The 57,456-nt window shown below is 45.8% G+C and carries 54 protein-coding genes and 12 tRNA genes (1 of these 66 running past the window's edge); 14 read left to right on the top strand and 52 right to left on the bottom strand.

The window, feature by feature from the left end; all coding sequences use genetic code 11:
- Positions 1-208: 208 nt before the first annotated feature.
- Positions 209-529: a met regulon transcriptional regulator MetJ gene (gene metJ, locus UQW94_RS09015; RefSeq protein WP_005381353.1), complete on the top strand. Its 321-nt coding sequence runs from the start codon at positions 209-211 to the stop codon at positions 527-529.
- A 112-nt stretch (positions 530-641) separates the two neighbouring features.
- On the opposite strand, the gene UQW94_RS09010 is transcribed toward metJ, so the two are convergent.
- The 12 genes from UQW94_RS09010 to fkpA all read right to left on the bottom strand — a co-directional run bounded on the left by UQW94_RS09010 (position 642) and on the right by fkpA (position 10,529).
- The gene (locus tag UQW94_RS09010) at positions 642-1,919 is read right to left on the bottom strand and encodes a malic enzyme-like NAD(P)-binding protein (RefSeq protein WP_005381358.1); all 1,278 of its coding nucleotides are present in this window, start codon (positions 1,917-1,919) and stop codon (positions 642-644) included.
- 206 nt (positions 1,920-2,125) lie between these two features.
- Positions 2,126-2,602, bottom strand: a complete 477-nt coding sequence (gene bfr, locus UQW94_RS09005; RefSeq protein WP_005381359.1) for a bacterioferritin — start codon at positions 2,600-2,602, stop codon at positions 2,126-2,128.
- Between the two features lie 93 nt (positions 2,603-2,695).
- Positions 2,696-2,884 (bottom strand): (2Fe-2S)-binding protein, encoded by a 189-nt coding sequence (locus UQW94_RS09000; RefSeq protein ID WP_005381360.1) that lies wholly within the window; start codon positions 2,882-2,884, stop codon positions 2,696-2,698.
- A gap of 331 nt (positions 2,885-3,215) precedes the next feature.
- The gene (gene tuf / locus UQW94_RS08995; RefSeq protein WP_005381361.1) at positions 3,216-4,400 is read right to left on the bottom strand and encodes an elongation factor Tu; all 1,185 of its coding nucleotides are present in this window, start codon (positions 4,398-4,400) and stop codon (positions 3,216-3,218) included.
- Positions 4,401-4,553: 153 nt separating this feature from the next.
- Positions 4,554-6,653 (bottom strand): elongation factor G, encoded by a 2,100-nt coding sequence (gene fusA / locus UQW94_RS08990; protein ID WP_005382794.1) that lies wholly within the window; start codon positions 6,651-6,653, stop codon positions 4,554-4,556.
- Between the two features lie 75 nt (positions 6,654-6,728).
- Positions 6,729-7,199, bottom strand: a complete 471-nt coding sequence (rpsG, locus tag UQW94_RS08985) for a 30S ribosomal protein S7 (RefSeq protein ID WP_005382796.1) — start codon at positions 7,197-7,199, stop codon at positions 6,729-6,731.
- Positions 7,200-7,300: 101 nt separating this feature from the next.
- Entirely contained in the window at positions 7,301-7,675 is a 375-nt protein-coding gene (gene rpsL, locus UQW94_RS08980; protein ID WP_004399892.1) for a 30S ribosomal protein S12, read from the bottom strand.
- Positions 7,676-7,852: 177 nt separating this feature from the next.
- On the bottom strand, positions 7,853-8,128 hold the full coding sequence (gene tusB / locus UQW94_RS08975; protein WP_005382799.1) for a sulfurtransferase complex subunit TusB: 276 nt from the start codon (positions 8,126-8,128) through the stop codon (positions 7,853-7,855).
- A gap of 7 nt (positions 8,129-8,135) precedes the next feature.
- Positions 8,136-8,492, bottom strand: a complete 357-nt coding sequence (tusC, locus tag UQW94_RS08970) for a sulfurtransferase complex subunit TusC (protein WP_213898832.1) — start codon at positions 8,490-8,492, stop codon at positions 8,136-8,138.
- Positions 8,489-8,884 carry a sulfurtransferase complex subunit TusD gene (gene tusD / locus UQW94_RS08965; RefSeq protein WP_017821752.1) on the bottom strand — a complete coding sequence of 132 codons (396 nt, stop codon included), beginning with the start codon at positions 8,882-8,884 and terminating at the stop codon, positions 8,489-8,491. Before tusD ends, tusC begins: the two co-directional genes overlap by 4 nt.
- Positions 8,881-9,603: a helix-turn-helix transcriptional regulator gene (locus tag UQW94_RS08960; protein WP_005382804.1), complete on the bottom strand. Its 723-nt coding sequence runs from the start codon at positions 9,601-9,603 to the stop codon at positions 8,881-8,883. Before UQW94_RS08960 ends, tusD begins: the two co-directional genes overlap by 4 nt.
- Before the next feature lie 143 nt (positions 9,604-9,746).
- A complete protein-coding gene (gene fkpA, locus UQW94_RS08955) occupies positions 9,747-10,529 on the bottom strand; it encodes an FKBP-type peptidyl-prolyl cis-trans isomerase (protein ID WP_017821751.1) in 783 nt (260 codons plus the stop codon).
- Between the two features lie 128 nt (positions 10,530-10,657).
- Between fkpA and UQW94_RS08950 the strand changes: the two genes are divergently transcribed.
- Together UQW94_RS08950 and UQW94_RS08945 are read left to right on the top strand one after the other, a co-directional pair.
- Complete coding sequence (locus tag UQW94_RS08950; protein WP_005381457.1) at positions 10,658-11,644, top strand: WD40 repeat domain-containing protein; 987 nt, start codon at positions 10,658-10,660, stop codon at positions 11,642-11,644.
- Positions 11,641-11,868 carry a SlyX family protein gene (locus UQW94_RS08945; protein WP_005381455.1) on the top strand — a complete coding sequence of 76 codons (228 nt, stop codon included), beginning with the start codon at positions 11,641-11,643 and terminating at the stop codon, positions 11,866-11,868. The genes UQW94_RS08950 and UQW94_RS08945 overlap by 4 nt, the downstream gene beginning before the upstream one ends.
- A gap of 83 nt (positions 11,869-11,951) precedes the next feature.
- Here the strand turns inward: UQW94_RS08945 and UQW94_RS08940 are convergent, their stop codons facing one another.
- The 5 genes from UQW94_RS08940 to kefG form a co-directional block, all read right to left on the bottom strand.
- A complete protein-coding gene (locus UQW94_RS08940) occupies positions 11,952-12,893 on the bottom strand; it encodes an isoaspartyl peptidase/L-asparaginase family protein (protein ID WP_064377072.1) in 942 nt (313 codons plus the stop codon).
- A gap of 131 nt (positions 12,894-13,024) precedes the next feature.
- Positions 13,025-13,576, bottom strand: a complete 552-nt coding sequence (gene slyD / locus UQW94_RS08935; RefSeq protein WP_005381451.1) for a peptidylprolyl isomerase — start codon at positions 13,574-13,576, stop codon at positions 13,025-13,027.
- A 92-nt stretch (positions 13,577-13,668) separates the two neighbouring features.
- Complete coding sequence (locus UQW94_RS08930) at positions 13,669-13,869, bottom strand: YheV family putative zinc ribbon protein (protein ID WP_005381449.1); 201 nt, start codon at positions 13,867-13,869, stop codon at positions 13,669-13,671.
- 33 nt (positions 13,870-13,902) lie between these two features.
- Positions 13,903-15,699, bottom strand: a complete 1,797-nt coding sequence (kefB, locus tag UQW94_RS08925; RefSeq protein ID WP_017633740.1) for a glutathione-regulated potassium-efflux system protein KefB — start codon at positions 15,697-15,699, stop codon at positions 13,903-13,905.
- On the bottom strand, positions 15,683-16,276 hold the full coding sequence (gene kefG / locus UQW94_RS08920; RefSeq protein WP_017821749.1) for a glutathione-regulated potassium-efflux system ancillary protein KefG: 594 nt from the start codon (positions 16,274-16,276) through the stop codon (positions 15,683-15,685). Before kefG ends, kefB begins: the two co-directional genes overlap by 17 nt.
- A 209-nt stretch (positions 16,277-16,485) precedes the next feature.
- Here kefG and UQW94_RS08915 point away from each other — a divergent pair, with 209 nt between their 5' ends.
- The 6 genes from UQW94_RS08915 to crp all read left to right on the top strand — a co-directional run bounded on the left by UQW94_RS08915 (position 16,486) and on the right by crp (position 22,099).
- Positions 16,486-18,405, top strand: a complete 1,920-nt coding sequence (locus UQW94_RS08915; RefSeq protein WP_136977022.1) for an ABC transporter ATP-binding protein — start codon at positions 16,486-16,488, stop codon at positions 18,403-18,405.
- Positions 18,402-18,890 carry a TIGR02444 family protein gene (locus UQW94_RS08910; RefSeq protein ID WP_005382813.1) on the top strand — a complete coding sequence of 163 codons (489 nt, stop codon included), beginning with the start codon at positions 18,402-18,404 and terminating at the stop codon, positions 18,888-18,890. The genes UQW94_RS08915 and UQW94_RS08910 overlap by 4 nt, the downstream gene beginning before the upstream one ends.
- Before the next feature lie 87 nt (positions 18,891-18,977).
- Positions 18,978-19,985, top strand: coding sequence for a hydrolase (locus UQW94_RS08905; protein ID WP_033907159.1), 1,008 nt, complete (start codon positions 18,978-18,980; stop codon positions 19,983-19,985).
- Between the two features lie 33 nt (positions 19,986-20,018).
- A complete protein-coding gene (locus tag UQW94_RS08900; protein ID WP_005382815.1) occupies positions 20,019-20,231 on the top strand; it encodes a YheU family protein in 213 nt (70 codons plus the stop codon).
- A 125-nt stretch (positions 20,232-20,356) separates the two neighbouring features.
- A complete protein-coding gene (locus UQW94_RS08895) occupies positions 20,357-21,226 on the top strand; it encodes a phosphoribulokinase (RefSeq protein WP_005381434.1) in 870 nt (289 codons plus the stop codon).
- A 240-nt stretch (positions 21,227-21,466) separates the two neighbouring features.
- Positions 21,467-22,099 carry a cAMP-activated global transcriptional regulator CRP gene (crp, locus tag UQW94_RS08890; protein ID WP_005381432.1) on the top strand — a complete coding sequence of 211 codons (633 nt, stop codon included), beginning with the start codon at positions 21,467-21,469 and terminating at the stop codon, positions 22,097-22,099.
- Between the two features lie 136 nt (positions 22,100-22,235).
- On the opposite strand, the gene UQW94_RS08885 is transcribed toward crp, so the two are convergent.
- The 6 genes from UQW94_RS08885 to UQW94_RS08860 all read right to left on the bottom strand — a co-directional run bounded on the left by UQW94_RS08885 (position 22,236) and on the right by UQW94_RS08860 (position 31,195).
- Positions 22,236-23,027: a DUF1338 domain-containing protein gene (locus tag UQW94_RS08885; RefSeq protein ID WP_064354370.1), complete on the bottom strand. Its 792-nt coding sequence runs from the start codon at positions 23,025-23,027 to the stop codon at positions 22,236-22,238.
- 248 nt (positions 23,028-23,275) lie between these two features.
- Positions 23,276-24,733: a succinylglutamate-semialdehyde dehydrogenase gene (gene astD / locus UQW94_RS08880; RefSeq protein WP_005381424.1), complete on the bottom strand. Its 1,458-nt coding sequence runs from the start codon at positions 24,731-24,733 to the stop codon at positions 23,276-23,278.
- A gap of 28 nt (positions 24,734-24,761) precedes the next feature.
- Positions 24,762-25,781 carry an arginine N-succinyltransferase gene (gene astA / locus UQW94_RS08875; protein ID WP_005381422.1) on the bottom strand — a complete coding sequence of 340 codons (1,020 nt, stop codon included), beginning with the start codon at positions 25,779-25,781 and terminating at the stop codon, positions 24,762-24,764.
- A gap of 109 nt (positions 25,782-25,890) precedes the next feature.
- Positions 25,891-27,102, bottom strand: a complete 1,212-nt coding sequence (locus UQW94_RS08870) for an aspartate aminotransferase family protein (protein WP_005381420.1) — start codon at positions 27,100-27,102, stop codon at positions 25,891-25,893.
- Between the two features lie 361 nt (positions 27,103-27,463).
- Complete coding sequence (locus tag UQW94_RS08865) at positions 27,464-28,051, bottom strand: aminodeoxychorismate/anthranilate synthase component II (protein WP_033907164.1); 588 nt, start codon at positions 28,049-28,051, stop codon at positions 27,464-27,466.
- A 189-nt stretch (positions 28,052-28,240) separates the two neighbouring features.
- Positions 28,241-31,195 carry an ExeM/NucH family extracellular endonuclease gene (locus UQW94_RS08860; protein ID WP_322142200.1) on the bottom strand — a complete coding sequence of 985 codons (2,955 nt, stop codon included), beginning with the start codon at positions 31,193-31,195 and terminating at the stop codon, positions 28,241-28,243.
- A gap of 543 nt (positions 31,196-31,738) precedes the next feature.
- Here UQW94_RS08860 and UQW94_RS08855 point away from each other — a divergent pair.
- Positions 31,739-32,113, top strand: coding sequence for a hypothetical protein (locus UQW94_RS08855; RefSeq protein ID WP_005381401.1), 375 nt, complete (start codon positions 31,739-31,741; stop codon positions 32,111-32,113).
- 57 nt (positions 32,114-32,170) lie between these two features.
- Here the strand turns inward: UQW94_RS08855 and trpS are convergent, their stop codons facing one another.
- The 5 genes from trpS to nsrR all read right to left on the bottom strand — a co-directional run bounded on the left by trpS (position 32,171) and on the right by nsrR (position 37,960).
- Positions 32,171-33,187 carry a tryptophan--tRNA ligase gene (gene trpS / locus UQW94_RS08850; protein WP_005381398.1) on the bottom strand — a complete coding sequence of 339 codons (1,017 nt, stop codon included), beginning with the start codon at positions 33,185-33,187 and terminating at the stop codon, positions 32,171-32,173.
- Positions 33,188-33,303: 116 nt separating this feature from the next.
- Complete coding sequence (locus UQW94_RS08845) at positions 33,304-33,990, bottom strand: phosphoglycolate phosphatase (protein ID WP_213968939.1); 687 nt, start codon at positions 33,988-33,990, stop codon at positions 33,304-33,306.
- Between the two features lie 110 nt (positions 33,991-34,100).
- Entirely contained in the window at positions 34,101-34,844 is a 744-nt protein-coding gene (rlmB, locus tag UQW94_RS08840) for a 23S rRNA (guanosine(2251)-2'-O)-methyltransferase RlmB (RefSeq protein WP_213968940.1), read from the bottom strand.
- A 67-nt stretch (positions 34,845-34,911) separates the two neighbouring features.
- Positions 34,912-37,419, bottom strand: a complete 2,508-nt coding sequence (rnr, locus tag UQW94_RS08835; RefSeq protein ID WP_213968941.1) for a ribonuclease R — start codon at positions 37,417-37,419, stop codon at positions 34,912-34,914.
- 115 nt (positions 37,420-37,534) lie between these two features.
- On the bottom strand, positions 37,535-37,960 hold the full coding sequence (nsrR, locus tag UQW94_RS08830) for a nitric oxide-sensing transcriptional repressor NsrR (protein WP_017633731.1): 426 nt from the start codon (positions 37,958-37,960) through the stop codon (positions 37,535-37,537).
- 157 nt (positions 37,961-38,117) lie between these two features.
- Between nsrR and hmpA the strand changes: the two genes are divergently transcribed.
- Positions 38,118-39,302, top strand: a complete 1,185-nt coding sequence (hmpA, locus tag UQW94_RS08825) for an NO-inducible flavohemoprotein (RefSeq protein ID WP_213968942.1) — start codon at positions 38,118-38,120, stop codon at positions 39,300-39,302.
- Positions 39,303-39,382: 80 nt separating this feature from the next.
- Here hmpA and motX read toward each other — a convergent pair whose 3' ends face one another.
- Positions 39,383-40,018 (bottom strand): flagellar protein MotX, encoded by a 636-nt coding sequence (gene motX, locus UQW94_RS08820; RefSeq protein WP_167415495.1) that lies wholly within the window; start codon positions 40,016-40,018, stop codon positions 39,383-39,385.
- A gap of 216 nt (positions 40,019-40,234) precedes the next feature.
- On the bottom strand, positions 40,235-41,551 hold the full coding sequence (locus UQW94_RS08815) for an adenylosuccinate synthase (protein WP_005387946.1): 1,317 nt from the start codon (positions 41,549-41,551) through the stop codon (positions 40,235-40,237).
- 172 nt (positions 41,552-41,723) lie between these two features.
- On the opposite strand from UQW94_RS08815, the gene UQW94_RS08810 reads away from it, so the two are divergent.
- Positions 41,724-41,909: a DUF2065 domain-containing protein gene (locus UQW94_RS08810; RefSeq protein ID WP_005381383.1), complete on the top strand. Its 186-nt coding sequence runs from the start codon at positions 41,724-41,726 to the stop codon at positions 41,907-41,909.
- Positions 41,910-41,954: 45 nt separating this feature from the next.
- Here the strand turns inward: UQW94_RS08810 and UQW94_RS08805 are convergent.
- The 9 genes from UQW94_RS08805 to tsaE all read right to left on the bottom strand — a co-directional run bounded on the left by UQW94_RS08805 (position 41,955) and on the right by tsaE (position 52,413).
- Positions 41,955-43,159, bottom strand: a protein-coding gene (locus UQW94_RS08805; RefSeq protein WP_086013821.1) for an IS3 family transposase whose coding sequence is annotated in 2 segments (ribosomal slippage) — positions 41,955-42,808 and positions 42,808-43,159 — 1,206 coding nt in all. Because the reading frame shifts where the segments join, the coding sequence is not laid out codon by codon here.
- A gap of 107 nt (positions 43,160-43,266) precedes the next feature.
- Entirely contained in the window at positions 43,267-44,247 is a 981-nt protein-coding gene (gene hflC, locus UQW94_RS08800; RefSeq protein WP_005381382.1) for a protease modulator HflC, read from the bottom strand.
- A gap of 2 nt (positions 44,248-44,249) precedes the next feature.
- Positions 44,250-45,455: an FtsH protease activity modulator HflK gene (hflK, locus tag UQW94_RS08795; protein ID WP_005381381.1), complete on the bottom strand. Its 1,206-nt coding sequence runs from the start codon at positions 45,453-45,455 to the stop codon at positions 44,250-44,252.
- A gap of 45 nt (positions 45,456-45,500) precedes the next feature.
- Complete coding sequence (hflX, locus tag UQW94_RS08790; RefSeq protein ID WP_005381380.1) at positions 45,501-46,790, bottom strand: ribosome rescue GTPase HflX; 1,290 nt, start codon at positions 46,788-46,790, stop codon at positions 45,501-45,503.
- Positions 46,791-46,827: 37 nt separating this feature from the next.
- Positions 46,828-47,091, bottom strand: coding sequence for an RNA chaperone Hfq (gene hfq / locus UQW94_RS08785; RefSeq protein WP_005381379.1), 264 nt, complete (start codon positions 47,089-47,091; stop codon positions 46,828-46,830).
- 194 nt (positions 47,092-47,285) lie between these two features.
- Positions 47,286-48,218: a tRNA (adenosine(37)-N6)-dimethylallyltransferase MiaA gene (gene miaA / locus UQW94_RS08780; protein WP_047103958.1), complete on the bottom strand. Its 933-nt coding sequence runs from the start codon at positions 48,216-48,218 to the stop codon at positions 47,286-47,288.
- Positions 48,215-50,227, bottom strand: coding sequence for a DNA mismatch repair endonuclease MutL (gene mutL / locus UQW94_RS08775; protein ID WP_213870381.1), 2,013 nt, complete (start codon positions 50,225-50,227; stop codon positions 48,215-48,217). The genes miaA and mutL overlap by 4 nt, the downstream gene beginning before the upstream one ends.
- Before the next feature lie 18 nt (positions 50,228-50,245).
- Complete coding sequence (locus UQW94_RS08770) at positions 50,246-51,955, bottom strand: N-acetylmuramoyl-L-alanine amidase (protein ID WP_005381374.1); 1,710 nt, start codon at positions 51,953-51,955, stop codon at positions 50,246-50,248.
- Positions 51,949-52,413: a tRNA (adenosine(37)-N6)-threonylcarbamoyltransferase complex ATPase subunit type 1 TsaE gene (gene tsaE, locus UQW94_RS08765; protein ID WP_005381372.1), complete on the bottom strand. Its 465-nt coding sequence runs from the start codon at positions 52,411-52,413 to the stop codon at positions 51,949-51,951. Before tsaE ends, UQW94_RS08770 begins: the two co-directional genes overlap by 7 nt.
- Before the next feature lie 277 nt (positions 52,414-52,690).
- On the opposite strand from tsaE, the gene queG reads away from it, so the two are divergent.
- A complete protein-coding gene (gene queG / locus UQW94_RS08760) occupies positions 52,691-53,818 on the top strand; it encodes a tRNA epoxyqueuosine(34) reductase QueG (RefSeq protein ID WP_005381370.1) in 1,128 nt (375 codons plus the stop codon).
- A gap of 620 nt (positions 53,819-54,438) precedes the next feature.
- On the opposite strand, the gene UQW94_RS08755 is transcribed toward queG, so the two are convergent.
- The 13 genes from UQW94_RS08755 to orn all read right to left on the bottom strand — a co-directional run bounded on the left by UQW94_RS08755 (position 54,439) and on the right by orn (position 56,363).
- Positions 54,439-54,515, bottom strand: a tRNA-Met gene (locus UQW94_RS08755).
- A 58-nt stretch (positions 54,516-54,573) separates the two neighbouring features.
- Positions 54,574-54,649: transfer RNA gene (locus tag UQW94_RS08750), tRNA-Gly, on the bottom strand.
- 36 nt (positions 54,650-54,685) lie between these two features.
- Positions 54,686-54,761 (bottom strand) — tRNA-Gly (locus UQW94_RS08745).
- Positions 54,762-54,797: 36 nt separating this feature from the next.
- A tRNA-Gly gene (locus tag UQW94_RS08740) sits at positions 54,798-54,873 on the bottom strand.
- 2 nt (positions 54,874-54,875) lie between these two features.
- Positions 54,876-54,952 (bottom strand) — tRNA-Met (locus tag UQW94_RS08735).
- Between the two features lie 42 nt (positions 54,953-54,994).
- Positions 54,995-55,070: transfer RNA gene (locus UQW94_RS08730), tRNA-Gly, on the bottom strand.
- A gap of 2 nt (positions 55,071-55,072) precedes the next feature.
- A tRNA-Met gene (locus UQW94_RS08725) sits at positions 55,073-55,149 on the bottom strand.
- Between the two features lie 42 nt (positions 55,150-55,191).
- Positions 55,192-55,267: transfer RNA gene (locus UQW94_RS08720), tRNA-Gly, on the bottom strand.
- A gap of 2 nt (positions 55,268-55,269) precedes the next feature.
- Positions 55,270-55,346, bottom strand: a tRNA-Met gene (locus UQW94_RS08715).
- A gap of 42 nt (positions 55,347-55,388) precedes the next feature.
- Positions 55,389-55,464, bottom strand: a tRNA-Gly gene (locus UQW94_RS08710).
- Positions 55,465-55,466: 2 nt separating this feature from the next.
- Positions 55,467-55,543, bottom strand: a tRNA-Met gene (locus tag UQW94_RS08705).
- 42 nt (positions 55,544-55,585) lie between these two features.
- Positions 55,586-55,661: transfer RNA gene (locus UQW94_RS08700), tRNA-Gly, on the bottom strand.
- 156 nt (positions 55,662-55,817) lie between these two features.
- The gene (orn, locus tag UQW94_RS08695) at positions 55,818-56,363 is read right to left on the bottom strand and encodes an oligoribonuclease (protein WP_017635574.1); all 546 of its coding nucleotides are present in this window, start codon (positions 56,361-56,363) and stop codon (positions 55,818-55,820) included.
- 129 nt (positions 56,364-56,492) lie between these two features.
- Here orn and rsgA point away from each other — a divergent pair, with 129 nt between their 5' ends.
- Positions 56,493-57,456, top strand: partial view of a small ribosomal subunit biogenesis GTPase RsgA gene (gene rsgA / locus UQW94_RS08690; protein WP_005386419.1) — the 5' portion only. 101 nt of this gene lie beyond the right edge of the window; only the first 964 of its 1,065 coding nucleotides appear in the window; its start codon is at positions 56,493-56,495; the stop codon falls past the right edge of the window.

Raw genomic sequence — 57,456 nt, 5'->3', positions numbered from 1 at the left:
GGTAATGACTTCTAAATAGGAATGCGCTATATCTAATGAGTAACATAAAGTGATCAACACGCTTCCTTTGCTGTTATGTTCACTTTACTCGTCAAAAAATGAGACGTCAACACTTCTAGACGTCTATATGTCTTTGCTTATGGCGGTAAATGCAGCTAAAATCAGCACCTAAATTATTTTTAACCGATTACATAAATGAAGGTGTGCAATGGCTGACTGGAATGGCGAATACATTAGCCCATATGCAGAGCACGGCAAAAAAAGCGAACAAGTAAAAAAAATTACCGTCTCTATCCCGCTAAAAGTTTTAAAGGTGCTAACTGATGAGCGTACTCGCCGTCAGATCAATAACTTACGCCATGCAACCAATAGTGAATTGCTATGCGAGGCATTTTTGCACGCGTACACAGGTCAGCCACTTCCGACAGATGAAGACCTTCGTAAAGACCGTCCTGATGATATTCCAACAGAAGTAAAAGCGCTGATGACGGAAATGGGCATCGAATTTGAGTCATTCGACGAAGAATAAAAAAGCCTGATAAGAGGTTTCAGGTAATAACTCTTGCCTCGAGCCAAATGAACGACATAAAAAATGGGACGCAATAGCGTCCCATTTTTGTGTATCACATCTGAAAGATATATTACTCTGCCATGTAGTTTTCAGGCATCTCGATACGAGCTACACCTGAATTAACCGCCGCCTGAGCAACCGCTTTTGCAACACGTGGTAGCAAACGTGAATCCATTGGTTTTGGAATAATATAGTCCGCACCAAACTCTAGCTTATCAACACCGGCAGCCTTCAATACGGCTTCAGGTACAGGCTCTTTTGCTAGCTCACGAATCGCCTCAACGGCTGCAAGTTTCATTTCATCATTGATTTCACTTGCACGCACATCAAGAGCACCGCGGAAAATGAATGGGAAACACAATACGTTGTTAACTTGGTTAGGATAATCACTACGGCCAGTACCCATGATCAAGTCATCACGAACTGCGTGAGCAAGTTCCGGCTTGATTTCAGGATCCGGGTTAGAACATGCGAATACGATTGGCTTATCTGCCATCAACTTCAACGCTTCCGCTGGCAATAGGTTTGGACCAGATACACCTAGGAACAGATCTGCACCTTCAATCACGTCTTCTAGTGTGCGCTTATCTGTATTGTTCGCAAATAGCTGCTTATATTCATTAAGATCATCACGACGAGTGTGAATCACACCTTTGCGATCTAGCATGTAGATTTTTTCGCGCATTGCGCCGCATTTGATCAGAAGCTCCATACACGCTACAGCGGCAGCGCCAGCGCCAAGACAAACAATTGTTGAATCTTCAAGTTTCTTACCTTGAAGTTCGATTGCATTCAGCATACCCGCTGCCGTTACAATAGCAGTACCATGTTGATCATCGTGGAATACTGGTACATCACAACGTTCAATCAGACGCTTTTCAATCTCAAAACAGTCTGGTGCTTTAATATCTTCAAGGTTGATACCGCCAAAAGTGTCTGCAATGCTCGCAACAGTATCAACAAATTCATCGATCGTGCGGTGCTTAACTTCAATATCAATAGAGTCAAGACCTGCAAAACGCTTAAACAGTAACGCTTTACCTTCCATCACTGGCTTAGATGCAAGTGGACCTAGGTTACCTAGACCTAGAATAGCGGTACCGTTAGAAATAACAGCAACCATGTTCCCTTTTGCAGTGTACTTGTACACGTTATCCGGGTTTTGTGCGATTTCACGCACTGGCTCTGCAACACCAGGGCTGTAAGCAAGGGCAAGATCACCCGCCGTTTCCGCAGGCTTTGTAAGTTCGACAGCAATCTTTCCTGGAGTTGGATAAGCATGGTAATCCAATGCTTTTTGGCGATGTTCTTCTTCTGGAGTGGCTGCTTGGTGGTTGTCTTCAGACATGGACGTTTCTCTTTTTTATTTTTAGGTAAGGGGGCATAAATTCTATCGGATAGAAATCAAACTTCATAGGCAAGATTGCGAGCAATATCCTTAAAAAGCCGATAATAAAAGAGATTAGACCAGATAACGGGGTTAAGCACCTGATTTTCGAGTCAGGTGCTCTTTCTTCTTACTATTATTGGAGTATGCAAACTCAGAAAGTATCGTTACTCTTCGTCCACGTATTGCGCTTGGAGATAATTCTCAATACCAGACATTTCAATCAAGCCAAGTTGCGTCTCTAGCCAATCAACATGTTCTTCTTCATCTTCAAGAATATCTTGGAAGAGATCTCGAGACACATAATCTCGAATGTCTTCAGCGTAGGCAATCGCATCTTTTAAATCTGGAATAGCCGCCATTTCAAGCTTTAAATCACACTCGAGCATTTCCTTGGTATCTTCACCAATCATCAACTTACCTAAATCTTGTAGGTTCGGTAGGCCTTCAAGGAACAAAATACGCTCAATTAGATGATCGGCATGTTTCATCTCATCGATAGATTCGTGATATTCCTTGTCTGCTAGGTGCTTTAAGCCCCAGTCTTTATACATTCGGGCGTGAAGAAAATACTGATTAATAGCGACGAGCTCGTTACCGAGCACTTTATTGAGATGTTGAATGATGATTGGATCGCCTTTCATGACAAAACCCTCCTCTTTGGCTTCATTTAAATGTAGAAGCAAATGAGAAGGTGTCAAAATGTAAGGCAAATAATTACTGCATACTTACAGCAATTAGCTGGCTTGTTTAAATTCCGTGTAACTAGTTTCCGCTAAAATTTCCTTGGCCTGTCTGATGCACTTACCACATTGGCTGCCCAATGCCGTGCACTTTTTGATTCCTTTAATATCTGTTACGCCTTCATCTATCGCCAACTTCCTAATTTTTTTGTCGGAGACACCATGGCAAAGACAAACGTACATACTCAAAAAACCTATAAAACTAATCTGTGACAAACAATATAAACAAGAATAGTTCTTGTTACCAGTCGCATTATGGTGTCCGCTCAGAATATTTGGTTATAACGATTTTACCGCTGCAGGAAAAGATCAAAGGGTTAAGAGGGGTGAGTAAAAGCGTTAAGAAACAAAGCCGGTAAAACTCTGTTTTTAAATCGAAAAAGTGACGTCTTTTATTTCAACACTTATAACTAAATGTAATCTAGAAATGAAAAAGGGAAGCCTAAGCTTCCCTTTTCGATGCGCTTTCTTCAAAAAGAAGAACAGTGCAAGATTTCGTTTAATTCGTTATGAATTAGTCGAAGATCTTAGCAACAACACCAGCACCTACTGTACGGCCACCTTCACGGATCGCGAAACGTAGACCTTCGTCCATTGCGATTGGTGCGATTAGCTCTACAGTCATCTGTACGTTGTCGCCTGGCATTACCATTTCTACGCCGTCTGGTAGCTGGATGTCACCAGTTACGTCAGTTGTACGGAAGTAGAATTGTGGACGGTAGCCTTTGAAGAATGGAGTGTGACGACCACCTTCATCTTTAGACAGTACGTATACTTCTGATTCGAACTTAGTGTGTGGAGTGATTGAACCAGGCTTAGCTAGTACTTGACCACGTTCAACTTCGTCACGCTTAGTACCACGTAGAAGTGCACCAACGTTCTCACCTGCACGGCCTTCGTCTAGAAGCTTACGGAACATCTCAACACCAGTACATGTAGTTGTAGTAGTGTCTTTGATACCTACGATAGCAACTTCGTCACCTACAGTTAGGATACCACGCTCGATACGGCCAGTTACTACTGTACCACGGCCTTGGATTGAGAATACGTCTTCGATAGGCATTAGGAATGGCTGATCTACCGCACGCTCTGGCTCAGGGATGTAAGTATCTAGAGCTTCTGCTAGTTCAACGATTTTCGCTTCCCACTGCTCTTCGCCGTTTAGTGCGCCTAGTGCAGAACCTTGGATAACTGGTAGGTCATCACCTGGGAAATCGTATTCAGATAGAAGTTCACGAACTTCCATTTCTACTAGTTCTAGTAGCTCTTCATCGTCAACCATGTCACATTTGTTCATGAATACGATGATGTATGGGATACCAACCTGACGGCCTAGTAGGATGTGCTCACGAGTTTGTGGCATTGGGCCATCTGTCGCAGCAACAACTAGGATACCACCGTCCATCTGTGCAGCACCAGTGATCATGTTTTTAACATAGTCAGCGTGTCCTGGACAGTCAACGTGTGCGTAGTGGCGTGATGGAGTGTCGTACTCAACGTGAGAAGTTGCGATTGTGATACCGCGCTCACGCTCTTCTGGAGCGTTATCGATAGATGCGAAGTCTTTAGCTACACCGCCGTAAACTTTAGCAAGAGTAGTACAGATAGCTGCAGTTAGAGTTGTTTTACCGTGGTCAACGTGGCCGATAGTACCAACGTTAACGTGCGGTTTCGTACGTTCAAATTTTTCTTTAGACACGATCGTGTTCCTTCCTAGTTATGATTCGTCGTGATCATTATTGATCGACGACGCGCCAGAAATTGTTATTTTATGCGCCAACGCCCGTTAGCGCAATATTTGGACGCCCTGATCTCGCAAAAAGTCGTAAACTTTTTGCAGTTCAATCGTCAATTAGTAACCACGCTCTGCAATAATTTTATCTGCGAAGTTTTTCGGCACTTCAGCGTACTCGTGAAACTCCATAGAGTAAGACGCACGGCCTTGAGTTGCAGAACGTAGATCAGTTGCGTAACCGAACATTTCGGATAGTGGTACTTGAGCACGGATGATCTTAAGACCAGCCACACCTTCGTCCATGCCTTCAATGATACCGCGACGACGGTTTAGGTCACCAACAACGTCACCCATCCAGTCTTCCGGAGTGGTTACTTCGACATTCATCATAGGTTCTAGAATCACAGGTTGTGCTTCTAGTGCACCTTTCTTGAATGCCATCGAGCCAGCGATCTTAAACGCCATCTCGCTTGAGTCTACATCGTGGTAAGAACCATCAAATAGTGTAGCTTTAATATCTAGTACAGGGTAACCCGCTAGAACACCACTATTCATTTGCTCTTCGATACCTTTCGATACCGAACTGATGTATTCCTTAGGAATCACACCGCCCACGATTTCGTCTACGAATACGAAACCTTCACCAGGCTCAGAAGGCTCAAGTTTGACCCAAACATGACCGTATTGACCACGACCACCTGATTGACGAACAAACTTACCTTCAACTTCCGCTTTACCACGAATGGTTTCACGGTAAGCAACCTGAGGTTTACCAACGTTACAATCAACGCTGAATTCACGCTTCATACGATCAACGATAATGTCTAGGTGAAGTTCACCCATACCTGAGATCAGAGTCTGACCTGATTCGTCGTCCGTTTCCACGCGGAATGATGGATCTTCCGCTGCTAGTTTACCTAGCGCGATAGCCATTTTCTCTTGGTCTGCCTTAGAACGAGGCTCTACAGCAATCTGAATAACTGGTTCAGGGAACTCCATGCGCTCTAGAATCACTTTGTGGTTCTGATCACACAGCGTGTCACCTGTGGTTACGTCTTTCAGACCGATAGCAGCTGCAATATCACCAGCGCGAACTTCTTTCACTTCTTCACGCTTATTCGCATGCATCTGAACGATACGACCGAAACGCTCTTTCTTCTCTTTTACTGAGTTGTAAACAGCGTCACCCGAGTTTACAACACCGGAGTAAACACGCATGAAAGTTAACGTGCCCACGAATGGGTCAGTCGCAATCTTAAACGCTAGCGCAGAGAAAGGTTCGTTGTCGTCAGCATGACGCTCAACTTCATTTTCTCTTTCGTCGACACCTTTAATTGCAGGTACGTCAACAGGCGATGGCAAGAACTCAACTACTGCATCCAGTACCGCTTGAACACCTTTGTTCTTAAACGCACTACCACAAGTAGCCAGTACGATTTCGTTATTTAGTGTGCGAGTACGTAGAGCTTGTTTGAGCTCAGCTTCAGTCAATTCACCTTCTTCAAGGTACTTGTCCATCAGCTCTTCGCTAGCTTCAGCAGCGGATTCAACCATGTGGTTGCGCCACTCTTCAGCAAGTTCAATCATGTCAGCTGGGATGTCTTCGTAAGTAAACGAAGTGCCTTGATCGGCATCATTCCAGTTGATCATTTTCATCTTGATAAGGTCGATGACACCTCTGAACTCATCTTCCGCACCAACGTTCAGCTGGATTGGAACAGGAGTCGCACCAAGACGATTCTTAATTTGGTTCACAACGCGTAGGAAGTCTGCGCCCGCACGGTCCATCTTGTTTACAAATACCAAACGTGGAACGTGGTATTTGTCTGCTTGACGCCATACAGTTTCAGACTGAGGTTCAACACCAGATGAGCCACAGAACACAACCACAGCACCATCAAGTACACGAAGAGAACGCTCTACTTCGATAGTAAAGTCAACGTGTCCAGGGGTATCAATGATGTTTACGCGATGCTCAGGGAACTGTGCTTCCATACCACGCCAGAATGTAGTAGTCGCAGCGGATGTGATAGTGATACCACGCTCCTGCTCCTGCTCCATCCAGTCCATGGTTGCTGCACCATCGTGAACTTCGCCGATTTTGTGAGAAAGGCCAGTGTAGAACAGAATACGCTCAGTTGTGGTTGTTTTTCCTGCATCTACGTGAGCACAGATACCGATATTACGGTAGAGCTCAATAGGAGTTTTACGAGCCACGATTGTATCCTCTTACTAAGGTGTACCTTAGAGTATAGAAAAGTGCTGCGAGAGAACCTCGCAGCACAGAAGGTATTACCAACGGTAATGAGCGAACGCTTTGTTTGCGTCAGCCATGCGGTGAACGTCTTCACGTTTCTTAACCGCAGTACCTTTGTTCTCAGACGCGTCTAGCATTTCAGCAGCTAGGCGTTGAGCCATAGATTTTTCACCACGCTTGCGCGCAGCTTCAACCAACCAACGCATAGCAAGTGCGTTACGGCGAACCGGACGTACTTCTACAGGTACTTGGTAAGTTGAACCACCAACACGGCGAGATTTAACCTCTACCGCTGGGCGAACGTTTTCAAGAGCTTCTTCAAAAATAGCTAAGTGGTCTTTACCAGACTTTTCAGCCATAGCATCTAGTGCAGTGTAAACGATTTTCTCTGCAGTAGATTTTTTACCGTCAACCATTAGGATGTTAACGAATTTTGCCAGCAATTCAGATTTGAATTTTGGATCTGGAAGGATCTTACGCTGACCAATGACGCGACGACGTGGCATGGATTTATCTCCGTTGTCTTCTTCAGGTTTTATCCAAAACTTTTCAGTTTTTTCAAAAAATTAAAAATAATTTAGTGTTTGGCCTTACTTAACGGAATCCATTAAGACTTAGGACGCTTCACACCGTACTTAGAACGACCTTGTTTACGGTCATTTACGCCAGCACAGTCTAGTGCGCCGCGAACAGTGTGGTAACGCACACCTGGAAGGTCTTTAACACGACCACCACGGATTAGAACAACTGAGTGCTCTTGAAGGTTGTGACCTTCACCGCCGATGTACGATGTAACTTCGAAGCCGTTTGTCAGACGTACACGACAAACTTTACGAAGTGCTGAGTTAGGTTTTTTAGGTGTAGTAGTGTAAACACGAGTACATACACCACGTTTTTGTGGGCACGCTTCTAGTGCAGGCACGTTGCTTTTAACAACTTGCTTTGCACGTGGCTTACGTACCAACTGGTTAATAGTTGCCATTAACTAGCTCCTGATTTACTTGAAAGTAAGCTTTGTGAAAAATCTATCCCCAACTGCCAATGCAGTTAGGGACGCAAAATTCTATGCAGCAGTGAGAGGTGTGTCAAGAAATATACGGATCTTTTTTGTTCAATTAGAACAATTCATCCGTAAAGCTTTGTCGACAGCAAATCTTGTTCAATCCCAAGTTAGGGATTTATCCTGTTTTGCTGTTAGTTCAACGAAGCCTGAGTAATTCACAATCGTCAGCGATGGACTGATACGATTTGCAATACCGCGAGCTTGCGCATCGCTCTCTAACACAAATACGCTGCGGTTTTTTAGATGGGAAAATGCTTTATGTTGCGAGTTAGCAGCGTACACTGCATCTTCTATAAGTAAGATGTCATCCTGTTCACTGCATAAGGGCATGGCGTCTTCTAGAGCAGAGACTGTTTTTATGATGTGTAACATACCTTCCTCAAAAAGACAGTAGCTTGCCAGCGTGTTGTAACTTATCTTTGAGCTGTTCTGAGCTTAACGCTTGGGCTTCAATGACTAAATCCGCTTGCGCCAAACCTCGCTGGGTTAACGACTCTGAACACACAAAGACTTGTTCGATGTCGTATAAATCGAAAAGCTTTAACATCGGCGCGTAATCTTTACTCAAAATATTGTTGGGGTTTTGTCCGAGTAGAAGCTGGTATACCCCGTCACCCACGAAAATGACGCTGATATCTTCACAGTAAGCCGACGCGGCTAACAGTGCATCCACACCTTCACGACCAGCTGCACTGCCATGTGGCGCACTACGAAATAGATAAGTTAACTGACTCAAAACTGTACCACTCTGTCTTGGGTTAACATCGCTTCAGCTAGGCTACCTAAGCCTGCTTGTTCAAAACCATCGGCTAGATTGTTCTGAACCAAACCATGTTGATTCGCTTCTTCTTCACTTACAATCCCGCGACGCAAAGCAGCCGCGACACAAGTTTCTAGGCGAACACCATGCTCTTTAGCCAAAGACTGCCACGCCTTATTGAGATCAAATTCATCGTTAGCTGGCACACTCAAAGCAGTACCATTAGTCACACCATCTTGATAAAAGAAGACGCTCACTAGCTGATGGCCTTGCTCTATCACCGCTTTGGCGAACTGATAAGCACTGCGCGCTGACTGGCTGCCATAAACGGGACCATTCACCACTAACGTGTAAGTCAGTTTGCTCACCTTTCATCATCCTCGGTTTTACGTTGACGAATGTACAAGTAAACGGTGTGTTTTGAAATATTAAGGCGATCCGCGACACGGTTGATGGCATCTTTAATATCGAAGATACCTTTGTCGTACAACTCCATCACGATCTGGCGATTTTTGGTGTTGTTAGACACGGATTTATCCGCATTGATCTCTTCGATGGTGCGTTCAACAGTTTGGTCCACCAGCTCTTCTACGTCACTAGCAAAGTTGACCGAGGAAGCCGCTTCTTTCGCTTCTTGCGTCGGCATGAAAGACTGAAGGACTTGCGAGAAAGGCGCATCCAAGTTGACGTTGATACACAACAAACCAATCACGCGATTTTCGCCATTACGAATAGCGACAGTAATCGACTTCATCAACACGCCACCTTTTGCACGGGTAAAGTACGAACGTGAGAAGTTGCGCTCCGAGCCTTCGATGTCTTTTAGCATCTTAAGCGCTAAATCAGTGATTGGTGAGCCGACTTGGCGCCCCGTGTTTTCACCGTTAGCGATTTTAATTGCAGAGGTATTTAAGTCTTCTAGAGAGTGAAGAACGATTTCACAAAATGGACCTATCAGGCTGGCGATACCATCCACGACCGCCTCATAAGATCTTAAAATGATTTTGTCGTGCTCGGTAAACGGCATCACGTTAACGGATTCCATTTCGAGCAACATCTCCGCGTTTATTGTTTCTGTAGTTGTCATAAGCCTTCGAGCGAAAAATCAACAAATTGGTGTAAGTTTATCAGAAAATTTGAAAAGCAACCTAGCAAACTCACCAACTAGTGACCTAGAACAAAAAAGGCCCGTTAAACGGACCTTTTTCAATAACTTATCGCAGCTTATTGTTATTGCTCTGCGTTGTCGTTCTCAACTTTTAGCAGCTCAACTTCAAATACTAGCGTTGAGTTAGCAGGAATGCTTGGTGTGTCTTGGTCACCGTATGCTAGCTCTGGCGGGATAACGAATTTGAATTTAGAACCCACAGGCATTAGCTGAACACCCTCTGTCCAACCTGGGATTACACGGTTAAGTGGGAACGTTGCAGGTTCACCACGATCGTATGAGCTGTCGAACTGAGTACCGTCGATCAGAGTACCTTTGTAGTGTACTTGAACCGTATCAGTGTCTTTTGGCTTCTCACCTTCAGCTGGTGTCATTACTTGGTATAGAAGACCTGTATCTGTCTTCACTACGCCTTCTTGCTTCTCAAACTCAGCTCGGAAATCATCGCCAGCTTTTTTCGCTTCAGCTGCTTTCTCAGCCGCTTGTGCTTGCATCTTTTCTGCAACACGCTTGTCTAGAGATTCTAGTGCTGCACGTGTTTCTTCTTCATTCAATTCAGCATTGCCTTTGAAGACGTCTTCGATACCTTTTAGTACCAAATCTTTGTTAAGATTAATGCCGATTTCGCTTGGCTTGTCGATGCTTGTGCTTAGGTAGTTAGCAAATGAAACACCGATTGCGTATGCCGCTTTGTCGTCGTCGGTTTTAAAGTGAACCGCTTTACCGGTTTCTGCTTGAACTTGTTCTGCTTGAGGTGCGGTTTCTGTTTTAGTTTCTTCTTTCTGACAACCTACCGCTAGCATAACTGTTGCAGCAAGTAGCGACACTTTTAAAACTGATTTCATTAAATTCTCCCAATAATGGCTCTGCCATTGGTTGTTGTGCACAAATCTTCTATGAGACTAGTGAAGACAATCGTTATACCAATATACTAGCTATATGTCTTAAGACACAAACCGGATTATTAGATGTGATGCAAAGAATTTTTCATTTATTCCTATATTTAATTGTCATCACCACGTTAAATGGTTGCTTTTTCGCCGAGCGTGAAGTGCAGCGTTGGCCGATAGAACCTCAAGGTGCGACGAGCTTCGCACTTAGCAGAGATGGACGGTTTGCTCTGCTCTATTCTCAACAACGTCATTTGATGTTGTGGGACCTAGAGCAAAATGAACAACTAGCCAACCTGGGTGAACTCGATGCCGATGCCAATGTGGTTTCCCATATCCGCATATCTGACAATGGTCGCTACGCAATTACAGCAAGCCAAATGAACTTCGCAGTTTGGGACCTAGGCTGGACGCAATCCGAAGGCCTTTGGTCTATCTCTGATGCGCTCATTCGCGACGTTGATATCACCAGTAATGGTGAACAAGTTCTGCTTGGGTTATCCAACGGTAAAGCAATTTATGTCAACTTAGTCACCGGGCGTCGCATGGAGTTCCTTGCACATCGTGAAAAAGTCAATTCCGTGGCCATTTCTCCTAATGGGCGCTTCGCCCTAACCGGAGGTAATGACTATAAAGCGTATCTGTGGGACACCGAAACCGGACAAGTACTACGAACCTTCGAACATGAACAACGAATTGTTCGCGTGGCCCTGCAAAGAGATGGAAAATTAGCAATGACATCTGATGGCGGAAACCAAGCGATTGTTTGGGATTTAAAAACTGGACAAGAAGTCACACAGTTGAGCAGTTGGTCACGCCAATTAATTTTCTCTACCGCACGATTTTCTGACGACGGGACTCAACTAGTCACAGGAAGCCCTTCTGGCCGTGTGTCAATATGGGATACTCAAACCGGAAAACGAATGAGTGGATTTGAAGTGGAGCCCAAAAAAGACACTCGCCCTCCCCGTGCGGTCGTGTATGATGCAGCCTTTGATTCAAAACAACGCGTAATTACTGCTACCTCAGCAGGTATTGCCCAAGCTTGGCAGTTAGAGAACGGATCATGACAGAAAAAATCATTCAGCAATTGGAAGCACGCATTAATGACTTAGAATGTCAGCTTGCGTTCCAAGAACAGACTATTGAAGATCTGAACGGCGCTTTATCGCAGCAACAACTGCAAATTACCAAGATGCTCGATCAGATGAAATATGTGGTAGGTAAAGTAAAAAATATGGACTCGTCGAATTTAGCCGATCCGTCAGAAGAAACCCCACCACCGCATTATTAAAATGCAGGCTCAAATAGCATAAAGCCCAGAACATGTTCTGGGCTTTGTTGTATTAATTACTTAAGAAGGTACTCAAGAGGAAGCTATTCGTCGGCGTAGATTTTAACGCTCAGCTCGCCTTGCGTATTAATGCCTGCTCGGTACATGCCAGAACTGTTCATCGCAAAGTGCATCTCACCTTTAGCATCAATGGCAATCAAACCGCCCTCTCCGCCCATCTGTTTGAGATCACCTTGGATAATGTGTTCACAAGCCGTATGAATATCTTCTTGTAAGTAACGCATACGTGCTGCAACGTCTTCCGCAACACGTTTACGAATAAAGAACTCACCGACACCCGTAGTGGAAACTGCCACAACGCCATTTTCGGCCACCGTACCACAACCAATCAGAGCCGAATCTCCGACTCGGTTGTATTTCTTATTCGTCACGCCACCCGTACTGGTGGCAGCGGCTAAGTTGCCTTGTTGGTCCAATGCCACCGCACCAACCGTACCGTGCTTACGGTCATCTGGGTAACGAGATTCCGACAAAGCAAATAGTCCTTTCTCACGCATAGACAGCAACTGCTCATATCGGCGATCAGTAAAGAAGTAATCTTGCTCGGTATACTCATGGCCTTGCTCAAAAGCAAACGTCTCTGCGCCCTCACCCACCAACAACACATGATTGCTGTTTCGCATCACGTCACGAGCGAGTTCAATTGGGTTTCTGATATGACGAACCCCAGCGACCGCGCCTGCTGCAAGGTTTCGCCCATCCATCACAGAAGCGTCCATTTCAACCATTTCGTTGTTGGTCAGCACTGAGCCTTTACCCGCATTAAAGTTAGGAGAGTCTTCCAATACTTTCACTGCCGCTACGACGGCATCTAAGGCTTCACCGCCCGTGTCTAGAATTTGATGTCCCGCTTTTACCGCAGCTTCTAAATCCGCCAAGATGGATTGTTGCAGCTCATCGCTCATCTGTTCACGCAAGATGGTGCCCGCACCACCATGAATGGCAATCGAGAAAGGTTTCGTCATCGCTTTGTCCAACTGTTATTCCTTGTATGGTTGGCACTACACCTTAGATAAACAAAAAGCGCAAGTTGAAAACTCAACTTGCGCTTTTCAAAGCTTTGCTAGATTAGATTATCTAGTGAAGGAGCTTATGATTAGTGAGAACCACAGCTACCGCCGCCACAGCAGCCGCCTTCTTCTTCGTGATCGTGGTCATGATCGTGACCACCACAACAGCCACCACCTTGATGGATGTGACCGTGTTCGATCTCTTCTGCTGTTGCTTCACGTGTAGACATAACTTCTACTTCGAAAGTTAGTGTTTGACCAGCTAACATATGGTTACCGTCAACAACCACTTCGTTGCCGTCAACTTCTGTTACTTCAACAGGGATTGGACCTTGGTCAGTGTCAGCTAGGAAGCGCATGCCCACTTCGATTTGCTCAACGCCTTGGAACACGTCCGCAGGAACGCGCTGTACTAGCGCATCGTTGTGCTCACCGTAAGCTTCTTCAGGAGCTACCGTTACTGAGAACTTGTCGCCAGCCACTTTACCTTCAAGTTCTTTTTCAAGACCTGTGATTAGGTTGTTGTGACCGTGAAGGTAATCTAGAGGTGCTTCTGCTGTTGATTGATCAACAACGACACCGTCTTCCATCATTACTTTGTATGCAAGGCTTGCAACAACGTTCTTTTCAATTTTCATACTAACTCCAGGGAGATTAATTGACTTAACCTGAATGGGGTTAAGTACTGAGATATCTGGGTGTATTATGGGGATCAATTATCGAAGTTCAATTACTCCGGCTTAAAAATTCCGATCATTTCCTGATCTGAGTGTTTATTTTTCTCTACAGATTGTGGTTTGCGCTGCTCTGTAAACTCACACTCGACACACTCAACTAATTCGATGTTATTTTCAATCCACCAGCGCAGGGTATCTTGCTGGCTGCAATTTGGGCAGCTAGCGCCGGCAATAAAACGTTTCTTGATTTTCACGCTATTTCCTTAACTTGAGTCTTGGCTCAAGTACTACTTCCAATGATTAGGTGACTGATGGTCGCTCTCCATTTCACGACCAAATATTTCTTCTAGCTCTTTGCGGGCCTCTTTCGCTCTTTGAGCTAATTTCTTATCTTCATTGTGTTGAGGCAATAAGTCCTTAAGCATAGCATTATCCAACTTGCGAAAATGTGCTTCTGCCCGCTTTGCTTGATAAGGATGCATACCCAGTTCTACGAGCGCTTGGCGACCGAGATCTAGCGCCCCTAAAAATGTTTCACGAGAGTAATTCTCTACACCATGACTCATTAACTGGTAAGCCTCGACACGGCTTCTTGCTCGGGCTAACAACTTAAGTTTCGGGAAGTGCACGCGACAAATGTCCACGATGGCCATCACCTCATCAGGTGAATCAGTACAAATAATCAATGCTTCCGCTTTATCAGCGCCAGCAGCCCTCAATAGGTCAATTTGTGTAGCATCGCCATAAAACACTTTGTAACCATACTTACGTAATAGGTGGATTTGGCTGGCATCACTTTCTAATACTGTCACTTTGATTTTATTGGCATACATTAAACGTCCGACGATCTGGCCGAAACGTCCAAAGCCTGCAATGATAACGCGTGGTCGGCGATCCACGACTTTCGTGGTCATGCCCTCTTCTTCTTGATTCAGGGTATGAGCAAACCACTTCTTTTGTCCCATCAGCAAAAGAGGAGTCGTCACCATGGATAGACTGACCACCACCAACAGAAACGCCACTTGCTCTTTGGACAAAATGCCCTCTTGGCTCGCCGCGGTAAATATGACAAAGGCAAACTCACCGCCTTGGCTCAAAATTGCAGCCATACGGCTTCTCGCTTTGGCTCCGACACGGGCAGCTCTCGCCAATGCATACAAAACCAAACCCTTAACCACGACCAAAGCCACCACCGCACCGAGAATCTCTAAAGGGTGTAATGCCAATAACCCCAAGTTTACCGCCATGCCCACCGCAATAAAGAATAACCCCAACAACAGACCTTTAAATGGCTCGATAGCGATTTCCAGCTCATGGCGATACTCACTCTCTGCAAGCAAAACGCCTGCTAAAAAAGTCCCCAATGCCATCGAAAGGCCGAGCTTTTGCATCACGACCGAAATGCCAAGCACGACTAAAAGTGCAGCAACGGTAAAGAGCTCACGAACGCCGCTCATCACGACAAAACGAAATAGCGGACGTAGTAAAAAGTGACCACCAATCAACAGTGCTACCACACTGCCTAAAATAGTGAAGACATCCAACCAACTTCCACCACTATGCCCGCCTGCTAGCAAGGGCAACATCGCCAGCATCGGGATCACTGCAATATCTTGAAAGAGCAGCACCGCAAAACCAGATTGCCCCGTTTCGGTACCATTAAGCCCTTGCTCTTCAATGACTTTAAGCGCAATCGCCGTCGAGGACAGCGCCAACCCCATCCCGATCACCAAACTCACTTGCATGCTTACGCCAAACATACTGACGACACTACCAATCACGGCGGTCGTGACCACAACCTGCGCACCGCCTAAACCTAAAATCGGCCCTCGCATCTGCCACAATTTTTTAGGGTTTAATTCCAGCCCTATCAAAAACAGTAACAACACAACCCCAAGCTCGGCAAAATGCAAAATGGCATCAACGTCGCTAATTAAGCCAAGCCCCCATGGGCCAATCAACACACCAGCGAGTAAATAACCTAAAACCGAGCCAAGCCCAAGGCGCTGAGCAATCGGCACCGCAATAACCGCAGCCGAAAGAAAGACCACACTGCTTTGAAGAAACTCACTGGTGATCGCCATACTGACCTCCTCGCTCTGCCGCTTGCCAGTTTTCAAGTGGGTTACTCAGCCATCCACGGTATAACTCGGCATGTTCGTAGCGTTCAATATCTGAAACATTTCTTGACCAATACAACACCAGTGGTTCAATCCAGTGCATTTGACATAGGGCTGCCGTCAGTTCAAACGGTTGCAAGATTTGCTCAAGTGGGTATTTGTTGTACCCCTTCGCGCTGAAGGCTTCTTCTTTACCACCTGTTGTAATGACACTGCGCCAGTATTTTCCTTCTAGCGCCGCACCTCCGCCAAACGCAAAGCCTTTACCTAACACTCGGTCTAGCCACTCTTTTAATAGGGCTGGACATGAATACATATAAAGTGGGTGGTGAAATACAATCACATCGTGAGCGAGCAACAACTCATGTTCGTAATTCACATCAATAAAGAAATCGGGGTAAACACCGTAAAGATCGTGCACAGTGACGTGATCAAGCGACTGAGCTTTTTTTATCATCACTTGATTGGCAATCGAGTTATGTGGCTCTGGATGAGCATAAATGACCAGAACTTTTGGGAGAATAGACGGTGCAACAGCCAAATGGTCGTCCTTGTGGTTATTTTTATCCGTTATCAAATTGTTATACTTTTTTGTACAGCATAATGCAATTAAAGCGAATCAATCGACTTTTCCGGCCAATACCCCTACTATTCACCGCTAGATATATACCCAAGTGGCTTTAAAAACGATTGAAACCACTTCGCTATGTAACCAAGCAACGCGCACTGCGCAAAGTGAATGAAAACTTTATGATTACCTTCTCTGATATTCAGTTACTGCGTGGCGGTAAACCTCTTTTAGACCAAGCTTCTGCGACTATTCACCCTGGCGATAAAGTCGGTCTTGTGGGCAAAAACGGCTGCGGTAAATCAACGCTGTTTGCCCTACTGAAAGATGAACTGTCAATTGATGCTGGCTCATTTAGCCAACCTCAACACTGGGAGTTGGCCTGGGTCGCACAGGAAACGCCTGCGCTAGAGCGCACTGCACTGGAATACGTCATTGATGGTGATCGCGAGTACCGCGCTCTCGAAAAGCAGTTAGCTGAAGCAGAAACACAAGACAACGGAACCCTAGTTGCCGAGATACACGGTAAAATTGAAACCATTGGTGGTTACAGCATTCGCGCTCGCGCTGCCGAACTGCTTGATGGTCTAGGCTTTAGTCAAGAGCAAATGAGTTGGAACCTGACTCAGTTCTCGGGTGGTTGGCGTATGCGCCTTAACTTGGCTCAAGCGCTATTATGTCGTTCTGATCTACTGCTACTCGACGAACCAACCAACCACTTGGATTTGGACGCGGTAATGTGGTTAGAGCGTTGGCTACAAAACTACCCTGGCACGCTGATTCTGATCTCGCACGACCGTGACTTCTTGGATCCGATCGTTGGTCGCATCATTCACATCGAGAATCAGCAGCTGAACGAATACACGGGTAACTACTCGTCATTCGAAAACCAACGCGCACAAAAGATGGTGTTACAACAAGCGATGTTTGAAAAGCAACAGAAGCAGATGTCTCACATGCAAAGCTACATCGACCGCTTCCGTTACAAAGCATCAAAAGCACGCCAGGCTCAAAGCCGTATTAAAGCTTTGGAGCGCATGGAGAAAGTGTTACCAGCTCAATTCGATAACCCATTTAGCTTCCAATTCCGTGAGCCAGCTGCGCTGCCAAACCCAATCATGATGATGGATGAAGTATCTGCAGGTTACGGTGACAACCTCATCTTAGAGAAGATCCGCTTGAACTTGGTTCCTGGCAGTCGTATTGGTCTACTCGGCCGTAATGGTGCGGGTAAATCGACATTAATCAAGCTGCTCTCTGGTGAACTTAACGCGCAAGGTGGTGACCTAACTTACTCACAAGGCGTGAAAATTGGTTACTTCGCTCAGCACCAGTTAGAAACGCTTCACCCTGAAGAAACGCCGCTGCAACACATGATGCAAATCGCACCCGATCAAACCGAACAGCAGCTACGTGATTACCTAGGTAGCTTTGGCTTCCAAGGTGACAAAGCACTAGAAAAAGTTGCGCCGTTTTCTGGTGGCGAAAAAGCCCGTTTGGTATTGGCTTTAATTGTGTGGCAAAAGCCAAACCTGTTGCTACTTGATGAACCGACCAACCACTTAGACTTGGACATGCGCCAAGCACTTACGATGGCACTGCAAACATTCGAAGGTGCGATGGTGATTGTTTCGCACGACCGCTATTTACTGCGCGCTACGACCGATGACTTGTATTTAGTGCATGATCGACAAGTTGCTCCGTTCGACGGTGATTTAAATGACTATTATAAATGGTTAACCGAACAACAAAGAGCGGAACGCAAAGAAGCGCAGGCTGCGCAGCCAAGCAAAGATACGGCCAACAGCGCAGCTGCGAAGAAAGAGCAAAAACGTCGCGATGCAGAGTTTCGAAAACAGACAGCGCCAATTCGCAAAACGCTGACACAACTAGAAAATAAAATGGATAAGTTAGGTGCTGCACTGGCCGAAGCTGAAGAACAATTGGCGGACAACTCACTGTATGCGGCCGAAAATAAAGCTAAACTTAACCAAGTGCTGGCACTTCAAGCTTCCAGTAAAGCTGAGCTCGAAGAAATTGAAATGGAATGGATGTCTGCTCAAGAAACGTTGGAGCAGATGGAGCTAGAGTTTAATCAATGAGTAATCAACACGCTGAATACACACTCACCCTAGAACACCTTTGGCAGTTTAGTCTGCAGTTTTATGGTGTGCGAGAAGTGAAAGAGGCGTGCTTATCATTGCAAAACAACTACCACGGTAACGTGAACCTACTCCTGCTGCTCAGATGGCTCGATGAGCAGCAACTCATTTTCCAAGAAAAAGACTGGCCCTTGGTGCAAGACTGTCTAGGTAGAAGCGAAACTTTACTTCACTCCTTTCGCGACCTTCGTCGCCACCTTAAGTCTCAAGTCAATGACGCTTTGTATCGTGAGACCTTGCAGTTTGAGCTGCAACTAGAAAAGCAGCAACAAGCGGATTTGGTGGACTGCATTAACTCACTTGCACTACTCAAAAATGATGGTGACCCACTGACGTTGAGATACTGTCGTCAACTCGGTGGGGAGCATTTGCAGCAAGCCTTTGCTATGCCGGTGCCAAACATTCAACCACCAAAACGCCCATAAATCTGTAGAATACCTATAATCTTTATAAAGGATTATATTAATAAGTTCTTCAACGGACACCGAAGGACCGCATAAGAGCAGTTAGGTATGACACAATTTTTCGCAGCCGCCGGGATCAAAAACCCGCATCTCCAAACGCTTTTGCCGCGTTTTATTCGCAAAAAAGCGTTGTTTACGCCGATTTGGCAAACCCTCGATACATCCGATGGCGACTTTCTCGATCTCGCGTGGAGCGAGGACCCAACCCAAGAGCCTGCACAAAAAAAGCCGATTTTTGTTTTATTTCATGGGTTAGAGGGGTGCTTCTATAGCCCTTATGCCAATGGGCTAATGAATGCATTTGCTCAATCTGGATGGCTGTCGGTGATGATGCATTTTCGTGGCTGCAGCGGTAAACCAAACAAAAAAGCACGAGCTTACCACTCGGGTGAAGTGACGGATGCTCGTTACTTCCTAGAGCACCTTGAACAACGTTTTCCTGATAATCCCAAAGTTGCAGTTGGTATTTCTCTTGGCGGTAACATGTTGGCGAATTATTTAGCCCAATATAAAGACCACCCTATTTTGAATGCAGCGACTATTATCTCAGCGCCTTTAGACCTAGCGGCGTGTGCGAACCGTATTGAACAAGGCTTTTCGAAAGTGTATCGCCGTTATCTGCTTTCTTCACTGAAACGTAACGCGTTACAAAAGCATCATCTATTGCACGGCGAGCTTGCGCTGTCCTACAACTCAATAAAACGTGTCACAAGATTGTATGAATTCGATGATTTGATCACGGCACCACTGCACGGTTTTAAAGACGCACAAGATTATTACGATCAATGTTCTGGCTTAAGTAAACTACAGCAAATCACGCTACCCACACTGATCATCCATGCCAAAGACGATCCGTTCATGACCGATGATGTGATACCGAAGTTTGTTTTGCCAGATAACATTGATTACCGTCTCTTTGAACACGGTGGCCATGTTGGCTTCCTAACAGGAACGGCGTTAAAACCTAAGTTTTGGTTGGAGGAAGCGCTGCCCGCGTATTACGAAAGTATCGCCGCAGATTACCTTTCTGCTGTATCCAAGCAACGAACGCAGTAAACTAGCCGCTCATCATAAAAGTTAGAGGTATTTATGATCATTCCATGGCAAGACATTGCGCCGGAAACATTGGAAAACTTAATTCGTGAATTCGTCTTACGCGAAGGAACGGATTACGGAACCGTCGAGGTTTCTTTGCAAGACAAAATTGATCAAGTTAAAGCTCAATTGGAAAAAGGTGAAGCGGTTATCGTGTTCTCTGAGCTACACGAAACCGTCGATATTCAACATAAAACAAAATTTTAGACCCTTCACATTTTACCGTATCCCACTCGATGACAAGGTATTGTTACGTGCTATAGTGGGATATCGACCGTGCAGTAGTAACTCTACTGCACATTACAGGTAAGTAATTTTCGACAAGGTTTGTCATGTCAGCTAAACACCCAATTATTGCGGTTACTGGTTCGTCCGGTGCCGGCACGACCACTACATCTGAAGCCTTCCGTAAAATGTTCAATATGATGAACGTTAAACCCGCATGGGTTGAAGGCGATAGCTTCCATCGCTTTACTCGCCCAGAAATGGACATCGAAATTCGCAAAGCCCGCGAGCAAGGTCGACACATTAGCTACTTTGGCCCACAAGCTAATGACTTCCCGGGATTAGAAGAGTTTTTCCGTAAGTTCGGGCATGATGGTACTGGCAGCGTGCGCCGTTATCTGCACACGTTTGACGAAGCGGTTCCCTACAATCAAATGCCAGGCACGTTTACACCGTGGCAAGACTTACCCGAAAACAGCGACGTGCTGTTTTATGAAGGGTTACATGGTGGCGTGGTCGATGGCGATGTTAATGTTGCTCAACATGTGGATTTCTTAATTGGTATGGTGCCGATTGTGAACTTAGAGTGGATCCAAAAATTCGTACGTGACACTCGCGATCGCGGCCATTCGCGTGAAGCGGTAATGGACTCAATCGTGCGATCCATGGACGATTACCTCAACTATATCACTCCGCAGTTTTCTCGTACTCACATCAACTTCCAGCGCGTACCGACCGTTGATACTTCCAACCCACTTAATGCAAAAGGCATCCCTAGTTTGGATGAGAGTTTTGTGGTGATTCGCCTACGCGGTATCAAGAATGTCGACTTCCCATATCTGCTGGCCATGATTGATGGCTCATTCATGTCACGCCACAACACGATTGTCGTACCCGGCGGTAAGATGAGCTTTGCAATGGAGCTCATAGTTCGGCCTATCCTACAACAGCTCATCGAAACAGGGAAAATTGGCTAAAAACCTGCCTGCGAAGATGTTTACTTTTCATACCGTGATCATGTGCACAGTTTTGCTTACAAAATCTCAATCATGGCACGATTAAAATCAAGAAATCGTTTTCGAAAAAGGATACTATTTCTTACCGAAACACAAGAGAGCTTGCAGCATATAAAAAGTGCTCTTATTCTAGTAGGCCTAATTCAGGCTTAGCTAAAATATGGATAGCGCAAGCGTACCCTGCAGAGGAAGTGAGATATTATGGTTCTAGGTAAACCTCAAACCGACCCAACATTAGAGTGGTTTCTTTCACACTGTCATATTCATAAGTACCCTTCAAAGAGCACGCTAATTCACGCGGGCGAAAAGGCAGAAACTTTGTACTACATCGTTAAAGGTTCTGTTGCGGTTCTTATCAAAGACGAAGAAGGTAAGGAGATGATCCTTTCTTACCTAAACCAAGGAGACTTTATTGGTGAACTTGGTCTATTCGAGGAAGACCAAGAGCGCACAGCTTGGGTTCGTGCTAAATCTCCTTGTGAAGTTGCTGAAATTTCTTTCAAGAAGTTCCGTCAGCTTATCCAAGTAAACCCAGACATCCTAATGCGTCTTTCTGCGCAGATGGCTCGTCGTCTTCAAGTAACTAGCCAAAAAGTGGGTGACCTGGCGTTCCTAGACGTAACTGGTCGTATCGCTCAGACGCTTCTGAACCTTGCAAAACAACCAGACGCAATGACTCACCCAGACGGCATGCAAATCAAGATCACTCGTCAAGAAATCGGTCAAATTGTTGGCTGTTCTCGTGAGACAGTAGGTCGTATCTTGAAGATGCTAGAAGAGCAGAACCTAATCTCTGCTCACGGTAAAACCATCGTGGTTTACGGTACTCGTTAATCTCGAACTAGAGTGACACGAACAAAATTATAAAAGCCACCAATGGCAACATTGGTGGCTTTTTATTTACTCATGACCAAATGAGATAGGGTGCAGCGAACACTAATGAGTAAGCTTAACAGGTTAACCCTAAAACTTAGCCATTCGTACTTTCAAAGATTTTGTCAGCTGAAGCGGCCACGAAACCTGGGTACAAATCACCATTTTCCATCGGATAGCGCTTAGCAAATTCATAAAACCCGCCAGGGATAATTTCAGTGCCTTCGCTAAAACGAACCGCTACTTTATCTGCCATGGTCGATGACTGCTCTAGCAACACCTCAGGAGTGCCCTTCACTTCACCACCATTTTCATTAATGGTAAACCCAGCGGTACGCAGATGATCGTTTACCTGCTTCACTTCTTCATATTCATTGAGCTGGTTAACGCTCACCGTGAAGTGGTTTGCTCCGTAACCATGCGCCGCAAGCCAAGATGCGTACTCACTTTCTTTAGCCAACGTTTGGTAATCAGCAAAGCTTAAATCCCACAAGCGTCCACCATGTAAGAATGCGCTATCTTTCAGCTTGTCAGCATCGATTTGTGCCACCAAATTTTTCACAATCTCTTGTAGCTCAGGCGAGCACTCTTCAACTTTTAGCTCACTAATAAATACTTTAGGTTGCTTCGGATCTGGGTGCTCATAGTGCTTAGCAACCAGCTTTTTGCTTTCGAAAATGTAATCACCACACGCCTTGTAACCAATAGCTACAAATGGCTTAGCTAGAGTTTCAATACCAAGAGGCGCGATATTGAAGGTACGTAAAGCTATATGATCATTAATCAGAGGCTCATCTTCTTGAAGCAGCTGATGCACTTTAGCAGCCGAAGGGCAAAGACGTTGAATGTAATCTTGCCATAGCGATTCAAATAACACATCGGGCGTCATAACGACTCCTTGTTACGAGATGTAGAGTTTAAAGGTAAGCGGAAGTTGGCTGCTCGTTCACAACAAAAGTTGTCCAGAATAATGAACGAGCAACCATCAACCTGTGACGGTAAATGCCAGTCAGTCAACACGCTTTTCCGAGTCTTTGCTCACTTTTCGTGTTCTGCCAACGATCACTACAACCCATACCTAAATGATGCGCCGGCAAGGTGAGCCGCAATGCATAGTTGCGACTCTATTATTAAAACTTATAGCGCTACACCTGGACTCAATGTTGCAGGCAAGACAGTCTCTTGACCTTCCATTGATGCCATTGGGTACGCACAGTAATCTGCTGCGTAGTAAGCGCTTGGGCGCAAGTTACCCGACGCCCCCGGACCACCAAATGGCGCATCACCGCTTGCCCCAGTAAGCTGGCGGTTACGGTTCACGATTCCTGCACGAATGTGGTCAACGAAGTATTCCCATTCTTGGTCGTCGGTTGAAACCAAACCAGCAGATAAGCCAAAGCGCGTATCGTTTGCTAGCGCCACGGCTTTGTCTAATCCTTCGTAGCGCACCACTTGCAGAAGTGGGCCGAAGTACTCTTCATCTGGTAACTCAGCAATGTTCGTTACATCAATGATGCCTGGAGAAACAAACGCCGCCTCTCCTGCTTTCGCTTCAATCAAGCTTTCACCGCCAAGAGACTGTAGATTAGCTTGTGCATCAAGAATAAACTTGGCTGCCGCGACCGAAATTTGCGGTCCCATAAATGGCGCAGGTTCTGCAAATGGTTGGTCTACGCGAATATTGCGTGTCGCTTCAACGAGTTTGGTGATAAGCGCATCGCCTTTTTCACCCAATGGCACATACAAACGACGAGCACACGTACAACGCTGCCCAGCACTGATAAACGCTGACTGGATGATGGTGTAAACCGTGGCATCCAAATCACCATATTTATCAGAGATCACCATCGGGTTATTACCACCCATTTCTAGTGCGAGCATCTTGCCCGGTTGACCCGCAAATTGACGGTGTAATACATGCCCCGTATTTGCGCTACCCGTAAACAGTACGCCATCGATGCCTTTTGCGTCAGCGAGCGCGATACCAGTTTCTTTCGCGCCTTGAACAAGGTTAATCACGCCTTTCGGCAGACCGGCTTCTTCCCATAGCTTCATTGCCAATTCACCCGTCCATGGCGTTTGCTCAGACGGTTTGAAGACTACCGTGTTACCAGCCAGTAGCGCAGGCACAATGTGACCATTTGGTAGGTGGCCTGGGAAGTTGTAAGGACCAAACACCGCCATCACGCCCAATGGGCGGTGGCGCAATACGATTTGGTTGCCTGCTGCTTCACGGCTCGCCTCACCAGTGCGGTCATGATAAGCGCGAATCGAAATGGCAATTTTACCTGCCATTGCCGCTGCTTCAGTGCGCGTTTCCCAAATTGGCTTACCAGTTTCTTTGGCAATGACTTCGGCGATTTTTTCGCTGTTCTCTTTTACTTTCTCCGCAAAAGCCAACACGATTGCCTCACGCTCTGAAAATGGGCGCTTTTTCCAGTCAATAAACGCTTCACGCGCTGCAGATACCGCCTGGTTCACCTGCTCTGCCGTTGCACCTTTGCCTTGCCAGATCACTTCTTGGTTGTACGGCGACAGAGACGTAAATGCTTCACCCTGACCTTGTACCCATTCACCTGCAATCCAATGTGTCATTGTTTCTATCCTTAAATTCTGTCGTCTGTTACTGCGGAAGAAGGCGAACGAAATCCCCTTCTTCAACCGAAAGTGCATCCGCAACGTCTGGTGCGATCATTACGCTCTGTGTCTCTGCGTCATACGCCGCCTTAGTGACTGTCGCACGGAAGTTCTCGAAAGATGAATTACACATCAAGAAGTCTTGTGTGCTGGAATGTTCAGAGATTTTGACTTGCGCGCGGAATGAATGACGTACCGACTCAATATTACGCAGATCACACTCAACCGTTGGGCCACCATCGAAGATGTCGACGTAGCCTCGGTTGGTAAAACCTTCACGCTCAAGCAGCTTCAGCGCTGGACGCGTGTTGTCATGTACTTGACCAATCACGGCTTGCGCTTCTGGGCTGAGCAGATTGATGTAAATAGGCAGTTTCGGCATCAAGTCGGCGATAAAGCCTTTCTTGCCGATACCTGTCAGGTAATCTGCAAGAGTGAAATCGATAGAGAAGAAATGCTCTTGAAGCCATTGCCAGAATGGTGAATTACCCTCGTCGTCTGAAACGCCACGCATCTCCGCAAAGATCGTTTCAGAGAAGCGCTCTGGGTGCTCTGCCATCATTAGGAAACGACACTTCGACATTAGACGACCATTCAGACCTTGGCGGAATTTCTCACGCAAGAACAAGGTACAAATTTCGCTGTTACCAGTGTAGTTATTACCAAAAGTAAGCAGTTTAACGACGTTGTTAACGCCAAGCTTTGGCGACGAGTGCACAACTTTACTAATGTGATATGAGTAAAATGGGACATCCCAGCCGATAGATGCTTCGATTCCGGTGGTACCCGCAACCTCACCCGTTTCAGAGTCAAAGCCAACCATCAGGTAGCCTTCATCGCCTGGTTCTGCCACATCTGGCTTACCAAAGCTGTACTCTGAATGTTTGATTCGATTGGTTAACAGTTCTTCGTTAACCGGTAGAGATGTAAATCCGTGACCAGACTCCACCGCACAAGTGTGCAGTGCGTCGTAATCCGACATCGCGATAGGGCGAACTACTAGCATCAATACTCCCTCCAGATGCAAGAAGATCCTAACTATATTGTAGGAACAATTCCCCCATCAGAGATCCTTGACGGGGGTGTCTGCGTTGACGTTTAAACTGATATCGCGCTTAAACTAAAGTCGCGATCGCTTTATCCAGTTTCGCCAAGCCTTCTTCAATTTCTTGTTGTGTGATAACGAGTGATGGTGTGAAACGTACGACATTGGCACCCGCAACCAATACCATGAGACCTTGTTTACCTGCAGCAACCAGCACGTCACGCGCACGGCCTTGCCATTCTTCATTTAGTGCAGCGCCAAGTAATAGGCCTTGACCGCGCACTTCTGAGAAGATGTTGTACTTCGCGTTGATCTTCTCTAGACCTTCACGGAACATTGCTTCGCGTTCTAGTACACCAGCCAAAACCTCTGGCTTAGTGACTTCATTTACAACCGCTTCTGCAACCGCACACGCTAGTGGGTTACCTCCATATGTAGAACCGTGAGTGCCCACTTTCATGTGCTCTGCCAATTTTGCTGTCGTTAGCATTGCACCGATTGGGAAACCGCCACCAAGTGATTTCGCAGTACTTAGAATATCTGGCGTGATACCTAAACCTTGGTAAGCGTAGAAGTTACCTGTTCGGCCATTACCAGTTTGCACTTCATCGAAGATCAGTAAGGCGTTGTGTTTGTCACACAGCTCGCGAACCGCTTGAGCGAACTCAGGCGTTGGTGGCACGATGCCGCCTTCACCTTGTAGTGGCTCCATCATGACCGCACAAGTACGATCAGACATGTGCGCTTGTAAAGCTTCGATATCGTTGTAAGGAAGGTGTGTCACGTCGCCTGGCTTAGGACCGAAACCGTCAGAGTATGCCGCTTGGCCACCAACCGTTACGGTAAAGAATGTACGACCGTGGAAACCTTGTTTGAATGCAATGATTTCAGATTTCTCAGTGCCATGAACGTCTGCTGCATAACGACGTGCCAGCTTCAAAGCGGCTTCGTTTGCTTCTGCGCCAGAGTTAGCAAAGAACACTCGCTCAGCAAAACTCACTTCTGTTAGCTTTTTCGCCAGACGAAGGGCTGGTTCGTTCGTCATAACGTTACTTAAGTGCCAAAGCTTGTTAGCTTGCTCTGTTAGTGCGTTTACCATTACTGGATGACAATGGCCAAGACAGCTCACTGCAATACCACCAGCAAAGTCGATGTATTCATTACCTTCCTGATCCCAAACACGTGAACCTTCACCTTTAACAGGGATCATTTCCATCGGGTTATAGCAAGGTACCATTACCTCATCGAATAAACCGCGCTCTACTTTAATTTCCGTTGTCATTGCACATTCCTTCTTGATACCGCATGCGTAGCAGATAAGCGAATTTAACCGGCTCTCTTTGCCAGCAAATAATGTTTTGCATTTAAGCTATTGCGGCATTGTATTTACATTTAATTAACCATTTCAATAGTGATTTATTCTTTTCGTTCTCGAAAGTAACTTCCATTAATCACTGCTTATGACTATTTATGCATCAAGAAAGTAAAATAGAGAAGTGATTTTTTATAAATGTTATGTAATACAGGGGATAGAAGGTTTAAAAAGACATGAATAGACAAAGAGACTCGAGAGAATCGCATAGTTTTGCAATCCGCTCACCTCAGCAAAAAGATGAATGATTTGTTAAGAAAAGTGATCGCGATCAGATCGCTTTGCGTGCTAAAAAGTTCGCAAGCAACTCGTGACCTTGCTCAGTTTTGATTGATTCTGGGTGGAATTGCACCGCATCAATTGGCAAGGTTTTATGTTGGTAACCCATTATTTCATCCATGCTTCCGTCAGGCAGTTCTGTCCATGCAGTCAGTTCAAACACGTCGGGTAAAGTACCGTTTTTCACCACAAGAGAGTGATAACGGGTTACCGTGAGTGGGTTATTCAGATTTTTAAACACACTGCGACCGTTGTGACGAATTGGTGAGGTCTTGCCGTGCATCACTTGTCGAGCACGTACCACTTCCCCTCCAAACACTTGTGCAATCGCCTGATGACCAAGACAAACTCCTAGGATCGGCAACTTACCAGCGAAGTGTTCTATCGCTTTCAGTGAAATACCTGCTTCGTTCGGCGTACATGGCCCTGGCGAGATCACCAAATGAGTTGGGTTGATCGCCTCAATGCCTTGGATATCGATTTCATCGTTACGCACCACCTTTACGTCTGCACCAAGCTCGCAGAAGTATTGGTAAAGGTTGTAGGTAAAAGAGTCGTAGTTATCGATGATCAACAACATAAAGGGTCGGTTGCTCCAATCCGTTTTGGCAATGCTTACGTAGTGAATCGCCACGTTCGTGACAATCAAGGGCGGTATTTTGCTATACCAAGCAAGAAAGGCAAGTTTTTGCTGAATAAAAAGGCCAGCATAGGCTGGCCTTTGGTCTTTACAGCTATTTAGGAACTGTTTGTCAGAAAGTAAATTCGCTTAGCGGCGACGACGGAATAAGCCGAGACCTAGCAGCGCAAATAGCGCGCCAAAACCAAACGAACCACCATCTGAATCCTTCGACCCTTCTGTTCCAGTTTCAGTTTGCGTCATTGAAACATCACGAACAGAGCTAAACTTCACGATATTACCTGTCGAGTCAGTCACTTTCTCTTCTAACTGATAATTACCTTGCTCTGGCGTTTGTTCAAACTCAATATTCACGCTACGCGCATCAATATCAGCTTGAACTAAAGTTTGGCTAGCCGAGTAAGCTTTCGTATCGCTGCTTGCCGCAGCCGCTTGTGTGGATGGCGTTAAGTTCACCGTAACAATATCACCTACAACCGCCGTTGGTGGTAAACGGACATCGACGGCTAAGTTGTCACCTGCTTTCGGTAAATCGATGTCATCATCTGGTAAATCAATCGCGATGATCACTGGATCGTGGTCAGAGGCAGAGAACGCATCTTTGTACTTCGGCATATCACCGGTGTACTTGCTGCTGTATTCGAACAAGTTACTCTCTAGTGAGTTGATGTGCCAATCTTCAATTGCTACCACTTTTTGCGCTAGGCTACTGCTTGCCAATGCGTGGTCCAAATTACCCAGCTCGCCCGAATAGGTGTAAGAAAACGTATCAGTGCCGTGCAGCAACGTGTTTAAGTTGTGCAGACCGTAACCTTTTTCAATTTTGGTCTTCTCTACTTGAAGTTCACCATCACCAATGGTTGTGTAAGCAGCAGTATAAATGTCACGGCCGTATTTCTCTTTCGAGTAATCAGTCAGTGTCAGAAGTGGGTCTTCCATGCCATAAGCATTGAGGTCGCCCATGAGCAATACATCGCCTTTCACCTCTTTCAACGCTTCACCCACTGCGTGCGCAGCAGAAACGCGGAAGTTGTTACAGTTGCCTTGCAGATCCGCTGGCTCAGAATCTTCTACACCAGCAATCCACTCTTCAATACACTCAGAGCCTTTCGACTTAAAGTGGTTTACGACAATAGACAAATCTTCACCCGTCTCTTTCACCGTAAAGGTCTGAAGTAGACTGTGGCGTTGGTACTTATCGTAAGCAGGGTTACTTTCTGTGCCCTCTTTACGAGTAATTGTGTTTTCTGCAATGTGCTGCTCTGGCGTGATGATCACTTTTGCAGCGTCTTTTGGCGTTACTGCGTTAGCACGATATAAAATCGCCACCATGATCGCATCACTGCCAAAGTATTCGTCTTGGTATTTGTCTTGCTCTTCGATTTCGACATACGTGTAATGATCTTCAGCGTCATCAATCTCAGCATTTAGGGCATCAACTAAGTTTTGGATAGCACTGCCATCACCAAAGCCGTTGTTTTCCACTTCCATCAAACCAATGATGTCAGCGTCCATCTTGTTCATCGCCGCAACGATTTTCGCTTGTTGGATCAGGAACTCATCTAGGTTAGTCGCACCACGGTTTTGTCCGGTTGGGTTTTCATGGCCACTGTCAGCCACGGAGTTGAAGTAGTTCAGTACGTTGAAGCTTGCAATACGCAAATCTGAGTCCGCAATCGCTGGGGCATCTTTACGAGCCACATCGAAGCCTTCACCTGAAGTCACAAAGTTGGTGTTATCGACTTCATTGGTCGCAATCAGGCGGTATTCGTTGTAGCTGTAAGCCACGACACTCTGAAGACCTTCTACTCGAGAACCAAGGCGAATGTGCTGCTCTGAAGAGCCATCTTGGTCTGCATCTTTAGCAAAATCTGGGTAGTATGGGATTTGGCCGTTTGGTGCTTTGCCATCTGATTCTAGGTATACGCGGTTTGCTGCGTTGTCTTTTGCTAGCTCAACGGCTGCATCGCTCTCTGCCGCGTGTAATTGAGTCGGCTTTAACAATGGCGCTTCATGAGAGAGCATCATATTGTTACGACGTGAATCGTAGTCGTAAGAGAAGTTGCGAGTTACAAACAAGTCACTTGCCGAGGTCAACTCAACTTGCATCCCTTCATGACGCTCTAGCGCATCACGTAGTGTCTCACCTTCTTTGATAACAAGATCGGTAACTCGAGAGGTTTCAGAGGTGCCTGTTTTCACATAGCTGTTAGCATCAGAAGCAAGCTGAGTATTGCTGTAATACTCTTGAACTTTACCTTTCACACAAACAACGTCACCAGCTTTCAGCGCCGTGTCTGCCGCGTCAGTATGAATGAACAAGCCTTCTGAGGTCTTGTCGTTGTTGTCGCTTTCTAATGCTTGTAGGTAGAAACCTTTGGTTAGGCCAGTGGTAACAGCAGTCACGACACCCGTTACGAAATGATCTTCGTCAGTAATGTATGGGTAACCATCAATGAATGGAGACGTATCGCCTTCACCTTGAATATCTTGGATGGTAGTGAAGTTAGGTTGCTGACCGTCGACTTCACAAGCGAATGGTGCTGGTGGCTCAGTCGCATTTAGCTCACCAAGGCCGTCAATGTTGTCTTTCTCAAATGCCGTCCACTGAGATGCATCATAAGTAGCAGAAGGGGTTAGTGCATCACTGTTACGAACTAATGTGGTGTCTTTACCAAAATCTACGTCACCCATCATACCGATGATGTCGTGCACTTCACCATCTTTAAGCAGTGCGATCGGGTCGTCACCGTTAAAGTTCGCAACGCTTTTATCTGTGATATCGGCGACAGCTTTGATGGCATCGCTCGCGTCACCATGCGCCAGTACATACACTTGGTTAGCTTGTATCGTCACTTGGCTAAGGTCGAATGTGCTGCCCCAAGTACCACCACCGTTTGATGATTTCGCCAACTCGTAGCCAGTGAGTGTCACCGCAGTATCACCCGTATTAGCGATCTCTACCGCTTTATTATAAGCGCCGCCTTCTACGTATTGGGAAATAATAATCTCTGCGTTCGCGTTTGCACTAAGTGCACTGGCGATGGTTAATGCGAGTATTGAGGGTTTGATTAACGTGTCCATTGTCATACCTGATATTTATGTAAATGCAAACTTAGCTCTGGTTAGAGCCTGCCATTTGCGTCTACTATCAGGTTTATTTATGAAATAAATAAGAATGAGTAATTAAAGCCGTGAAATGAATCACATGTGAATATAAGAAAATATGCCAGAGCATCCCATTCAAACATTTTTTGTAATAAATACAGAGCGCTATTGATAAACAAGTCAGAATTTAGATTGATTACTCAGTTTACTTTTTCACTTCATGTTAAGGAGTAGAAAATACATCACTTGTTGAGTTGCTTATTAATCCAACCGTTCCTGTTACAAATAAAAATATAATTAGTCACTAATTTAGAATGCTTTAATTTTCACTTGTATCACTGTTCAAGCCCAAGAATCTATTACTCGCTTCGTTCTCTCTTATATAGGCCCCTCATACTTCAAAGTTTTCATGATTTATTCAATAACTTTTCATTACTCACTAGCCAAAAACATACACAAAAGATATAACACCTGCGCGAGACAATAAGATCTCATTAGCTGTAAACCCAGGAACGACAAATGAAAAAAATTCAACGCAGTGTGCTAGCTCTCTCCCTACTTGGCTTGATAGCGGGGTGTCAGTTGACCGCCAGTGAGCCACTTCAACCTACGGCGAATCAAGACATCATCGAATCAGCCAAAAATGAACTGGATGGTATTGAAGAGCTAGAAGTCAGTGACGAGGGTGTTATTACCTTTACTCAGCGTCTAAGAACGCCAGGAACCTACTGGATTCCAGCGAGAATTAAAGAACTCAGCTACGATATATCATGCGTACAGCTTAGTTACTTCATTGATAGAGGCATGGTTGTGAAGTCTGCCTTTCTAGGGGCTCGAGGACGTGTTGAATATTACGACATGGAACGCTGTATGAAAGACACGCCATTTCAGTAATACAGGCATAAAAAAAGCTCCACCAAAGTGGAGCTTTTTCGTATTCGTTCTTAGCGACTATGGGCGAGCTACAAAACCTACTGCTTCGTATGCTTTCTTAAGCGTTTCAGCCGCTCGTGCCGAGGCTTTCTCAGCACCTTGCTGCATTACCTCGTCCATGTAAGCACGATCAGCGCGAATACGGTGATATTCTGCTTGAATTGGCTCAAGCATTGCTACAACTGCCTCACCAACATCTTTCTTAAATGGGCCATACATTTCTACGCCTTGGTACTTCGCTTCAATCTCTTCGAAGCTCATGCCTGTCGCCGCAGAGTACAGACCCATTAGGTTAGCAATGCCCGCCTTGTTCTCGATATCATGACGGATACTTGGTGGCGTTTCGGTATCGGTTTGCGCTTTGTTGATCTTCTTAAGGATCGACTTAGGCTCTTCCAGCAGCGTGATAACGTTCTTACGGTTGTCATCAGATTTAGACATCTTCTTCGTTGCGTCTTGAAGGCTCATTACACGCGCATTTACTGTCGGAATGTAAGGCTCTGGAACTTGGAAGATTGGCTGCTCTGGCGAGTAAATATTGTTGAAACGCGTTGCGATATCGCGCGCTAATTCTAGATGTTGCTTCTGGTCACTGCCTACAGGTACTTGGTGTGCACCGTAAAGCAAAATGTCAGCCGCCATCAACACCGGGTAGTCAAATAGACCGACGTTTACGTCATTCGCGTAACGTGCCGATTTGTCTTTAAACTGAGTCATACGGCTCAGCTCACCCATTTGAGTGTAGCAGTTAAGAAGCCAACCTAATTGAGCATGCTCTGGTACATGTGACTGAACAAATAGCGTGCTCTTCTTCGGGTCAACACCAACAGCCAGACAAATTGCCAGTGCGTCTAGAGTTGCTTCATGCAGCGCTTTAGGGTCCTGACGAACCGTAATCGCGTGAAGGTCTACCACACAATATTGGCAATCATAATCGTCTTGCATCTGCTGCCATTGACGTAGAGCACCCAAGTAGTTACCGATACTTAGTTCACCTGAAGGTTGAACACCACTCAATACAATGGGTTTGCTCATTAGAATGATTCCTTTGACTTCTTAATCTAATTAAATGAAAAAAACCGTGCAGTAATAGGTGCACGGTTTACTCAGTGTACTCATTAACGAGTATTTTGGAAGCTCTTTTGTAGCCGTTATGCAGAAACCGCTACAACGTCCAATAATTCTGCCAAACTGTCAGCGACGAAATCTGGATTTGATGCAGAAATAGGTTCACCGTGGTTGTAACCATATGTCAGACCAAATGAGGCGCAACCTGCGTTCTTCGCTGCAAGAATGTCGTTTTTCGAGTCGCCAACCATCAGCATTTCACTAGGTTGGATTTGGTGTTTTTCCATCAGCCAATTCAGTGCGACTGGGTTTGGTTTTTTCTCTGGGAATGCATCACCGCCAAGAACATCAACGAAGTATTTTGCGATGTCGTGCTTTTCCAAAACGTCAGGCACAAACTTTGAAGGTTTGTTGGTCACCAACGCCATAACAAAACCCGCTTTATGCAGCTCTGCTAGTGTCTCTTTTGCCGTTGGGTAAAGGTGACTTAGCTTGTGACCGCTTTGCTCGTAGTAATCATCAAACAATACACGCGCTTTAGCACGAAGCTCTTCACTCAGCTCCGGGTTGATGGTCAGGCTTTGGCTTAGTGAGCGACCAATAAGCACGTCTGCACCGTTACCCACGTAATCACGAACTTGTTCTTCTGAAACCGATGGAAAGCCAAGCGCCTGTACTGCTTGGTCTGCCGCGACAGCTAGATCTGGCACGCTATCAAGCAAAGTACCATCTAGATCGAAGGCGATGAATTTAATGTCTTGTTGAGTCATAACTTCCCTGAGGATTTTTATTTATAAATCGGTGAAAACGACAAAGGATGGCACCCCATCCTTTGTTTTTATCATTATGTCTGATTCTACAGTAACTGTTTGTTTCGTCGTTACTTTGCAGCAATACGCTGACGAACTGCCTCAAACAAACAGATGCCGGATGCTACAGATACGTTCAAGCTTGAAACGCTACCAGCCATTGGGATCTTAATCAAATCGTCGCAGGTTTCACGAGTCAGACGACGCATACCGTCACCTTCTGCCCCCATTACGATAGCAAGGGGTCCAGTCAGTTTGGCTTGGTAGATGTCGTGCGTTGCTTCACCCGCAGTACCAACAAACCAGATGCCTTTCTCTTGCAATGTACGCATAGTACGAGCCAAGTTAGTCACTCGGATCAATGGCACGACTTCAGCTGCACCACAAGCGACTTTACTTACCGTCGCATTCATTGGCGCAGAACGATCTTTCGGTACGATGATCGCCGCAGCACCTGCCGCATCTGCGTTACGTAAACACGCACCAAGATTGTGTGGATCGGTCACTCCGTCTAACACTAATAGCAGTGGTGATTCGTGCTGCGCCAGGATGTCATCTATATCGTTCTCATTCAGCTGCTTCGCTGGTTTCACACGAGCGATGATGCCTTGGTGATTTGCACCGCGCGCTTTGTCATCCAAGGTTTTACGTGTCATCTGCTGAATAGAAACACCACAAACCTGAAGATCATTTAGGATTGGCATTAGGCGATCATCTTGACGACCTTTTAAAACGTACGCCTCGACAAAACGCTCTGGTTCGCGCTCCAATACCGCCTTCACTGCGTGAATGCCGTAGATAAATTCGTTACTCATTGTTTAACCTGTTGTTCTGGTCGTATTGCCTGCGCCAACCAAGTTTGAACTAAGTTGGCGCTTCAACCTACTGCGCTTCTTTTTTAGTGCGCTTGGTTTTCTTCGGCTTACTGTGCGGCTTCTTTTTACGTGCTTTTTTCACTTTAGGCTTCTCGTTGCCTTCGGCGTCACCACGTTTTGGGCCATAACGCTTACTCGTTGCGCCCGTTTCTTCTGGGCGTTTAGTTGGCTCTATCGCAGGAACTGCACGAGCCGCGCCACCTTCTTTCGATGAAGAGCGAGTCGCAGCGCGTTTTTTATCTTTCGCTTTGCGTTTTGCTTCCGCTGCGCGTTTCTTCGCAGTCTTACCTTCGCCGCGTAGCTTACGACTTGTTTCGACCAATTCAAAGTCAATTTGCTTATCATCGAGGTTAACAGCCAGTACTTTTACTTTTACTGCATCACCTAAGCGGTAGATGTTACCGAAACTTTCACCAATAAGTCGTTGACCAATCGGGTCAAATTGATAGTAGTCGTTCGCAAGGGTAGAAATATGTACCAAACCATCGATGTGCAAATCCGTTAAACGTACAAAGAAGCCAAAGCTAGTGACATTAGCAATAACACCGTCTAGTTCGTCACCGACGTGGTCTTGCATATATTCACACTTCAGCCAATCCGCAACATCACGTGTTGCATCATCAGCACGGCGCTCTGTCATCGAACATTGTTCGCCGTAAAAATCCATGTCGTCAAACGAGTAATGATAGCCACCTGTTGGTGTCCAGCGATCTTGATTACGCCCTTCTTCTTTAGCAATCAGATACTTGATTGCACGGTGAAGTAACAAGTCAGGGTAACGACGAATTGGCGACGTAAAGTGCGCATAGCGTTTCAATGCCAACCCAAAGTGCCCCGCGTTATCTGCGTTGTATACCGCTTGCTTCATTGAGCGTAGCAGCATGGTCTGAATCAACTCTTGATCTTGACGCCCGGAGATTTGACGTGCGAGATCAGCATAGTCCGTTGGTGAAGGCTCTAAACCACCTTTTAGCTCAAGACCAAGTTCACTTAAGAAGTCACGGAAACCTTGCAGGCGTAATTCACCTGGAGATTCGTGGATACGATAAAGCGCGGGCTCTTTCGCTTTTTCTACCAGCGATGCCGAAGCAATGTTGGCTAAAATCATACATTCTTCGATGATCTTATGCGCGTCATTACGAATTACTGGCTCAATACTTTCGATTTTACGTTCCGCATTGAAAATAAATTTGGTTTCAACGGTTTCAAATTCGATTGCACCGCGTTGATCTCGTGCTTCTTTCAGCACTTTGTACATCTTGTGCAACTCTTCTAGATGAGAAACAAGCGGCTGGTAGCGCTCACGTAGTTCTTCATCCCCTTCTAGAATCGCGTTCACTTTGCTATATGTGAGACGAGCGTGCGAGTTCATCACCGCCTCGTAATGCTTGTAACCAGACAGCTTACCGGTATCAGAAATGGTCATTTCGCACACCATACACAAGCGATCTACTTGCGGGTTGAGCGAACATAGGCCGTTCGATAGTACTTCTGGCAACATCGGCACAACTTGCGACGGGAAATATACTGAGTTACCACGATTGATCGCTTCTTTGTCCAACGCAGAGTCAGGACGAACGTAGTAACTGACGTCAGCAATCGCTACCCATAAACGCCAACCACCTTCTTTGTTCTTTTCACAGTAAACGGCGTCATCAAAGTCTCGTGCGTCTTCGCCGTCAATGGTCACTAGTGGCAAATCACGTAGATCCACACGACCAACTTTCGCTTCTTCTGGTACTTCTTCGCCTAAGTTTTCGATTTGTTTATCGACGGCTTCTGGCCATTCGTGAGGGATTTGGTGTGTACGAATCGCAATTTGTGTTTCCATACCTGGTGCCATGTTTTCACCAAGGACTTCAACCACTTTACCCATCATGCCGCGTGAGCGTGAGCCACGATCAGTAATTTCAATTACGACTACGTTACCCATGCGTGCACCCGCTTTGTGCTCATTTGGGATCAGGATATCTTGGCTGATACGCGAGTCATCTGGGACAACATAGGAGTATCCATATTCAAGGAAGAAACGACCAACGATTTGATCATTGCGCTCCTCTAGCACACGCACCAAACGTCCTTCACGGCGGCCGCGCTTGCTGTTGTCTGTCGGTTGCACTAAGACAAAATCACCGTGGATGATGTTCTTCATCTGATGGTGCGGTAACAGAATATCATCATCCTTGCCGACGCTGCCTTCTGGACGTACCCAACCATGGCCATCACGATGACCAATCACGTAACCTTTCACCATTTCAAGTTTTTCAGGCAATGCATAGCACTGACGGCGGGTAAACACCAGTTGGCCATCTCGCTCCATCGCACGTAGCCGACGACGCAACCCTTCGTATTGCTCTTCGCCCTCAAGCTTTAGTGCCTCAAACAAGTCGTTACGATTCATTGGAACGCCCGCTTGCTCTAGAAACTCGATGATAAACTCTCGGCTTGGAATTGGATTTTCGTAATTTTTGGATTCACGATCTGCAAAAGGATCGTTTGGAATATTGTCTGACATAGGCACGCCTATCTAGCAAGGAAGGTATATGGCTAGTATATCTGAGTCTCTCGATAAGCTACAGAATTGCTTTGAAAAAAGAATGATCGAGATCGACTCTAGGCATGCAAATGAGTTAAGGACGAGCCAGCAAGATCAAAAGTTCAGAATTGTCACTGAGCAAGGATTCAATCGTGCAGTTATCCAACTCCGCCAGAAAGGCACTTTTTGCTTTCGCCAATTTATCTTTGAGGCGGCAAGCAGGGGTAATATGGCAAAAATCCACACCACAGTTGACTAAATCTAACGGCTCTAAATCGCGCACAACACCACCGACTGTGATTTCAGATGCTGGCTTCATCAGCCGGATACCACCGTTTTTTCCGCGCACGGTATGGACATAACCCAACTGTCCTAACCGATTGATAACTTTAACCATATGGTTGCGCGACACACCAAATAAATCCGTCACTTCGGTAATGCTGGTTAACTCATCTTCCGGCAACGAAGCCAAGAAAATTAAGGTTCTCAACGCATAATCAGTGAAACTAGTTAACTGCATATTCTCTCCCAAAGTGCGACTCAATAACCCGCTGGTGATGCTAAAACCCCAAACTTGAGCTATCGATAAAAGTGTAAATCTTTTCTTGATCGAAAGATACATTTGAGATACAACTTTAAACATGCATTATAAATACAACTTAAAGTAGGAAGCCCTTATGCTCAGCAATCAAACTATCGAGATCGTCAAAGCGACCGCACCACTCATCGCCGAAACAGGACCAAAACTGACCGCGCACTTTTACGAGCGTATGTTTACTCATAACCCTGAGTTGAAAGATATTTTTAACATGAGTAACCAGCGTAACGGCGATCAGCGTGAAGCATTATTCAACGCTATCTGTGCCTATGCTGCCAATATTGAAAATTTGCCAGCTCTGCTTGGCGCAGTAGAGAAAATTGCGCATAAGCACACGAGCTTTTTGATCACAGAAGATCAGTACCAAATCGTTGGTAAGCATTTACTTGCGACAATCGATGAGCTTTTTAATCCAGGTCAAGAGGTGTTGGATGCTTGGGCTGAGGCTTACGGCGTACTTGCGAATGTATTTATTCAGCGCGAAGAACAAATTTACCAACAAAATGAAGCTTTGGAAGGCGGCTGGCGCGATCTACGCGAATTTGAATTAGTCGATAAAAAGATTGAGAGCGAACACATTTGCAGCTTTGTATTCAAGCCAACCGATGGTCAAAAAGTGGCGCCGTATAAACCGGGACAATACCTTGGCATCTACATCAACAGTGACCAGTTAGAAAACCAAGAAATTCGCCAATATAGTCTGTCTTCTGCGGTCCAAGAGAACACTTACCGTATCTCAGTAAAACGTGAAGAAGGCGGAAAGGTGTCGAACTACCTGCACGATAGCCTGAACATTGGCGAAAAAGTGCAGCTTGCGGCCCCTGCCGGTGATTTCTTTATGGATGCCGAACCACAAACACCCGTTGTTCTAATTTCTGCTGGTGTGGGACTTACTCCAACGCTGTCAATGCTAGAAAGTCTCTCAGCACATCAAGCACCTGTAACTTGGGTTCATGCAACAGAAAATGGCCAACAGCATGCTTTCAAGCAACACGTAAACCAACTCGTTGCAGAAAAAGAAAATATGAACGCACTCATTTGGTATAACCAACCAACGGCAGAAGACAAACTAGGTGAAGACTTCCACTTCACGGGCTTTGTCAATCTGTATGAAATTGAAGCTGCATTAAAGCAAGATAACGTGCAGGTGTACTTCTGTGGCCCTGTAGGATTTATGCAGCACGTAGCGAAACAGCTATTAGAACTTGGCGTACCACAAGAGCAATTCCATTACGAATGCTTCGGTCCACACAAAGTGGTTTAAGCGCTACCAACTATCGGGAAAACAACAAAGCCCACGTGACGTGGGCTTTGTTGTATGAAGTTGTTTGCAATATTGAAGCGTTACCAAAAGGTGTCTCGCCGTTTAGCTCGAGCAATAACGTTTTGTGGCATGCGCTGTTCAAGGCCGTTTCTCAATACAGTTATGCGCTTATGCTGCCGCTTATCTGCTGTGACAGAGTTATATAACCAACGATACGCATCTTCGTAATCGAGTGGACTGCCATAATCACGTAAAAGCAACTCGGCCAGATGAATACGCGCGTTTAGGTTTCCCATTGACGCAGCTTCTCGCAAATATGGAATTGCACGTTCTTTATCTTGCTGTACTAAAGTGCCACGCGAATAGTATCGGCCAATCTGCTCTAGTGCAGCAGGTAACCCCTGATGCGCTGCATTTTCGATGTAATAAAGACCCAGTTCGACATCTTGCTCGACACACACCCCCCAAGCCAACATATCTCCGTACAGAAATTCATAAGCGGGTAAGTTAATTCGAGTCGCACGAGCTACGATATCCTCCACCAGCTGGCAGTTATCAGCGCGCACACGTTGTAAGTGCTTATTTTGCTCAATAAGCTTTATCAGCTCTGCTTCGGTATAGATCGGAACTGGTGTCCCCACATCAGCAACATTGGCTTTCACTGTGGTAGCAACCAAGGTCAACAACAGTGAAGCAGCCACTGTTCGTAACTTCATAAACGTACCCTTAAGGTATCTAAGAAACCAAAGATCGGTGAAGGATCTCCTCTGCTTGATAACCTTATCGGCAAAAAACAGCTAAGCTTTAGACAATTTTTGCCTCTGATTTAGGCTCAGCGGCAAAAGCTTGCCATATGAGAGTCACGCTGTTTTTGTTCAGATACAAAAAAGCCGACCAGAAGGTCGGCTTTTGCAATCTTTAACGGCTATCAATTAAGCTTCGAATGGGTGAACTTTGATGATAGTTTCGTTACGGTCAGGACCTGTAGAGATGATGTCTACTGGAACGCCAGTTAGCTCTTCAATACGCTTGATGTAGTTAAGAGCTGCTTGTGGTAGAGCATCTAGTGACTTAGCACCAAATGTGTTCTCAGACCAACCAGGCATTGTTTCGTAGATTGGCGTTGCTTTTTCGAATGCTTCAGCAGCCATCGGAGAAACTTCTAGCACAGAGCCATCTTCCATCTTGTAACCAGTACAGATTTTTAACTCTTCTAGACCATCTAGTACGTCTAGTTTAGTTAGACAGAAACCAGATACAGAGTTGATTTGGATTGCACGACGCATAGCAACAGCATCGAACCAACCTGTACGACGTAGACGACCAGTTGTCGCACCGAACTCGTGGCCAACTTCACCTAAGTGCTTACCAATTGGATCTTGCTTATCTAAACCGTCGTATAGTTCAGTCGGGAATGGACCAGCACCAACGCGAGTACAGTACGCTTTTGCGATACCCAAGATGTAACCGATGTGACGAGGACCAAAACCAGAACCTGCAGCAACACCACCAGCAGTCGTGTTAGAAGACGTTACGTACGGGTAAGTACCGTGGTCGATATCAAGTAGTGTACCTTGTGCACCTTCGAACATGATCTTGTCGCCGCGCTTACGTGCTGCGTCTAGTTCGTCAGTTACGTCGATAACCATTGACGTTAGTAGTTCAGCGTAGCCTTTAGCTTGCTCAAGTACTTCTTCGTAGCTTACTGGCTCCGCTTTGTAGAAGTTAACTAGTTGGAAGTTATGGAACTCCATGACTTCTTTTAGCTTCTCTGCGAAAGTCGCCATATCGAATAGGTCGCCAACGCGTAGACCGCGACGAGCAACTTTATCTTCGTATGCTGGACCGATACCACGACCAGTAGTACCGATAGCTTTTTTACCGCGAGCGATTTCGCGAGCTTGGTCCATTGCAACGTGGTAAGGAAGAATTAGCGGACATGCTTCAGAAATGAAAAGACGCTCGCGTACTGGAATACCGCGCTCTTCAAGAGGCTTCATTTCTTTAAGTAGAGCTTCAGGTGATAGTACAACACCGTTACCGATAACACATTTTACGTTATCGCGAAGGATACCTGATGGAATTAAGTGAAGAACGGTTTTTTCACCGTCAATTACGAGAGTGTGACCTGCGTTGTGACCGCCTTGGTAGCGTACCACGTATTTTGCATCTTCAGTTAAAAGGTCTACGATTTTACCTTTACCTTCGTCACCCCATTGGGTGCCTAGAACGACTACGTTATTTCCCATCTTTCCAAGTCTGATTGCTAGTTAAAAATGGATTCTAGCACCGAATCACGCTTCTTGCAGTCATTTTTTGTTCACAGAGTTGCTACCAGAATGTCATCTTGCCGCTTTGTTCATTTTGAAATCAGCATATCACTGATAGTATTTAGCTTTCTCTATTCGACTGGAAAGCGCTATGTCTGAATCCATATGGTTGGCGATTGGGCTCGTCTTGATCGTGGAAGGCATTGGGCCACTGATTGCTCCTAACGGTTGGCGGAATATGGTGGCTCAATTAAGTGAACAACCCAACAATCAGCTACGACGCATCGGTGGCTGCCTAGTAGTTGCTGGAGCCGTAATCGCTATCATGATGAGCTAGCACTTAGCATCATGACCCGTCCTGATATGGGTTGACACTTTTTAACTAAAACGCTCGATGTACTTCATCGGGCGTTTTGTATTTTAAAGCCGTATGAGGCCTCATTTGATTATAGATATCTACGGACTCTGCTACCATCGTCCTTGCTTCTTTCAGATCTTTCGGTTTCTTCAGCAAGAGCTCCATTTTGAGTATCCCATTTACACGCTCAGCTAAAGCATTCTGATAACAGTCATACCCGTCTGTCATTGAGCAAGTCACTCTATGTTTCTTATGGATATCTTGATATTCCTTCGAACAGTATTGTGAGCCTCTATCTGAGTGGTGTATTAGCTTTTCTTCACTCTGCCGTTGCCTGAGAGCTGAGATAAATGCCCGCTTAACTGATTGAGTTTTCATGTTGTCATCCACATAAAAACCAACAATCTTCCTTGAATAAGCGTCTGTAACCAAGCTGAGATAACTCTCTCCATTTTGAGTTGGCAAGTAAGTAATATCAGCAACCCACAGTTGTTCTGGCTTCGTTGGTGTCAGCCCATCTTTCACTTTGTTTGGGTGACAGAAAAATCGATGACGGCTGTCAGTCGTTCGGTGATAGGCTCGTCTTGCTCTCACTAACAGCCGATGCTTTCTGAGAAGTTCAAAGAGCTTATCGCGACCTATTTGAATGCCCTTTGTTGCTGCTAAGAACTTCAGTTTACGCGTGCCAATGCGTGGCTGCTTCAGCCTGACTTCATGGACAAAGCCAATGACAGCATGCTCATGATGTTCACAACGAGATTGAGTTTGGCATTGCTTATAATAAGCTTGGCGAGAGATTTGTACTAACTGACAAAACTTCGTAACGCTCAAACCTACTATGGTTTTCTCTTGGACAACGCTTCTTTGTGCTTTTTTGTCACTCTAACACCATAGTCACGTTCCATAACGTTCACGACAGCTTCAAAGAAGTCGGCTTTGAGTTGAGCATCTTCGAGCTGCTTCTCAAGCTCTTTAATACGTTGCTCTGGTGTAGGAGGTGAATTGAACTCGGCCATAGAGTCTCCTTTGGACATAAAGTTAGGTGTCCCTTTAGACCAATCTAGTCGACCATGCTTACGAAGCCAAACCAAAACCGTAGAGCAACCTTGGATGCCATACTTCTCTTGGGCTTGTTTGTAAGTGAGGCTTCCTTTTTCAACCTCATCAACTACAGTGAGTTTAAAAGCGAGGGAGTAATCGCGCTGAGTTCTTTTAGTTGTTGATTTCATAACACTCTCCAATTTTGGGTGTGGAAAGTGTCAACCTTATTTAGGACGGAACATCAGATACAAAAAAGGCTCCCTAAGGAGCCTTTTATTTCAATGAGACGCGGAGATTATTTCTCCATGCTGCCCTTCGACTGGTTCATGTATTGGAAGAACTCACTCTTCGGATCAAGCACCAGAATATCGCTCTTAGAGCTGAAGGACTTCTCATACGCACGTAGCGAGCGTAGGAAGCTAAAGAACTCAGGGTCTTTGTTGTACGCTTCAGCATAAATCTTCGCAGCCTCAGCATCCGCTTCACCTCGTGTCACACGCGCAGTTTTATCAGCTTCAGCTAGAATAGTTGCTACTTCTAGTTCTGCTTGAGCACGAATAACTTCCGCCTTTTCACGACCTTGAGAACGGTGCTTACGAGCAACGGACTCACGCTCCGCACGCATACGACGGTAGATAGACTCACTGATTTCATCAGGCAGGTTGATTTTCTTCATTCGGAAATCAACGACACGAACACCCAAGTCTTTCATTGCGCTTTCACGCGTGTCTTTCAATACTTCAGACATGATTAGGTCGCGTTCACCATCAATCTCAAGCGCCTCACGAGCCGCTTCAGTTGCGACAACATCGGCACTTGCGTCTTCTGGTAGCACATCATCGTTACGTGGACCAGATACGATCTGTTTGATTTCACGAGCACCGATTTCAGAACGAAGCACGTCCGTCACTTTACGCTCAAGTAGTGCCTCTGCCGTTAGCGAGTTACCACCGCCAGTCGCGAGGTAGTAGCGACCAAAATCTTCAATACGCCACTTCACGTAGGTATCAATGATAACGTCTTTTTTCTCAGACGTTACGAAACGGTCTGCACGGCCATCCATTGTTTGGATACGTGCATCAAGTTGTTTCACACGGTCAAACAAAGGCATCTTGAAATGCAGACCAGGCTCGTAAATTCGAGTGATGTCGTTGTTGTCTTTCAAGACACGACCAAATCGAACCACGATACCGCGCTCACCTTCAGGAATCACAAACAAAGACATCAACATTAATGCCAGTGCGATTACCAGTACAGGGATCATTAACTTACGCATTCTTAGTATCTCCCTTGACGTGAACCTGTTGAACGAGACTGCGAGTTCGAAGTGTCTTCTTGTGTACGATCAGACTCAAGTTGAATTTGATCATAGGTTGAAGATGACTTCGATTTACGTTTGGTATCTGCTTTGCCCTCTTGTCCCGCCAACTTATCGATTGGAAGGTAAAGAAGATTGCCGCTTGATTCCGAGTCAATCAACACTTTCGAAGTGCTTGAGTACACCTCTTCCATTGCGTCAATGTACAGACGATCACGCGTTACACCAGGCGCTGCTTGGTATTCTGGTAGTAGTTTTTCGAACTGTGCTACCTGACCAAGAGCCTCGTTAGTGACACGCTCATTGTAACCTTGTGCTTCTTTCTTCAAACGCTCTGCACGACCCGTTGCCTTAGGCAAGATTTCGTTCTTGTATGCTTCAGCTTCACGAATGAAACGCTCTTCGTCCTCACGTGCTGCGATTGCATCATCAAACGCATCTTTCACTTGCTCTGGTGGACGAGCAGACTGGAAGTTCACATCAACAAGTACCAGACCCATATCATAGCTATCAATGATTTGGTTCAGTGTTTCTTGCGTAGTTTGACGAATTTGCTGACGACCACTGGTTAGAATGCTATCCATCAATGAGTCACCAATTACTGCACGTAGTGCAGAATCCGTTGCTTGACGCAAGCTGTCGTCTGCATTGGTTACACGGTACAAGTATTTGTATGGGTCAGTCACTCGGTACTGAACATCCATCGCAACTGTTACAACGTTTTCATCTTTAGTCAGCATTAGACCAGATGCACGTAGTGAACGAATCGCTTGTACGTTTACCGCTTCGTACTCATCAATAAAGCGAGGACGCCAGTTAAGACCTGGGTCTACGATACGATCGTATTTACCTAAACGCAGTACAACACCACGCTCTGCTTCACCGATGGTGTAAAAACCAGCGAAAAACCAAACCGCAACAGCAATCAGAGCAATCACGCCAAAGCCAATTGCACTACCACCACCGCCGCCGATTGGAGAACCACCGCCGCCTTTTTTACCAAACTTGCCGCCCAGCTTTTGACTCAGTTTGTTGAACACTTCATCTAAATCTGGCGGACCTTGATCTCGGCCACCAGGACGCTGGCCACCACGATTATTATTACCCCAAGGGTCATTATCGCGGCCATTGTTGCCGTTGTTATTTCCAGGCTCATTCCACGCCATTAGAAAGCTCCATCATTTGATATGACGTTATACTGTAGCAGTCCTTTAAGTGACTATAAAGCCAGTCAAAACTGCCCCTTCTCTTTTTTCAAGTCTAGACCAATCTACTTGCTGCATTCGAATATCGATCAACAAGTTACCATCCTGGTCATATTCCTCACGTTGAATACACTTCATTTGGAAGAAGGTACTACGGAATCGTCCTTGATACTGTGGAGGAATTCGCAACTGATGCTCGACCATTTGTGACGCCAGACGTTCCGTCAGAGCCTCAAACAGGACATCAATGCCCAACCCATCCATTGCTGAAACCCAAACTGCGCGAGGTACGCCTTCCTCGTCTCGTTCTATACGTGGTTTCTGCGAATCTAGATTGTCGATTTTGTTCATGACAACCAGAGTCGGCACTTCATGCGCGTCGATCTCTTCTAGTACTTCATGAACAGCTTGAATATTCTCACGAAAACGCTCATCACTGGCATCAACAACATGTAACAAAATGTCAGCTTCTTGCGTTTCCTGCAAGGTTGCCTTGAAGGCCGCAACCAAGTCGTGTGGCAAATGTCGAATAAAACCAACCGTGTCTGCCAAGATGGCAGGACCAACATCTGCTAACTCTATCTTACGTAAAGTCGGGTCCAAAGTAGCAAATAATTGATCAGCCGCGTACACGCCAGCTTCTGTAATACGGTTGAAGAGTGTCGACTTACCCGCGTTGGTGTAACCCACAAGTGAAACCGTTGGGATTTCAGCTCGATTTCGGGCGCGGCGCCCTTGTTCACGCTGCTTCGCTACTTTGTCTAAGCGTCGCAGGATGGCTTTGATTCTGTCACGCAATAAGCGACGGTCGGTTTCCAGCTGGGTTTCACCCGGGCCACGTAAACCGATACCACCTTTCTGCCTTTCAAGGTGCGTCCAACCACGAATCAAACGAGTAGAGATATGACGAAGTTGAGCCAGCTCTACCTGTAGCTTACCTTCGTGTGTTCGAGCTCGTTGAGCAAAGATATCGAGAATAAGACCAGTGCGGTCGAGAACTCGACATTGGCACAGTGCTTCGAGGTTACGTTCTTGGGCAGGAGAGAGGGCGTGATTAAAAATCACAATTTCGGCACCCGTTGATTGTACCGCTGTAGCAATCTCTTGGGCCTTACCCTCTCCGACATAGTATTTCGGGTGTGGGGATTGACGACTACCAGTTACCACTTGTAGCGCCTCTACCCCAGCAGAAGAAACCAGCATTTCGAACTCAGCCAGATCTTCCCATTCACCTTCTTGCGTGAAGTTGATATGAACAAGTACGGCTCGCTCACCGGATTCATAACGGTCAAACAAGCAATCAACTCCTTATTTTAAAATACTCGATGAAGAATTAATCTTCTGATTTCTCTTGTGGACGCTCACCTTGTGGACGTTCACCGCTGTGATGGCTCACTGGACGAGCCGGCACAACTGTTGAGATCGCGTGCTTGTACACCATTTGGTTAACAGTATTCTTCAGCAGGATCACAAATTGATCGAATGATTCGATCTGACCTTGTAGTTTAATACCATTCACAAGGTAGATAGATACCGGGATACGCTCACGACGTAGCGCGTTTAGAAATGGGTCTTGTAGAGATTGCCCCTTAGCCATTTTTATTTTCCTTATTTAATTTGTAGTTGTAATTATTTAGCTAGTGGTGCAATGCAAAAGATACGGCTTTTGCATCTGAGCTAAACGAATCAAAAATGCACTCTAAGTAATTAGCAGCATAGTATAAAAACCGCCAACAACAGATCCTTTGAGAGTGCGTTCACGCAAAAACGATCACATTATACACAGCTATGTCAATCAGATGCTATTGCTTCCGACATCGTTTCTAATGCCTGTTCAATGTTCTCGCTATCCAACCAAGTTAAATCATCCCAGCTGCGTAACCAGGTGATTTGACGCTTGGCCAATTGACGAGTCGCGCATACGCCACGAAATACCGCTTCGTCACGTGTACACTCCCCATCTAAATACTCCCACATCTGTCGGTAACCGACGCATCGTATGGAAGGAAGATCGGGGTGAAGATCTTTTCGCGAATATAACGCTTTCATTTCTTCTTCAAAGCCCGCTTCCATCATCTTCTCGAAACGGAGTTCAATCCGACGGTGAAGTTCTGCCCTATCCTTGGGAGCTATTGCAAACTGCTTGACTCGGTATGGTAGGCTTTCACCTTTCGTTTGAGTCAATTCAGTCAAAGTTTTACCTGAAATGCGAAAAACTTCCAATGCCCGAGATAAACGTTGGGGATCATTGGGATGGATTCTCGCGGCTGACACAGGATCAACCTCTTTGAGTTCATCGTGCAACACTGACCAACCTTTAGTCAATGCCTCTTGTTCAATTTGCTGACGAATTTCAGGATTTGCAGCAGGAAGTGGTGATAAACCTTCAAGTAACGCCTTGTAATACAGCATTGTTCCACCCACAAGAAGTGGAATTTTTCCTTCTGCAACAATATCATCCATCGCTTTCAATGCATCTCGACGAAAGTCGGCGACAGAGTAAGATTCACTTGGATCCAAAATATCTATCAAGCGATGAGGCGCCAAACTTAACTCTTTTTCATCCGGTTTCGCCGTACCGATATCCATCCCTTTGTAGATCAAAGCAGAATCAACACTGATGATCTCAATCGGAAATTTTTGACGAAGACGAATCGCCAGCTCAGTTTTGCCTGATGCAGTTGGCCCCATTAAAAATAGCGCCAAAGGTAGTTTATCTGTCATGGTTTTAATTTGGCTATCGTGGCAGAGAAATCAACAGCGGATACGAATTTTGTATCTTCTAATGGCAATTGACCATGTCTTAGCTGTTCAAGTTCCGCAATAATTTGAATGGCTTCAGAAAAAGTATAGTGACTCTTCACTGTCGTGACCTGTAATGCGAGCCAATCTATCAACTCAGACAGCATCTGAGCCGCTGCTATACCTTCGTTCACACAAGATTGCGCGTAAGATAACAGATCTGGTACTAAATTTTGTAAGTTTTGTTGACGCAGCGGAGCTGGAACGCCCATCACCATTAAGGCGTGCTCGTTTCTCGCTTTCAATTGAATACCAAGCAATGCCAAATCTTGTTGATAATCTTGGGCCAGTCTCACTAATTCGGCCTCTAACTTAATAGATAGAGGAACAAGCAGAGGTTGTGCCTTGAGTGCACCATCGCTTGGAGAAAGCTGGCCTTTTACACGATAAAATTCTGCTCTAGGTAACGAGACTAACGCCGCCCCACTGTCACTGCTCATCAAAACAAATTGTTCATCGACCACCATCAGCGCTTTGCCTAATGCAGTAATCGATGGCATTGATGTGTGCGAAGTTATCGTTTGGGGCGCTATTGGAGTGACTGCCTGAGCCTCAAACTCTGGCGTTTTCAACAGCTCGTGATAAGCGCGTACTTCTTGTTTAGTTGGCGCTGGTTCTACGTGGCGCTCTTTACTGTGACTTGGCTTTGGTGCAGGTTTGGATTCCACCCAATCATTACGTTTGAATGACTCCACTACGCGCGCCTCTCGCACGGAGGTTTCACTAGGACCGCTATTACGAGGCTTCACTTCATAATCACTGCGTCCAGGATAAGCCGGTGTACTCTCTATCGCTTGATAAACCCGCTCTGGTACTGGTGAAGATGCTGGCTCTTGTACTTTTTCAGGCTCTGGCGAATGCTCAATCTCTTCGGACTCAGTCGGTTCCACGCGATGAAATGCCGATTCATTCACCTGTGGTTTATCAATCACGGCGCTTTGCGCAAGTGCATCCGTCAAAGCTTGATAGATGAAATCATGCACCAAACGAGCTTGGTGGAAACGCACTTCATGCTTAGCAGGGTGAACATTCACATCTACTTGGTGCGGATCTAGCTCAATAAAGAGCACATACGCAGCAAACTGATCTGGCTTTAAGCTCATTTCATAGCTTTGACGAATCGCGTGATTGATTAATTTGTCACGCATCATTCGGCCATTCACATAGCAATATTGTAAATCGCTTTGCTGCCTTGCTCCCTCTGGCGTGGTAATCCACCCATGTAGCTTTAACCCTTGATGCTCAAGCTCGATTCTGAGCATATGCCGCACAAACGCATTACCGCAGACAGCAGCAATACGCTTTTCGGTTTGAAGCTGATTTTTCGCCGCGCGATATTGACGGATGATCTTGCCGTTATGACGCACATTGATGGTGACATCAAAGCGACTTAACGCAATACGTTTCAATAACTCATCAATATGAGCAAATTCGGTTTTCTCCGTACGAAGAAACTTGCGACGCGCTGGAGTATTAAAAAATAAGTCCAACACCTCAACAGTCGTGCCAATCGGGTGCGCTGCTGGCTTAAGCTTCACCTGCATATCACGCCCTTCGGAGTAGGCACTCCAGGCTTCTTCTTGTGCCGCAGGACGCGACGTGAGCGTCAAACGCGAGACTGAGCTAATACTGGCTAACGCTTCACCGCGAAAACCTAGACTCATAATGGCTTCGAGATCATCTAAGGTATGTATCTTAGATGTCGCATGACGACTGAGCGCTAAGCCAAGTTCATCTTTCGTGATACCTTTTCCGTTATCACGAACACGAATCAGCTTTGCGCCTCCTTTCTCGATATCGATATCGATTCGAGTTGCGCCAGAATCAAGACTATTTTCAACCAGCTCTTTAATCACAGAAGCAGGTCTTTCGACCACTTCCCCTGCGGCGATTTGGTTTGCAAGTCTGGCTGGCAAAATTTTAATCGTCATAATGAGTTAGGAGCTCACCTACTTGTTTGGAATGATCAGGACTTGCCCAACCGCTAGCTGATCAGAGCGTAAGTTATTCGCTTTACGAATGCTCGATACGCTAACGCCGTATTTGGACGCTATTTTGCCAAGGAACTCACCCCGAGAAACCTTGTGCTTACGAATCGGTTTATCTTTTACCGCGACCGTTATCTTCAACTTTTGCCCTACCCACAAGGTATCTGACTTCAAGTTATTCTCTCGGCGGATATCTGAAACCTTCACTTTATAGTGATTCGCAATCTTACCTAAGAACTCACCAGACTTAACCTTGTGCGTAATGGTTTCTGTCTCAACAGTAATCGGTTTACTTGGCACTTTAATCGTACCAGCAGAAGGAATGTTGAGCTTCTGACCAATTGCCAAGCCTGTCGACTTCAAGTTGTTTGCCGACATCAGCGCTTTAGAGCTAAGCCCATATTTGTTCGCGATCACCGATAATGACTCGCCACGCTTTACAATATGTACCATTGGCTTCGCTGAAGGCGAGAACACCGTCCCCTCTGGTGGGTTATCTTTTAAGTACTTGACGACCGCCTTAGTGATAGCCTGAGCTAACTTATCTTGGTGCGCTCGTTGAAACAGTAAACGCTCTTCTGTTGGGTTAGAAATAAAGCCCGTTTCCACTAGCACAGACGGAATCTGTGGAGAGCGTAAAACCGCAAGGCTGGTGTTGATCGGTTTGGTGTTATGCAGGTGCGCAACACGTCCCATCTCACCTAGGATTTCTGTTGCCAGTTTATAGCCTTCTTTTTGTGAATGACTAAACTGCAAGTCCAACAAAGTTTGGTTCACGTTACGATCTTTTGTCTTCGTGAAGAACGCATTACCCGAGCCGCCCAATAACTCAGACTGTTTCTCATGGTTCTCGACCCAACGAGCAATTTCGGTATTTGCACGACGAGTATTTAGTACGAAGACCGATCCACCGCGAGGCTTCGGTGAAGTAAACGCATCTGCGTGAATGGAAATCAGCAAGTGCGCATCATTTTCACGAGCAATCGCGACACGACGGTTTAAGTTTACAAAATAATCTCCCGTACGAGTCATGCGCGTTTTAATACCAGGAGTCGCATCGAGCTGAGCAGCAATTTTTCTTGAGATACTCAATACCGCATCTTTCTCGTACTTACGACGTGAAGGGCCAATAGAGCCAGGGTCTTCCCCACCGTGACCAGGGTCGATAACAATTAACACTTCTTGAGCTCGTTGAACTGAACTCATGTCTTTGCTGGCCGCCGCTGGCTTACTCGGTTTAGAGGTCGATGCCTTCTTACCGTGCGGTAAATCAATCACCAAGCGGTGACCATACTGCCCACCTGGTGTTGGGCTTAATTTAAATAATTCCGCTTGAACGCTCTTTTTTAGTTCAAACACCAAACGATAAGTGCCCTTCTCTGGAGGCGAGCTTTTTCGTACCAGTTTTAAAACAGGGCTATCCGTAACAGTAACAGGCAGTTTGGCCTGCATCGTCGTGCTTTTTAAATCCACGACAAGGCGATCCGGCCCTGATAAAGAGAAATAGGAATAGTCAGCTTCCGAGCCTAAATCGATGACAACACGCGTTTCATCAGGTGAAGGCCAAACTCGAAAACTCTTAACGACGTTAGCAAATGCTAAATTGGGGATGAGAAGGAGAAAAGTGGCGACAAACGTCGCCACTACTCTAAAATTTGAAAAACTCAACATAGCTCCAATCGACTGAGTAACTGCACACCATAATCATTATTAGCTGTTAGTTCGGCTACACGTTGCTCACCTTGGTAGCGAATGTTTACATCAAGATCCGGTTGTGGCAGTAAGCCATGCCCTTTTTCAGGCCATTCAACCAAGCAAATCGCATCGTCTGTGAAATAGTCTCGAATCCCCATAAACTCAAGCTCTTCAGGATCCGCAAGACGATAAAGGTCGAAGTGATATACTTGCCACTGATCCAACTGGTACGGTTCGACTAGAGTATAAGTTGGACTTTTCACGTTACCTTGATGACCAAGAGCACGGACAAAACCACGACTAAAGGTTGTTTTACCTGCACCCAAATCACCATGCAGATAAATTGTGGTTTGCTGGGAACAAAGCTGAGCCAGAGCGGTGCCTAGTGCAACCGTTTCATGCTCATCTTTTAAATTGAATTGTTTCGTGCTCATTGATGCTTCTCTAACTAATGATCGTTGACTATATAAAAATCAAAAGAACAGGAATAGTAAACCGTGTTGGTTTTGAGAGACAAGCTTTCAAATGTCATATGTGCGAAAAAAGTATCCAATAAACGGTATCTTAATCATCTTAGTATCGACCTAGATTTAGAATATATGCAAATGACTTCAATAAGCAGTATTCACAACATCAAAAACGTACCTAACTGGGTAGCACCAAAGCCAGAGATCCGTTAAGATCCGCCCCCCCTTTATTCCGGTGGTTAACATGAACTACGAACAACTCGCACAACAAATCAAAGTTTGGGGAAAAGAACTCGGCTTCCAAAAAGTTGGGATCTGCGACGTTGATCTGAGTGAACATGAAGCAGCACTACAAAAATGGCTTGATGCAGGCTATCACGGCTCAATGGATTGGATGGCTCGTCACGGTATGATGCGTGCTAGACCCCATGAGCTACTCCCGGGAACCGTTCGTGTTATCAGCGTCCGGATGGACTATCTGCCACCAGAGGCTCAATTCGCTTCGAACCTCGCGAATAAAAGTCATGCCTATATTAGCCGCTACGCACTAGGGCGCGATTATCACAAGCTCGTCAGAAAGCAGCTAAATAAGCTCGGCAAACTTATTGAACAAGAGGTTGGTCAATATGGTTACCGACCTTTCGTTGATTCCGCACCAATATTAGAGCGACCTCTCGCCCAAAAAGCGGGCTTAGGTTGGACCGGGAAACATTCCCTGATTTTAGATCAAGACTGTGGATCGTGGTTCTTTTTAGGTGAACTACTTATCGACTTACCACTACCCGTAGATGAGCCAAGCGTTGATCAGTGCGGTAAATGCAAAGCATGCATTACATCATGCCCAACACAAGCTATCGTTGAAGACAAAGTTGTCGATGCCAGGCGTTGTATCTCTTATCTCACCATCGAGTTCGATGGCGTGATTCCTGAAGAGTTTCGAAAGCCAATGGGTAACCGCATTTATGGTTGTGACGACTGTCAATTGGTTTGCCCATGGAACCGCTACGCCGACATAACGGAGCAAGATGATTTCCACCGTCGTGACAGTTTCAAAAACCCTGACCTCGTCGACATGTTTAACTGGGATGAAGCGACTTTTCTAAAAAATATGGAAGGCTCCGCTATCCGTCGTATTGGTCATATACAGTGGCTACGTAACATCGCTGTCGCACTTGGTAATGCAGAATATAGTCAGCGAATCATAGATGCGCTGGAAAGTCGGCAAGGTGAAAATAAATTACTTGATGAGCACATTAAATGGGCTTTGACAGAGCAACTGAATCAACTCCCCACTGAGAGTAATTCATCTATAGAGACGAAAAAGCAACGCTTAATAAGGATAGTCGAGAAGGGACTGCCGAGAGACGCATAGAGCGTAGTCTATATGCAAGAGATTGAAAGTACTTTTGCATGTTCAATTCATGACCTTGTTCTCAATTTTGTAATGTGGAAAAAAATTTGAGATTCAAGAAAAACAAGCTAGCAGAAAAAAGTTAAACACAGCTCGGAGAAATGACTAGGATCAAAAAAATACCAGTTAATGATCGTATTTTAACGTACTCGATCCGACAAAAAACTTATTTTTTCTTTATATAACAAAGATTTAATTGATATTTCTTTGTTGTTTCAACTTCACTTTAGAGAAAAGATCTTTCTTCCCCATCATAAAAAGTCAAGCTAAAAACACTTTATCAACCAACTTATCCACAGAACGACGTATGTGGATAACTCTGTTAATTAAAGTAGATAAAACACGCGAAGCCTCATCATACTTGTACGTCAGCCGATTCATATCGTGTTTTAAACACAAACGAAATCGTCCGACATCATATGATGCGGATAAAAGTTTAGCTTTTGGGGATTCATGCTTCGCAGCATTATGAAAAGAGCGATGTGATTGGTTGCGAGAAGCAGGCGTTGAATCAAGCGGCGCATCCGTAGACGACTTAACAATTGTATACTAAATAAGTACTCAATCTATCGTCTTGTATTTGGTTGCGGGGGCCGGATTTGAACCGACGACCTTCGGGTTATGAGCCCGACGAGCTACCAAGCTGCTCCACCCCGCGTCCGAGTGCTTCATCTTCGTTGATGATGAAGGCTTTGCTTTCATTTATAAAAAGAAACTGGAGCGACACACGAGGTTCGAACTCGTGACCTCAACCTTGGCAAGGTTGCGCTCTACCAACTGAGCTAGTGTCGCCTTGTGTCACCGTTAAGCACGATAAAGGCTATATATTGGAGCGACACACGAGGTTCGAACTCGTGACCTCAACCTTGGCAAGGTTGCGCTCTACCAACTGAGCTAGTGTCGCATTTTGTCACCGTTGAGCACGATGAGGGCTATATATTGGAGCGACACACGAGGTTCGAACTCGTGACCTCAACCTTGGCAAGGTTGCGCTCTACCAACTGAGCTAGTGTCGCATTGGTTGCGGGGGCCGGATTTGAACCGACGACCTTCGGGTTATGAGCCCGACGAGCTACCAAGCTGCTCCACCCCGCGTCCGTATTGTGTCACCGTTAAGTACCGTGAGAACTATATAACTGGAGCGACACACGAGGTTCGAACTCGTGACCTCAACCTTGGCAAGGTTGCGCTCTACCAACTGAGCTAGTGTCGCATTGGTTGCGGGGGCCGGATTTGAACCGACGACCTTCGGGTTATGAGCCCGACGAGCTACCAAGCTGCTCCACCCCGCGTCCGTATTGTGTCACCGTTGAGTACCGTGAGAACTATAAAACTGGAGCGACACACGAGGTTCGAACTCGTGACCTCAACCTTGGCAAGGTTGCGCTCTACCAACTGAGCTAGTGTCGCATTGGTTGCGGGGGCCGGATTTGAACCGACGACCTTCGGGTTATGAGCCCGACGAGCTACCAAGCTGCTCCACCCCGCGTCCGTATTGTGTCACCGTTAAGTACCGTGAGAACTATAAAACTGGAGCGACACACGAGGTTCGAACTCGTGACCTCAACCTTGGCAAGGTTGCGCTCTACCAACTGAGCTAGTGTCGCATTGGTTGCGGGGGCCGGATTTGAACCGACGACCTTCGGGTTATGAGCCCGACGAGCTACCAAGCTGCTCCACCCCGCGTCCGTATTGTGTCACCGTTGAGTACCGTGAGAACTATGAAACTGGAGCGACACACGAGGTTCGAACTCGTGACCTCAACCTTGGCAAGGTTGCGCTCTACCAACTGAGCTAGTGTCGCATCAACAACGTTTCCGCTGTTTAGGGCTGCGAATTATAAGAGCATTTTTTTGTGATGCAAGTCCTTCCTTCAAAAAAACTTTATTTTTTTACTGAACGACGAAAAAGCAATCAAAAGCGATATAAATTACAACAATTTGGATCGCAACCTTAACAGTTAAATCTTGAAAATAGTACCTCGATAGTACTTAAGTTCTGCGATGGACTCACGAATGTCGTCCAAGGCCAAATGTGTTCCCTGTTTTGTGAACCCATTTAGCACCTCAGGTTGCCAGCGACGTGCTAGTTCTTTAAGAGTACTAACGTCAACATATCGGTAATGGAAGAACTCTTCCAACTCAGGCATATGCTTGTATAAAAAGCGACGATCCTGCCCAATGCTGTTACCACATATTGGCGACGCCCCTTTTGGCACCCATTTTTCTAAAAATTCAATGGTTTGTGCGACTGCGTCTTGTTCTGAGATTTGACTGTTTCGAACGCGCTCCACCAAACCGCTTGCCGTATGCGTATTAGTACACCAGTCGTCCATTTTCGCCAGTTCTTCTTCCGGCTGATGAATCGCTAACACTGGACCTTCAGCCAAAATATTTAGTTCGCTATCCGTGACAATAGAAGCAATTTCGATGATTTTGTGCGTTTCAGGATCAAGCCCTGTCATCTCTAAATCAACCCAAATTAGGTTTTGATCGCTAAAGGACATGGTTACGCCGCCTATTTGTTTATCGATAAAAGAGGTACTATACCTCAAAATACGAGAAACACGATACTCATACACGGAGCCAAGAGTACGGCTCAACCATTTGAGTAAATTCACATAAAGTACAGAATTGTGGCAAAGAAGAAAAAGTTAACCAAAGGTCAGGTGCGACGCGTACGTAGCAACCAACAAAAGCGTTTGAAGAAGCAAGAAGATTCCATCCAGTGGGATGAAAACATGCTAGGCGCCAGCAAGCAAGGTCTCGTGATCACTCGTTTTGGTCAGCACGCGGACATTGAAGACCTTGAAACAGGCGAAATTCAACGCTGTAACCTCCGCCGTGGTATTGAGTCTCTAGTATCTGGCGATCGTGTTTTATGGCGCGAAGGATTGGAGTCTATGGCGGGCATCTCTGGTGTTGTTGAAGCGGTAGAACCTCGCTCTTCAGTGCTCACTCGTCCAGATTATTACGATGGCCTAAAACCCGTTGCAGCCAATATTGATCAAATGGTCATTGTCTCTTCGGTATTACCAGAGCTATCGCTAAATATTATTGACCGCTATCTCGTTGCATCAGAAACACTGAATATTGCGCCATTGTTGGTCTTAAATAAGGTCGACCTTCTAGAAGCCGATGACCGTGCAATGTATGAAGAATGGCTCAAAGAATATGAACGTATTGGCTATAAAGTGCTTCTGGTCAGCAAGAAGTCTGGAGAAGGCATTGCTGAACTAGAAACCCTGCTGCGTGACCGAATTAATATCTTTGTTGGTCAATCAGGCGTAGGGAAATCCAGCTTAGTCAACGCGTTAATGCCGGAACTAGAGAGCGAAGTGGAAGAAGGCGAAGTCTCTGAGAACTCTGGCTTGGGCCAACACACCACGACGGCTGCACGTTTATACCACATTCCAACGGGTGGCGATTTGATCGACTCACCTGGAGTACGTGAATTTGGTCTTTGGCATTTGGAAGCAGAAGAAGTAACAAAAGCATTCGTTGAATTTCGACCATATTTAGGCGGTTGCAAGTTCCGAGATTGTAAACACAATGATGACCCAGGCTGCCTTCTACGTGAAGCTGTCGAGAACGGGGAAA

The organism is Vibrio sp. PBL-C16 (genome assembly GCF_034321865.1).
GTDB classification, from domain to species: Bacteria; Pseudomonadota; Gammaproteobacteria; order Enterobacterales; family Vibrionaceae; genus Vibrio; species Vibrio alginolyticus.
Note: the sequence above shows the minus strand (reverse complement) of the source record. Positions and strands in the feature narration are given on the sequence as shown.

What these genes read in the sequence shown, in the direction of transcription:
- metJ (WP_005381353.1), top strand. Translation starts at nt 209, where the DNA reads ATGGCTGACTGGAATGGCGAATACATTAGCCCATATGCAGAGCACGGC.
- UQW94_RS09010 (WP_005381358.1), bottom strand. Translation starts at nt 1,919, where the DNA reads ATGTCTGAAGACAACCACCAAGCAGCCACTCCAGAAGAAGAACATCGC.
- bfr (WP_005381359.1), bottom strand. Translation starts at nt 2,602, where the DNA reads ATGAAAGGCGATCCAATCATCATTCAACATCTCAATAAAGTGCTCGGT.
- UQW94_RS09000 (WP_005381360.1), bottom strand. Translation starts at nt 2,884, where the DNA reads ATGTACGTTTGTCTTTGCCATGGTGTCTCCGACAAAAAAATTAGGAAG.
- rpsG (WP_005382796.1), bottom strand. Translation starts at nt 7,199, where the DNA reads ATGCCACGTCGTCGCGTCATTGGTCAGCGTAAGATCCTTCCAGATCCA.
- rpsL (WP_004399892.1), bottom strand. Translation starts at nt 7,675, where the DNA reads ATGGCAACTATTAACCAGTTGGTACGTAAGCCACGTGCAAAGCAAGTT.
- tusB (WP_005382799.1), bottom strand. Translation starts at nt 8,128, where the DNA reads ATGTTACACATCATAAAAACAGTCTCTGCTCTAGAAGACGCCATGCCC.
- UQW94_RS08960 (WP_005382804.1), bottom strand. Translation starts at nt 9,603, where the DNA reads ATGACAACTACAGAAACAATAAACGCGGAGATGTTGCTCGAAATGGAA.
- fkpA (WP_017821751.1), bottom strand. Translation starts at nt 10,529, where the DNA reads ATGAAATCAGTTTTAAAAGTGTCGCTACTTGCTGCAACAGTTATGCTA.
- UQW94_RS08950 (WP_005381457.1), top strand. Translation starts at nt 10,658, where the DNA reads ATGCAAAGAATTTTTCATTTATTCCTATATTTAATTGTCATCACCACG.
- UQW94_RS08945 (WP_005381455.1), top strand. Translation starts at nt 11,641, where the DNA reads ATGACAGAAAAAATCATTCAGCAATTGGAAGCACGCATTAATGACTTA.
- UQW94_RS08940 (WP_064377072.1), bottom strand. Translation starts at nt 12,893, where the DNA reads ATGACGAAACCTTTCTCGATTGCCATTCATGGTGGTGCGGGCACCATC.
- slyD (WP_005381451.1), bottom strand. Translation starts at nt 13,576, where the DNA reads ATGAAAATTGAAAAGAACGTTGTTGCAAGCCTTGCATACAAAGTAATG.
- kefB (WP_017633740.1), bottom strand. Translation starts at nt 15,699, where the DNA reads ATGGCGATCACCAGTGAGTTTCTTCAAAGCAGTGTGGTCTTTCTTTCG.
- UQW94_RS08915 (WP_136977022.1), top strand. Translation starts at nt 16,486, where the DNA reads ATGATTACCTTCTCTGATATTCAGTTACTGCGTGGCGGTAAACCTCTT.
- UQW94_RS08910 (WP_005382813.1), top strand. Translation starts at nt 18,402, where the DNA reads ATGAGTAATCAACACGCTGAATACACACTCACCCTAGAACACCTTTGG.
- UQW94_RS08905 (WP_033907159.1), top strand. Translation starts at nt 18,978, where the DNA reads ATGACACAATTTTTCGCAGCCGCCGGGATCAAAAACCCGCATCTCCAA.
- UQW94_RS08900 (WP_005382815.1), top strand. Translation starts at nt 20,019, where the DNA reads ATGATCATTCCATGGCAAGACATTGCGCCGGAAACATTGGAAAACTTA.
- UQW94_RS08895 (WP_005381434.1), top strand. Translation starts at nt 20,357, where the DNA reads ATGTCAGCTAAACACCCAATTATTGCGGTTACTGGTTCGTCCGGTGCC.
- crp (WP_005381432.1), top strand. Translation starts at nt 21,467, where the DNA reads ATGGTTCTAGGTAAACCTCAAACCGACCCAACATTAGAGTGGTTTCTT.
- UQW94_RS08885 (WP_064354370.1), bottom strand. Translation starts at nt 23,027, where the DNA reads ATGACGCCCGATGTGTTATTTGAATCGCTATGGCAAGATTACATTCAA.
- astD (WP_005381424.1), bottom strand. Translation starts at nt 24,733, where the DNA reads ATGACACATTGGATTGCAGGTGAATGGGTACAAGGTCAGGGTGAAGCA.
- astA (WP_005381422.1), bottom strand. Translation starts at nt 25,781, where the DNA reads ATGCTAGTAGTTCGCCCTATCGCGATGTCGGATTACGACGCACTGCAC.
- UQW94_RS08870 (WP_005381420.1), bottom strand. Translation starts at nt 27,102, where the DNA reads ATGACAACGGAAATTAAAGTAGAGCGCGGTTTATTCGATGAGGTAATG.
- UQW94_RS08865 (WP_033907164.1), bottom strand. Translation starts at nt 28,051, where the DNA reads ATGTTGTTGATCATCGATAACTACGACTCTTTTACCTACAACCTTTAC.
- UQW94_RS08860 (WP_322142200.1), bottom strand. Translation starts at nt 31,195, where the DNA reads ATGGACACGTTAATCAAACCCTCAATACTCGCATTAACCATCGCCAGT.
- UQW94_RS08855 (WP_005381401.1), top strand. Translation starts at nt 31,739, where the DNA reads ATGAAAAAAATTCAACGCAGTGTGCTAGCTCTCTCCCTACTTGGCTTG.
- trpS (WP_005381398.1), bottom strand. Translation starts at nt 33,187, where the DNA reads ATGAGCAAACCCATTGTATTGAGTGGTGTTCAACCTTCAGGTGAACTA.
- UQW94_RS08845 (WP_213968939.1), bottom strand. Translation starts at nt 33,990, where the DNA reads ATGACTCAACAAGACATTAAATTCATCGCCTTCGATCTAGATGGTACT.
- rlmB (WP_213968940.1), bottom strand. Translation starts at nt 34,844, where the DNA reads ATGAGTAACGAATTTATCTACGGCATTCACGCAGTGAAGGCGGTATTG.
- rnr (WP_213968941.1), bottom strand. Translation starts at nt 37,419, where the DNA reads ATGTCAGACAATATTCCAAACGATCCTTTTGCAGATCGTGAATCCAAA.
- nsrR (WP_017633731.1), bottom strand. Translation starts at nt 37,960, where the DNA reads ATGCAGTTAACTAGTTTCACTGATTATGCGTTGAGAACCTTAATTTTC.
- hmpA (WP_213968942.1), top strand. Translation starts at nt 38,118, where the DNA reads ATGCTCAGCAATCAAACTATCGAGATCGTCAAAGCGACCGCACCACTC.
- motX (WP_167415495.1), bottom strand. Translation starts at nt 40,018, where the DNA reads ATGAAGTTACGAACAGTGGCTGCTTCACTGTTGTTGACCTTGGTTGCT.
- UQW94_RS08815 (WP_005387946.1), bottom strand. Translation starts at nt 41,551, where the DNA reads ATGGGAAATAACGTAGTCGTTCTAGGCACCCAATGGGGTGACGAAGGT.
- UQW94_RS08810 (WP_005381383.1), top strand. Translation starts at nt 41,724, where the DNA reads ATGTCTGAATCCATATGGTTGGCGATTGGGCTCGTCTTGATCGTGGAA.
- hflC (WP_005381382.1), bottom strand. Translation starts at nt 44,247, where the DNA reads ATGCGTAAGTTAATGATCCCTGTACTGGTAATCGCACTGGCATTAATG.
- hflK (WP_005381381.1), bottom strand. Translation starts at nt 45,455, where the DNA reads ATGGCGTGGAATGAGCCTGGAAATAACAACGGCAACAATGGCCGCGAT.
- hfq (WP_005381379.1), bottom strand. Translation starts at nt 47,091, where the DNA reads ATGGCTAAGGGGCAATCTCTACAAGACCCATTTCTAAACGCGCTACGT.
- miaA (WP_047103958.1), bottom strand. Translation starts at nt 48,218, where the DNA reads ATGACAGATAAACTACCTTTGGCGCTATTTTTAATGGGGCCAACTGCA.
- mutL (WP_213870381.1), bottom strand. Translation starts at nt 50,227, where the DNA reads ATGACGATTAAAATTTTGCCAGCCAGACTTGCAAACCAAATCGCCGCA.
- UQW94_RS08770 (WP_005381374.1), bottom strand. Translation starts at nt 51,955, where the DNA reads ATGTTGAGTTTTTCAAATTTTAGAGTAGTGGCGACGTTTGTCGCCACT.
- tsaE (WP_005381372.1), bottom strand. Translation starts at nt 52,413, where the DNA reads ATGAGCACGAAACAATTCAATTTAAAAGATGAGCATGAAACGGTTGCA.
- queG (WP_005381370.1), top strand. Translation starts at nt 52,691, where the DNA reads ATGAACTACGAACAACTCGCACAACAAATCAAAGTTTGGGGAAAAGAA.
- orn (WP_017635574.1), bottom strand. Translation starts at nt 56,363, where the DNA reads ATGTCCTTTAGCGATCAAAACCTAATTTGGGTTGATTTAGAGATGACA.